The organism is Pseudomonas sp. DC3200b2, from assembly GCF_049895785.1.
GTDB classification, from domain to species: domain Bacteria; phylum Pseudomonadota; class Gammaproteobacteria; order Pseudomonadales; family Pseudomonadaceae; genus Aquipseudomonas; species Aquipseudomonas massiliensis.
This window is the reverse complement of record NZ_JAFCTA010000010.1, coordinates 1-56,447: the sequence shown is the minus strand read 5'-3', so window position 1 is coordinate 56,447 and position 56,447 is coordinate 1. Positions and strand designations below refer to the sequence as shown.

The 56,447-nt window shown below is 57.2% G+C and carries 52 protein-coding genes, 2 pseudogenes and 1 riboswitch (1 of these 55 running past the window's edge); of the genes and pseudogenes, 23 read left to right on the top strand and 31 right to left on the bottom strand.

Translation table 11 applies throughout. From position 1 onward, the window contains the following. Positions 1–495, top strand: partial view of an abortive infection system antitoxin AbiGi family protein gene (locus ACP691_RS20815; protein WP_426154054.1) — the 3' portion only. The gene continues 282 nt to the left of window position 1, outside the view; 495 of the gene's 777 nt are visible here — the last part of the coding sequence; the start codon falls outside the window, past its left edge; its stop codon occupies positions 493–495. A gap of 281 nt (positions 496–776) precedes the next feature. Here ACP691_RS20815 and ACP691_RS20810 read toward each other — a convergent pair whose 3' ends face one another. The 6 genes from ACP691_RS20810 to ACP691_RS20785 all read right to left on the bottom strand — a co-directional run bounded on the left by ACP691_RS20810 (position 777) and on the right by ACP691_RS20785 (position 5,864). Beyond that, on the bottom strand, positions 777–1,232 hold the full coding sequence (locus tag ACP691_RS20810; protein WP_426154052.1) for an HNH endonuclease: 456 nt from the start codon (positions 1,230–1,232) through the stop codon (positions 777–779). Positions 1,233–2,063: 831 nt separating this feature from the next. Then, a complete protein-coding gene (locus tag ACP691_RS20805; RefSeq protein ID WP_426154050.1) occupies positions 2,064–2,420 on the bottom strand; it encodes a hypothetical protein in 357 nt (118 codons plus the stop codon). Positions 2,421–2,583: 163 nt separating this feature from the next. Further along, entirely contained in the window at positions 2,584–3,297 is a 714-nt protein-coding gene (locus ACP691_RS20800) for a TraX family protein (protein ID WP_426154048.1), read from the bottom strand. 83 nt (positions 3,298–3,380) lie between these two features. Next, the gene (locus ACP691_RS20795) at positions 3,381–4,754 is read right to left on the bottom strand and encodes a heavy metal sensor histidine kinase (protein ID WP_426154046.1); all 1,374 of its coding nucleotides are present in this window, start codon (positions 4,752–4,754) and stop codon (positions 3,381–3,383) included. Further along, positions 4,751–5,434 carry a heavy metal response regulator transcription factor gene (locus ACP691_RS20790; protein ID WP_426154044.1) on the bottom strand — a complete coding sequence of 228 codons (684 nt, stop codon included), beginning with the start codon at positions 5,432–5,434 and terminating at the stop codon, positions 4,751–4,753. The genes ACP691_RS20795 and ACP691_RS20790 overlap by 4 nt, the downstream gene beginning before the upstream one ends. 232 nt (positions 5,435–5,666) lie before the next feature. Continuing rightward, positions 5,667–5,864 carry a heavy-metal-associated domain-containing protein gene (locus ACP691_RS20785; protein WP_426154042.1) on the bottom strand — a complete coding sequence of 66 codons (198 nt, stop codon included), beginning with the start codon at positions 5,862–5,864 and terminating at the stop codon, positions 5,667–5,669. Positions 5,865–6,021: 157 nt separating this feature from the next. Between ACP691_RS20785 and ACP691_RS20780 the strand changes: the two genes are divergently transcribed. Together ACP691_RS20780 and cueR are read left to right on the top strand one after the other, a co-directional pair. Next, the gene (locus ACP691_RS20780) at positions 6,022–8,406 is read left to right on the top strand and encodes a heavy metal translocating P-type ATPase (protein WP_426154040.1); all 2,385 of its coding nucleotides are present in this window, start codon (positions 6,022–6,024) and stop codon (positions 8,404–8,406) included. Next, complete coding sequence (gene cueR / locus ACP691_RS20775; protein WP_040259175.1) at positions 8,403–8,801, top strand: Cu(I)-responsive transcriptional regulator; 399 nt, start codon at positions 8,403–8,405, stop codon at positions 8,799–8,801. The genes ACP691_RS20780 and cueR overlap by 4 nt, the downstream gene beginning before the upstream one ends. An 87-nt stretch (positions 8,802–8,888) precedes the next feature. On the opposite strand, the gene ACP691_RS20770 is transcribed toward cueR, so the two are convergent. The 3 genes from ACP691_RS20770 to ACP691_RS20760 are packed head-to-tail and all read right to left on the bottom strand — an operon-like array spanning position 8,889 to position 14,742. Beyond that, the gene (locus ACP691_RS20770; protein WP_426154038.1) at positions 8,889–12,032 is read right to left on the bottom strand and encodes an efflux RND transporter permease subunit; all 3,144 of its coding nucleotides are present in this window, start codon (positions 12,030–12,032) and stop codon (positions 8,889–8,891) included. Then, positions 12,029–13,483 (bottom strand): efflux RND transporter periplasmic adaptor subunit, encoded by a 1,455-nt coding sequence (locus tag ACP691_RS20765; protein ID WP_426154036.1) that lies wholly within the window; start codon positions 13,481–13,483, stop codon positions 12,029–12,031. Before ACP691_RS20765 ends, ACP691_RS20770 begins: the two co-directional genes overlap by 4 nt. Further along, on the bottom strand, positions 13,480–14,742 hold the full coding sequence (locus tag ACP691_RS20760) for a TolC family protein (protein ID WP_426154034.1): 1,263 nt from the start codon (positions 14,740–14,742) through the stop codon (positions 13,480–13,482). Before ACP691_RS20760 ends, ACP691_RS20765 begins: the two co-directional genes overlap by 4 nt. 613 nt (positions 14,743–15,355) lie before the next feature. On the opposite strand from ACP691_RS20760, the gene ACP691_RS20755 reads away from it, so the two are divergent. Next, positions 15,356–15,802 carry a DUF411 domain-containing protein gene (locus ACP691_RS20755; protein ID WP_426154032.1) on the top strand — a complete coding sequence of 149 codons (447 nt, stop codon included), beginning with the start codon at positions 15,356–15,358 and terminating at the stop codon, positions 15,800–15,802. 87 nt (positions 15,803–15,889) lie between these two features. Here ACP691_RS20755 and copD read toward each other — a convergent pair whose 3' ends face one another. From copD to ACP691_RS20730, 5 genes are all read right to left on the bottom strand, one after another. Then, positions 15,890–16,825, bottom strand: a complete 936-nt coding sequence (gene copD, locus ACP691_RS20750) for a copper homeostasis membrane protein CopD (protein WP_426154030.1) — start codon at positions 16,823–16,825, stop codon at positions 15,890–15,892. Positions 16,826–16,827: 2 nt separating this feature from the next. Further along, a complete protein-coding gene (gene copC, locus ACP691_RS20745; RefSeq protein ID WP_040259180.1) occupies positions 16,828–17,211 on the bottom strand; it encodes a copper homeostasis periplasmic binding protein CopC in 384 nt (127 codons plus the stop codon). Between the two features lie 59 nt (positions 17,212–17,270). After that, positions 17,271–18,134, bottom strand: coding sequence for a copper resistance protein B (locus ACP691_RS20740; RefSeq protein WP_426154078.1), 864 nt, complete (start codon positions 18,132–18,134; stop codon positions 17,271–17,273). Positions 18,135–18,193: 59 nt separating this feature from the next. Continuing rightward, a complete protein-coding gene (locus ACP691_RS20735) occupies positions 18,194–20,065 on the bottom strand; it encodes a copper resistance system multicopper oxidase (RefSeq protein ID WP_426154028.1) in 1,872 nt (623 codons plus the stop codon). A gap of 129 nt (positions 20,066–20,194) precedes the next feature. Next, positions 20,195–20,398, bottom strand: a complete 204-nt coding sequence (locus tag ACP691_RS20730) for a co-regulatory protein PtrA N-terminal domain-containing protein (protein WP_040259183.1) — start codon at positions 20,396–20,398, stop codon at positions 20,195–20,197. A gap of 316 nt (positions 20,399–20,714) precedes the next feature. Between ACP691_RS20730 and ACP691_RS20725 the strand changes: the two genes are divergently transcribed. Then, on the top strand, positions 20,715–21,110 hold the full coding sequence (locus ACP691_RS20725; protein WP_040259184.1) for a DUF305 domain-containing protein: 396 nt from the start codon (positions 20,715–20,717) through the stop codon (positions 21,108–21,110). A 439-nt stretch (positions 21,111–21,549) separates the two neighbouring features. Here ACP691_RS20725 and ACP691_RS20720 read toward each other — a convergent pair whose 3' ends face one another. Next, positions 21,550–21,876 (bottom strand): four-helix bundle copper-binding protein, encoded by a 327-nt coding sequence (locus ACP691_RS20720; protein WP_426154025.1) that lies wholly within the window; start codon positions 21,874–21,876, stop codon positions 21,550–21,552. Positions 21,877–22,089: 213 nt separating this feature from the next. Then, a riboswitch (yybP-ykoY riboswitch) is annotated at positions 22,090–22,255 on the top strand. 7 nt (positions 22,256–22,262) lie between these two features. Between ACP691_RS20720 and mntP the strand changes: the two genes are divergently transcribed. From mntP to ACP691_RS20670, 10 genes are all read left to right on the top strand, one after another. Next, positions 22,263–22,829: a manganese efflux pump MntP gene (gene mntP, locus ACP691_RS20715; protein WP_040259186.1), complete on the top strand. Its 567-nt coding sequence runs from the start codon at positions 22,263–22,265 to the stop codon at positions 22,827–22,829. Positions 22,830–23,138: 309 nt separating this feature from the next. Further along, complete coding sequence (locus ACP691_RS20710) at positions 23,139–23,414, top strand: metal/formaldehyde-sensitive transcriptional repressor (RefSeq protein WP_040259187.1); 276 nt, start codon at positions 23,139–23,141, stop codon at positions 23,412–23,414. Further along, positions 23,414–24,373 carry a CDF family Co(II)/Ni(II) efflux transporter DmeF gene (gene dmeF, locus ACP691_RS20705; RefSeq protein WP_426154022.1) on the top strand — a complete coding sequence of 320 codons (960 nt, stop codon included), beginning with the start codon at positions 23,414–23,416 and terminating at the stop codon, positions 24,371–24,373. The genes ACP691_RS20710 and dmeF overlap by 1 nt, the downstream gene beginning before the upstream one ends. Before the next feature lie 182 nt (positions 24,374–24,555). Further along, a complete protein-coding gene (locus tag ACP691_RS20700; protein WP_040259258.1) occupies positions 24,556–24,900 on the top strand; it encodes a metalloregulator ArsR/SmtB family transcription factor in 345 nt (114 codons plus the stop codon). 25 nt (positions 24,901–24,925) lie between these two features. After that, complete coding sequence (locus ACP691_RS20695; protein WP_040259188.1) at positions 24,926–26,209, top strand: arsenic transporter; 1,284 nt, start codon at positions 24,926–24,928, stop codon at positions 26,207–26,209. Positions 26,210–26,225: 16 nt separating this feature from the next. Beyond that, the gene (locus tag ACP691_RS20690; RefSeq protein ID WP_040259189.1) at positions 26,226–26,696 is read left to right on the top strand and encodes an arsenate reductase ArsC; all 471 of its coding nucleotides are present in this window, start codon (positions 26,226–26,228) and stop codon (positions 26,694–26,696) included. A 47-nt stretch (positions 26,697–26,743) separates the two neighbouring features. Next, positions 26,744–27,457: an arsenical resistance protein ArsH gene (gene arsH, locus ACP691_RS20685; RefSeq protein WP_040259190.1), complete on the top strand. Its 714-nt coding sequence runs from the start codon at positions 26,744–26,746 to the stop codon at positions 27,455–27,457. A gap of 26 nt (positions 27,458–27,483) precedes the next feature. Beyond that, positions 27,484–27,906, top strand: a complete 423-nt coding sequence (gene arsC / locus ACP691_RS20680; RefSeq protein ID WP_040259191.1) for an arsenate reductase (glutaredoxin) — start codon at positions 27,484–27,486, stop codon at positions 27,904–27,906. 44 nt (positions 27,907–27,950) lie between these two features. After that, positions 27,951–29,018: an ArsO family NAD(P)H-dependent flavin-containing monooxygenase gene (locus ACP691_RS20675; protein WP_040259192.1), complete on the top strand. Its 1,068-nt coding sequence runs from the start codon at positions 27,951–27,953 to the stop codon at positions 29,016–29,018. Next, positions 29,018–30,205 (top strand): MFS transporter, encoded by a 1,188-nt coding sequence (locus tag ACP691_RS20670; protein ID WP_040259193.1) that lies wholly within the window; start codon positions 29,018–29,020, stop codon positions 30,203–30,205. The genes ACP691_RS20675 and ACP691_RS20670 overlap by 1 nt, the downstream gene beginning before the upstream one ends. Before the next feature lie 23 nt (positions 30,206–30,228). Here ACP691_RS20670 and ACP691_RS20665 read toward each other — a convergent pair whose 3' ends face one another. Then, positions 30,229–30,780 carry an arsinothricin resistance N-acetyltransferase ArsN1 family B gene (locus ACP691_RS20665; RefSeq protein ID WP_040259194.1) on the bottom strand — a complete coding sequence of 184 codons (552 nt, stop codon included), beginning with the start codon at positions 30,778–30,780 and terminating at the stop codon, positions 30,229–30,231. Between the two features lie 262 nt (positions 30,781–31,042). Here ACP691_RS20665 and ACP691_RS20660 point away from each other — a divergent pair, with 262 nt between their 5' ends. After that, entirely contained in the window at positions 31,043–32,005 is a 963-nt protein-coding gene (locus ACP691_RS20660) for an arsenic resistance protein (RefSeq protein ID WP_040259195.1), read from the top strand. A gap of 124 nt (positions 32,006–32,129) precedes the next feature. Here the strand turns inward: ACP691_RS20660 and ACP691_RS20655 are convergent, their stop codons facing one another. From ACP691_RS20655 to ACP691_RS20630, 6 genes are all read right to left on the bottom strand, one after another. Then, positions 32,130–32,489, bottom strand: coding sequence for a histone-like nucleoid-structuring protein, MvaT/MvaU family (locus tag ACP691_RS20655; RefSeq protein ID WP_040259196.1), 360 nt, complete (start codon positions 32,487–32,489; stop codon positions 32,130–32,132). A 1,120-nt stretch (positions 32,490–33,609) separates the two neighbouring features. Further along, entirely contained in the window at positions 33,610–34,008 is a 399-nt protein-coding gene (locus ACP691_RS20650; RefSeq protein ID WP_040259198.1) for a zf-TFIIB domain-containing protein, read from the bottom strand. Positions 34,009–34,054: 46 nt separating this feature from the next. After that, positions 34,055–36,520, bottom strand: coding sequence for a heavy metal translocating P-type ATPase (locus ACP691_RS20645; protein WP_232430876.1), 2,466 nt, complete (start codon positions 36,518–36,520; stop codon positions 34,055–34,057). Between the two features lie 169 nt (positions 36,521–36,689). Next, entirely contained in the window at positions 36,690–37,154 is a 465-nt protein-coding gene (locus ACP691_RS20640) for a DUF411 domain-containing protein (protein ID WP_040259199.1), read from the bottom strand. Positions 37,155–37,275: 121 nt separating this feature from the next. After that, positions 37,276–38,664, bottom strand: coding sequence for a heavy metal sensor histidine kinase (locus tag ACP691_RS20635; protein WP_040259200.1), 1,389 nt, complete (start codon positions 38,662–38,664; stop codon positions 37,276–37,278). Further along, positions 38,661–39,335 carry a heavy metal response regulator transcription factor gene (locus tag ACP691_RS20630; RefSeq protein ID WP_040259201.1) on the bottom strand — a complete coding sequence of 225 codons (675 nt, stop codon included), beginning with the start codon at positions 39,333–39,335 and terminating at the stop codon, positions 38,661–38,663. The genes ACP691_RS20635 and ACP691_RS20630 overlap by 4 nt, the downstream gene beginning before the upstream one ends. A gap of 393 nt (positions 39,336–39,728) precedes the next feature. Here ACP691_RS20630 and ACP691_RS20625 point away from each other — a divergent pair, with 393 nt between their 5' ends. The 3 genes from ACP691_RS20625 to ACP691_RS20615 are packed head-to-tail and all read left to right on the top strand — an operon-like array spanning position 39,729 to position 45,427. Continuing rightward, positions 39,729–40,988 carry a TolC family protein gene (locus ACP691_RS20625; RefSeq protein WP_040259260.1) on the top strand — a complete coding sequence of 420 codons (1,260 nt, stop codon included), beginning with the start codon at positions 39,729–39,731 and terminating at the stop codon, positions 40,986–40,988. A 40-nt stretch (positions 40,989–41,028) separates the two neighbouring features. After that, positions 41,029–42,270, top strand: coding sequence for an efflux RND transporter periplasmic adaptor subunit (locus tag ACP691_RS20620; RefSeq protein WP_040259202.1), 1,242 nt, complete (start codon positions 41,029–41,031; stop codon positions 42,268–42,270). 19 nt (positions 42,271–42,289) lie between these two features. Next, a complete protein-coding gene (locus ACP691_RS20615; protein ID WP_040259203.1) occupies positions 42,290–45,427 on the top strand; it encodes an efflux RND transporter permease subunit in 3,138 nt (1,045 codons plus the stop codon). An 11-nt stretch (positions 45,428–45,438) separates the two neighbouring features. Here the strand turns inward: ACP691_RS20615 and ACP691_RS20610 are convergent, their stop codons facing one another. The 4 genes from ACP691_RS20610 to ACP691_RS20595 all read right to left on the bottom strand — a co-directional run bounded on the left by ACP691_RS20610 (position 45,439) and on the right by ACP691_RS20595 (position 49,001). Next, positions 45,439–46,350, bottom strand: a complete 912-nt coding sequence (locus tag ACP691_RS20610) for a cation diffusion facilitator family transporter (protein ID WP_040259204.1) — start codon at positions 46,348–46,350, stop codon at positions 45,439–45,441. A gap of 148 nt (positions 46,351–46,498) precedes the next feature. Next, positions 46,499–47,824: an OprD family porin gene (locus ACP691_RS20605; RefSeq protein WP_040259205.1), complete on the bottom strand. Its 1,326-nt coding sequence runs from the start codon at positions 47,822–47,824 to the stop codon at positions 46,499–46,501. Positions 47,825–48,029: 205 nt separating this feature from the next. Then, entirely contained in the window at positions 48,030–48,359 is a 330-nt protein-coding gene (locus ACP691_RS20600; protein ID WP_088776173.1) for a DUF2790 domain-containing protein, read from the bottom strand. A 363-nt stretch (positions 48,360–48,722) separates the two neighbouring features. Then, positions 48,723–49,001, bottom strand: coding sequence for a hypothetical protein (locus tag ACP691_RS20595; RefSeq protein WP_040259206.1), 279 nt, complete (start codon positions 48,999–49,001; stop codon positions 48,723–48,725). Positions 49,002–49,225: 224 nt separating this feature from the next. On the opposite strand from ACP691_RS20595, the gene ACP691_RS20590 reads away from it, so the two are divergent. Then, positions 49,226–49,591 (top strand): hypothetical protein, encoded by a 366-nt coding sequence (locus ACP691_RS20590; RefSeq protein ID WP_040259207.1) that lies wholly within the window; start codon positions 49,226–49,228, stop codon positions 49,589–49,591. Positions 49,592–49,595: 4 nt separating this feature from the next. On the opposite strand, the gene ACP691_RS20585 is transcribed toward ACP691_RS20590, so the two are convergent. Beyond that, on the bottom strand, positions 49,596–50,306 hold the full coding sequence (locus ACP691_RS20585; protein WP_232430877.1) for a hypothetical protein: 711 nt from the start codon (positions 50,304–50,306) through the stop codon (positions 49,596–49,598). 662 nt (positions 50,307–50,968) lie between these two features. Then, positions 50,969–51,739, bottom strand: a complete 771-nt coding sequence (locus ACP691_RS20580; RefSeq protein ID WP_040259263.1) for a MarR family transcriptional regulator — start codon at positions 51,737–51,739, stop codon at positions 50,969–50,971. A gap of 779 nt (positions 51,740–52,518) precedes the next feature. On the opposite strand from ACP691_RS20580, the pseudogene ACP691_RS20575 reads away from it, so the two are divergent. The 3 genes and pseudogenes from ACP691_RS20575 to ACP691_RS20565 all read left to right on the top strand — a co-directional run. Further along, positions 52,519–53,405 (top strand): annotated as a pseudogene (locus ACP691_RS20575) (IS3 family transposase); the annotation flags it as partial. Positions 53,406–53,659: 254 nt separating this feature from the next. After that, positions 53,660–54,745, top strand: coding sequence for an IS110 family transposase (locus ACP691_RS20570; protein WP_426154012.1), 1,086 nt, complete (start codon positions 53,660–53,662; stop codon positions 54,743–54,745). 16 nt (positions 54,746–54,761) lie between these two features. Continuing rightward, positions 54,762–55,058, top strand: a pseudogene (locus ACP691_RS20565) (IS3 family transposase); the annotation flags it as partial. Here the strand turns inward: ACP691_RS20565 and ACP691_RS20560 are convergent. The 3 genes from ACP691_RS20560 to ACP691_RS20550 all read right to left on the bottom strand — a co-directional run. Continuing rightward, on the bottom strand, positions 54,997–55,668 hold the full coding sequence (locus ACP691_RS20560; protein WP_426154010.1) for a type IV secretion system protein: 672 nt from the start codon (positions 55,666–55,668) through the stop codon (positions 54,997–54,999). The pseudogene ACP691_RS20565 and the gene ACP691_RS20560 sit on opposite strands and share 62 nt — an antisense overlap. A 9-nt stretch (positions 55,669–55,677) precedes the next feature. Then, on the bottom strand, positions 55,678–56,010 hold the full coding sequence (locus ACP691_RS20555) for a hypothetical protein (RefSeq protein WP_426154008.1): 333 nt from the start codon (positions 56,008–56,010) through the stop codon (positions 55,678–55,680). 20 nt (positions 56,011–56,030) lie between these two features. Further along, positions 56,031–56,447 (bottom strand): type IV secretion system protein (locus ACP691_RS20550; protein WP_426154006.1); only part of this gene is annotated, 417 nt, incomplete at its 5' end.

Genomic DNA, 56,447 nt, shown 5'->3' with positions numbered 1-56,447 from the left:
GCGGGCTTGAACCCTGTGATATATTTGTCTGAAAATAGCGCACTTAGATACAGTATATTGAACTTAGCTCAGCCTGAATGCTTCGTGCATCCAGCGCAGGTGCCAAAATTCATTGATCATTTATTCGAGCTGTTAGCTCTCATAAAGCCTTCAAACGGTAAAATGATGCGCTCTGGAGGGGGAGAGGCAGACAAGGATTTCTATTTGGAAAATGAATGGCGATTTACGCCAACTCTTGCTCAAGGTCGAAAATGCATACCCGTTCAAAAATTTGAAGTAGAACAGGATGCTTATAATAAACATACATTTGATAATTGTCTTCTGCGTTTTGACATTAAAGACATCAGCTACGTGATAGTGCAAGAAGAAGCGGATAGAATAGTGTTTTTGAATATATTGAATCAAATGGAGGTTGATGGAGAATATGATAGCGCTCAGCTTCAAAATTTGAGATCTAGTGTTATTTCTTTGGAACGAATTGAGAAAGACTTTTAGAGTTGATGCTGAGTATGTGAAACATCCGAGTAGCTTTACAGACATAATGAGCGTCTGTTCTGTCCGAAAGCAGCCCCTTCCGAACGGCAGCTATGGGTCGTTTGCTGCCCTCCACGAAAAGCAGCTTTGAATGGGTAGCTGCCTGCGTCAGGAAGCATCTAGCCAGACGCCTGATTGAACATAACACCCGATCTCCCAATATTCCAGGTACGTTTACGTTATGGGAAATCAAATATGCTACGCATAGCAGCCAGTCCTGTAAAACCGGAATACGTCCTAAATTATTCCAGAAAAATCATTGCTTTGGCTTCGGAGATTGAAACCCATTCTTTTTTATTAGATATAGCTCGATGAAGTAATCGATGACAGTTGGCGCAAAGCAAAGCTATGTCTCTCGCCTTAGTCTGCGTCTCGCCGATAAGGCTAAGCGGGATGATATGATGGCATTCAAAAAGAGAATCGCGTAACATTGGATTGATACTCTCACCATCGTAGCCACAAAGGTCGCAGACTAAATTCCCCTGCTTCATACGCTTAGCAATCACCTCCTTTCTCAAGCGATGGCTACGCTCTCGACGAAGATGTACTTTAGTTGCTAGTTTTCCTTCAGCAAACTCTTCTTCAACCTCAAACTGCGGAATCTCGTCAACTTTTATTATACTAGCTCGAATAATTTTAGCTAATTCACTTGTTCGCTTCGGGTTATGGCCGAGCTCCGTCCATACCTCACGATCCATTTTGAGGTATTTTTCAGGCCGGTGCCGATGTTAACGCTACGAATATTTTGTAATTTGAATGCCACCCCGTCCGGATTTCGAAATGAACTCTTACGAGCTTCTTGGCTATGGTGCGGAAAAGATCTCAATACGGTAGATAGCTCAGTCACTCTTTCATCAGCCGGACCTAGAATTTTTCCGTTACATGATTGATAAAGCTCCAGCGCCAGTATGACCTCTTCACGTGCCCAATCAGGGTTGCCGTGCCCTTTCGTGACTGCCATGCAACACGTCCTCTAAATTAATCTTCGGAATCTATATGTAGACATAGCTTATCAAAGCGAACCGACGCCGTATTCATTTTGTCTGCCTCCACACATACCGTCTCGAATGGTATCGGCAAATTCTTGACCTCTGAGTCGTCAGGCGTTTTGGCTGCCAATCGAAGCCGCTCATCGAGCAAGAATCTTGCCTCAAGATGAACCCCGCTTCGTCCGGCTGCATCACATGATAGGAAACCTCATTTTTGCTGTGGCCTTGGATAGTGAGTTTAATCCAACGATAGGGCTTCGGTCGCTGGCTTTGATGGCCAACAGAATCTCGCGGCCCAGCTCCTTGCCGAGCTTCCTCCGAAGTTCTCCGCCCTATGTATGATAAAGGACATTATCATACATAGGTGCAACCCTGGAGCGAGCGCCGAAAAGAAATAGCCGTCAAGGCCGAAGCCTATTGACAAGGTACATATTTGATGAGTGAGGGCGACAGCGAGCGAGGAGGGGAGGGGAGGGGAGGGGAGGCTTAACGAGGAACTGGTGGAGCCAGTCTCCGTCGAGGACTGGCTAAGGCACTGGATCAATAAGCGCGGGGCTGGCCAACTCGACGATACTGACGGGCAGGCGGCCTGTCGTTTTTGCCCGGCGTGCAGCGGCCTAGGTGCGACAAGAAGAACTCATGATCACTGCTATGCAGTGCGTTTAGTTCGACGGCCTGCGAAAGTACCAACTTTATGCTGTCGTGCCATTCCTGATTTTGAAGCACAGCGACGGCTAAGACTTGGTCGAGACGCTTGACAATGCCCACTCTATACTGACCGGAAAGCTGTTCTTTGCACGCATAGATAAAATAACGAATTCGTTGTTGGTACAATACGTAGGGATCACCCATATGCTGTGCAAAGCTATCACGCTGAATTGAAGTCAGAGGCAGCATCTTCTTCTCCCTAAAGTATTTATCAGTTAGCCTTGAACATACTACCTAAAACAAAACAGGCTTTCAATTAGAGCCTAACTGCACCGTACTTTATTTATCTGACTCTAGTCAACATTGCTCGCACTAGGCGTTCGTGCGACAGCATTTATTCCATACGCGTCCACTACAAAATCTTTACTAGCTTTATGGCCAACAGATGCGCAGGGTAGAAGAAATACCCCCAACGACCAACACGCCCTACTCGAAATCTTAAACTGGTATTTGCAAAATGTAAGCCAATCAGCGGGGCAAGAAAGGTAGCTACCCAGATGGCCCAGACAAACCCGCGTGCATCTCCCCGCATTACCCAGACATTACGATTGTTTGCCGCGACACACACCAACGCTGCGATAAGGGGCCAACAGGCTTTATATTTTAGGGCCATAAGTAATATTCCTGGCAACAGTACGCCATAGACGCCGTACATCAGAGAGGAATGAAGAGCCACGGCCAGCAACGTAACGCCTATGGACAGAAACAAAGAGGGCTTTGAGCGATAGTGAATCCCCCAGGCGACTAGCAGGCCGAGCATGAGTGTCGGCATGATATTCGTAGTGCTGGAGGACCAGTCAAGCCAGCGATAGGGGATTTCTGAAATGACAGTGAATGCTATCAGCCACATAAGATAGCGGCTATTGGCGTCCGTAATCATGGAATCGCTAGGTGCCCGCGCGATATTCATTGCCATTGCTAACGAAAAAAATGGAAACGCGAACCGCCCAAGAATAAAAAGACCCTCAGCTTTTGGGAAAAGATACCTGAGGTGATCAACCAGCATACTGGCCATGGCAAGCCATTTTATGAGGTCTTGAGCAGCATTGCGGCCCCCATGTTCCATGTGATCCCTTATAGCTTTATCAATTCCTGATTACCTATCTCAAGATTTCTATGAGCATCGCTTTCTTTGATTTAAAATATGAATCAATTTTGCCGTGGAAAAACAAGTGTAAACGTAGTCAGGTGTTCGTTTGATTGACAAGATATTTGACCACCGTGCGCCTGCATCAACGACCGGGCAATGGCAAGGCCCAGTCCAGAGTTTCCTGACCCTTCCCTTCTTGCTGGATCAACCCTGTAAAAACGATCAAAAATACGCTCAACATGCTCTGCAGATATTGCCGGTCCGGCATTTTGGACCGCTAGCTGAATCGTGCTCTCATCCCTCCAGATATTAACCTTTATAGTCGTTCCCGCCGGAGCATAGCGCAGGGCATTTGAAAGAAGATTCGATACAACCCGGTCCACCATGACCGCATCCGCAACTACTTTACCCTGTCCTTCCAGGACTAGATTCACACCATTATCTTCAGCTAAGAGCTCATAGTAGCCAAAGAGTTTTTTTACCGCATCGCTTAACTCGAATGACGAGGCGTTTGGCAGTACCAAACCGTTGTCTGACTTGGCCAGAAAAAGCATGCCATCGATGATTGTGGAAAGCCGGTTAAGCTCCTCTAGGTTCGAAAACAGATTTTCTTCGTACGCATCGGGCGTGCGTTTTTTGGCCAGGATCACCTCGGCGTGGGTCCTGAGATTGCTAAGCGGGGTCCGCAATTCATGGGCAATGTCCGCCGAAAAATTGGACAGCCTGACAAACGACTCTTCGAGCCTTGCGAGCATGGAGTTGAACGCAACTATCAACTCCCGTAACTCATCCGGCACCGGCTCAAGTGGTATTCTACTTTTCAGTGAGCCTGCCGACATCGAGGCCGCAACCTGCGTTACCTGGGCGACCGGTTTCAAGCCGCTTTTGGCCACCAGCCAGCCGAGGAGGGCGCTCAATACTGCGCTGCCTAGCAGAACCACACCGAACCACCATTGCAATAGTGCAAAGAAATGCATGTGGGTGGTCACGTCCAGGATTAACCAGACCGTGAAGGTTTGCCCTCGGGCTGTTTGCACCGCTTTGGCGGTCAAACCACGGTAGAGATGGTGGCCATGCCCCCACTCCCAGACGTCATCGCGCAATTTACCGTCATCCAGCGACGGAAGCTCAAGGTCAGGCGGGGCTGAGAAAACAACCGACCCGTCTGATGCCAGGACTAATGCGGATAGATCGGGGTGTGCGCTCAGTAAGGCGCGTAACTGGAGCTGAATACCTGATGGGGCTTCTGCGCTTTCGCTGCTGTTAAGGATTAGCCGTGTAGCTTCAAGCTTCTCGACCAGTGCTTGTTTATCCAGGGCTCTGAAGTGATGCCTGCTCAGCTCGTTGAAAGCGGTGCCCGCTACGACCAGCACGGCTACGACTGAAACCACGAACATGATGCTCAAGCGCAGCGTCAATGACCCACGCTTCATACGTCTTCCTGAGTATCGAGCATATAGCCCATGCCACGCGAGGTGTGAATCAGCTTGGTTTCAAAACCGTCATCGATCTTGGCGCGCAGCCTTCGGATGGCCACTTCGATCACGTTCGTGTCGCTGTCGAAATTCATGTCCCAGACCTGAGAGGCGATGAGCGACTTCGGTAGCACTTCGCCCCGTCTGCGCATAAGCAGTTCGAGGAGGGCAAATTCTTTTGCGGTAAGGTCAATTCGCTTGCTTGAGCGGGTGGCCCTACGCTTGAGCAAATCAACCTGAAGATCACCTATCTGCATGGTTGTTTGGGTCTGGGCGGTACTGCCCCGACGCAACAGGCTTCGCACGCGTGCCAACAGTTCCGAGAAGGCAAAAGGCTTTATCAGGTAGTCATCAGCCCCCAATTCAAGTCCTTTCACCCGGTCATCGACCCCGTCTCGTGCCGTGAGAAACAGCACGGGGACAGACTGGCCAGCGTCGCGCACGCTCTTGACGACTGCCCAGCCATCGAGTCCAGGCATCATCACATCGAGAATAAGCAGGTCATAGGTTTCGCTTAGTGCCTGGTTTAGCGCTTCGGTACCGGTCATTACCCGATCTACGCTAAATCCAGCTTCGATCAAGCCTTGCTGCAGATACATGCCGGTTTTAGGTTCGTCTTCAGCCACCAACAGTTTCATGACAGCAACCTCATTTACAGATGAGGTTTAGTCTGCCGACAAACCGATAGGTTTGGTGCCACCTTACACAAATGTAATCGGCCAATCAGGCGCACGTCAGCTGCCAAGGGCTAGTCTGGGCTCAGCTCCCTTCAAAGACCTCCGCTCCTTGGTCTCCGGCGCCTGTTCAGGCGCCGTTTCTTTTGCAAAGAACCGTCTTAGGAAAGCCTGAACCCAAGGGAAGGACAGGAAATCAGGAAAGCTCAGCGGGATAGCCTTTTTCCTGGATTGCTTCGAGCAGGGCCTGCGCTGGCTGGCGGCTTTGAACCTGTACGGTACGGCTTTCCAAGTCCACATCGACCATGGCCTCACTATCCAAAGCCGTGACCGCTGCGGTGATCGATTTGACACAATGACCGCAATTCATGCCTTGCACGTTGAACTGATACATAGCGTGTCTCCAAATCATGGGGGGCAGCGCTACTTTCAACGTTGACACGAGGTCAAGGTCAAGCCCCTTCTGTTCTGAAGCGTTAGGCGCGGTTGGAGGTTGACCTTTACATGAGGTCAAGGTTGATCCTCTACTCATTGGTAACGAGGAATCCGCCATGGCTGAGTTTAATCTACCTATCCAAGGGATGACCTGCGCCGCGTGTGCCGGTCGCGTCGAGCGTGCACTGAAGAAAGTGGCCGGCGTACAGGAAGCCAGTGTGAACCTGGCCAACGAGCAAGCCCGAATTCAAGCGCCGCAAGACGCCATGCCGGCTCTACGTGAGGCGATTACCCGCGCCGGCTACGTAGTCCCGGACGAAACCCTCGTATTAAGCATCACCGGCATGACCTGTGCCAGTTGCGTTAGCCGTGTCGAACGGGCCTTGCGCAAAGTGCCCGGCGTGGGCGAGGTCAGCGTCAATCTGGCCACCGAACAGGCCCATGTCACTGCCGTAGCAGGCACGTCTGTACAGGCCTTGATCGCCGCCGTAAAAGACGCGGGCTACCAGGCTCAACCTTTCACTACCAACGTCCCAGCCGCTGTAAATACTGGACTCACACAGGAGCGCTGGGCGTTGATCGCAGCCTTGCTGCTGGCCTCTCCGCTCGTGCTGCCCATGCTGCTGCAACCGTTAGGCATTCACATCATGTTGCCGGTGTGGCTTCAGTTCGCTTTGGCCACACCGGTGCAATTCCTGCTCGGTGCCCGTTTTTACCGCGCCGCCTGGAAAGCGCTACGGGCCCGCACTGGCAATATGGATTTACTCGTCGCCCTGGGGACCAGCGCTGCTTATGGCTTGAGCGTCTACCAAGCCGCGACCGCTGTGCCCGGCCATACCCCCCACCTTTACTTGGAAGCTGCAGCTGTCGTGATTGGTCTGGTCCGTCTGGGCAAATACCTTGAAAGCCGGGCCAAGCGGCAGACCGGTGAAGCCATACGTGCGCTTCAGGGGTTGCGGCCCGAGCGCGCCCTACGTCTGGAAGCTGATGGCCGTGAGCAGGAGGTTGCGGTGGCTGACTTACGCCTGAAAGAACGCGTACGGGTCAGGCCCGGCGAGCGCATCCCGGTGGATGGCGTCATTGAGACAGGCGACAGCCATGCGGACGAAGCCCTGATCAGCGGCGAGAGCCGCCCGGTGGCCAAACAAGCCGGCGACAAGGTCATTGGTGGCTCCATCAACGGTGAAGGCACGCTGATCGTCCAGGTCACAGCCCTTGGGGGAGAAAGCGTACTGGCGCGGATCATTCGTCTGGTTGAAGACGCGCAGGCGGCCAAGGCCCCCATCCAACGCCTGGTGGACAAGGTCAGCGAAGTTTTCGTGCCGGTGGTGCTCGGCATTGCCCTGTTAACGCTTGTGGGCTGGCTGCTGGCAGGGAGCGACTGGGAGACGGCGCTGATCAACGCTGTAGCCGTACTGGTCATTGCCTGCCCTTGTGCCTTGGGCTTGGCCACTCCAACTGCAATCATGGCAGGCACCGGCGTTGCCGCACGTCACGGCATCCTGATCAAGGATGCACAAACCCTGGAAGTCGCCCATGCCGTGCAAGCGGTGGCCTTTGACAAGACCGGTACCCTCACCTCAGGGGAGCCCCGCCTGGTGCATATGGCGGTAGCTTCGATCCCCGAGGCCGAGGCCTTGACGCTGGCGGGCCGCTTGCAACGAGGTAGTGAACACCCCCTGGGTAGCGCTGTTCTGGCGGCCTGTAGCGAACGCGGCCTTGATTCCCCAGCAGCTGACAGCGTCCGTGCACTGCCTGGTCGTGGCGTCCAAGGCTCTGTCGAAGGCCGGCAGCTTGCCCTGGGCAATGGCCGATTGCTAGAAGAGCTGGGGCTCGACCCAGGCGCATTAGCAGAACAAGCTCAGCAATGGGACGCCGACGGCCGGACCTTGTCCTGGTTGATCGAGCAAGGCGCTGCGCCCAGGGTGCTTGCCTTGCTTGCGTTTGGCGATGCGCTTAAGCCCGGCGCCCAGCAGGCTGTAGCGGCCTTGGCAGCACGTCAGATCAGTAGCCACCTGATTACCGGGGATACCTGGAGCAGTGCCCGGCAGGTCGCTGCTCAGACGGGCATTGAGAACATTCATGCCCAGGTACTGCCGGCCGAAAAGGCGGCCGTCGTGGCAGGCCTCAAGGCGAAGGGCACACGGGTGGCCATGGTCGGCGACGGTATCAATGATGCGCCCGCCCTGGCGGCTGCCGATGTCGGCATTGCCATGGGCAGCGGTACCGATGTGGCCATGCATGCTGCCGGAATCACCCTACTGCGCAGTGATCCACGACTTGTACCGGCAGCGCTGGATATCGCCCGGTGCACCTACCGCAAAATCCGCCAAAATCTGTTCTGGGCCTTCGTCTATAACGTGATCGGCATCCCATTGGCAGCGTTCGGTCTGCTCGATCCGGTTTTTGCCGGCGCAGCCATGGCCTTTTCAAGCGTAAGCGTGGTGAGCAATGCCCTGCTGCTCAAACGCTGGCAACCGGCATTGGAGGACACACCCTGAACATCAGCCAAGCTGCACACGCCAGTGGGCTGACGCCCAAGATGCTGCGCTATTACGAAAGCATTGGTTTGCTTGAGCCTGCCATACGAACAGCAAGCGGTTATCGCCAGTACCGGCCTGCCGATCTGGATACCCTGGCTTTTCTCAAACGTGCTCGAGACCTGGGCTTTTCCTTGGAGGAAGTCGGCACCCTGCTCGAACTGCAACGCGACCGACACCGTGCCAGTGCCGACGTAAAAGCGCTGGCCAATGCTCATGTGCAGGACTTGAACCGCAAAATCGAGGAGTTCATCAGCCTGCGCGATACGCTGCAGGCCTTGATCAATGAATGCCAGGGCAACAACGATTCTACCTGCGCCATTCTCGACTCGCTGGCCGGAGTCGAGGGCAAATAGCGCAAAGCCCTGATGTCAGGCCAGCCAGCGTGTTAAGCCAGGCGCCCTGCACTTGCGGTACCTACGAATCAGGGTACGTTCAGGTACTCAGATCTTTAATCGTCGCGCTCGAATACGGTGAGCCTGGAGTAGGAAATAGCATGTTGGAATCAGTAGCATCGATAGCAGCGGTGCGGTAAGCATACCCCCTATCATCGGTGCTGCTATTCGCTTCATGATCTCCGAACCCGCACCTGACCCCCAGAGTATGGGCAGCAGCCCCGCGATGATCACGGCCACCGTCATCGCCTTGGGCCTCACCCTGAGCACTGCGCCTTCCTTGATAGCTTCTGTCAAATCCTGCTCGGTTCCATGTCCTGCTGCGAGGCGGGGCGACCAGGCGCTGCGCAGGTACACCAGCATGATGACGCCAAACTCGGCAGAAACGCCGGCAAGGGCGATGAAGCCCACGCCTGTAGCGATGGACAGGTTATAGCCCAGGACATACAACAGCCAGATTCCGCCGGACAACGCAAAAGGCAGCGTCGCCATGATGAGTAGCGCCTCGCTGGCCGTACCGAAGGTGAAGTACAGCAACACGAAAATGATCGCCAGGGTAGCCGGTATCACCCACAGCAGGCGCTGGTTTGCCCGCTCCAGGTACTCGAACTGACCCGAGTACGAGACAGTGAGGCCGGGAGCCAGTTGGACTCTGGATGCTATCTGTGTCTGAAGCTCTTTCACTGTCGTGGCAAGGTCGCGCCCACGCACGTCCACATAGACCCAACCCGAAAGCCGGCCATTTTCGCTACGCAGCATCGGTGGGCCGTCGGTGATGCTGACATCTGCCACCATCGATAGGGTAATTTGCTGGCCGCTGCTGGTGACGACGGGGAGCCCTTTTAGCGCCTGTGCCGTATCTCGCCATTCGCGCCCGTAGCGCAGGTTTATAGGGTATCTGGCGAGCCCCTCCACGACTTCGCCGATGTTGCTTCCGCCAATGGCACCAGAAACCACTGCCTGCACCTCGCTGATATTCATGCCATAACGCGCTGCGGCCTGGCGATTGATACGTACGTCTACGTAGCGTCCTCCTGTCAGCCGTTCCGCCAGTGCGGATTGGACACCGGCGACTTGCTTGGCCACGGCCTCGATCTGTTGAGTTGCCTGGTCTATCTGCGCAAGCGAGGTGCCGGCCACCTTGATCCCCACCGGGCTTTTAACGCCCGTGGCAAGCATGTCGATGCGGTTGCGAATGGGGGGCACCCAAATGTTCGAGAGGCCTGGGACCTGTACCGCCTTGTCCAGCGCCTCGATCAGCTTTTCAGGGGTCATCCCGGCTCGCCATTGCTCCCTGGGCTTGAACCGTACAGTAGTCTCGAACATTTCCAACGGCGCAGGATCGGTAGCTGAATCCGCACGTCCCGCCTTGCCGAATACCCGCTCCACTTCAGGAACTGAGAGGATCATTCGGTCAGTAAGCTGGAGCAGCTGGCTCGCCTTGCTGGCCGATAAACCAGGCAAGGCCGATGGCATGTACAGCAAATCGCCTTCATCCATTTGAGGAAGAAACTCTCCCCCCAGTCGGCTTAAAGGCAAAAGCGTCGAGAAAAACACCAGGGCGGCGATAAGCAAGGTGAGTTTTGGCCACGCCAGAACCGTGTCGATTGCCGGGCGGTACACCGCGATCAGCCCGCGGTTGAGAGGGTTCTGATGCTCGGATGGAATCCTTCCCCGGATCCAGTAACCCATCAGCACGGGGACCAGCGTCACCGAGAGCCCTGCCGCGCCTGCCATTGCATAGGTCTTGGTGAAGGCCAGAGGCCCGAATAGCTTGCCTTCCTGGGCCTGTAGCGTAAAAACAGGCAAGAAAGACAACGTAATTACCAGCAGGCTGAAAAACACAGCCGGACCGATCTCGGCAGCGGCTTCAGCGATTACGTGCCAGTGAGCCTGGCCTTCGAGCCGCTCCCCAGGATGCTGTTGTTGCCACGCTTCGATGTGTTTGTGCGCATTTTCGATCATCACTACCGCAGCATCGACCATCGCCCCGATGGCAATCGCAATCCCCCCCAGTGACATGATGTTGGCATTGACGCCCTGGTAATGCATTACAAGAAAGGCCAGCAGGATGCCCAGGGGCAAGGTCACGATGGCCACTAGCGAGGAACGCACATGCCAGAGGAAGACCAGGCAGACCAGCGCGACCACTCCGAATTCTTCAAGCAGCTTGAAACCCAGATTGCTGACGGCGCGATCGATAAGCTGTGAGCGGTCATAGGTCGTGACTATTTCAACCCCAGCCGGCAGGCTGGTGCGCAAGTGTTCCAGCTTCTCCCTAATGGCAATCAGGGTATCGTGTGCATTTTTGCCGGAGCGCAAAAGAATGACCCCGCCCACAACCTCACCTCTGCCGTCCAGCTCAGCAACGCCGCGCCGCATTTCAGGCCCAAGCTGGATATTGGCAACTTGCCCGAGCAACACCGGGATGCCATTGCGAGAGGTCCGAAGAGGAATGTTTTTGAAGTCCTCCAGGCTTTCCAGATAGCCGGACGCCCTGACCATGTATTCCCTTTCGGCCATCTCCAATACCGCACCACCCGCTTCCTGGTTGGCGCCCTGGATGGCCTGGGTCACTTCCTGTTGGGTTACTCCGTACGCTGCCAGCTTCAGGGGATCGAGTACCACCTGGTACTGTTTGACCATGCCGCCGATTGTCGCGACTTCAGCCACGTTAGGGAGGGACTTGAGCTCGTACCGAAGGAACCAGTCCTGGATCGACCGTAACTGAGCGAGGTCGTGGCTACCCGAGCGGTCAACGAGCGCATATTGGTAAATCCAACCCACGCCCGTTGCATCAGGCCCCAGACTAGGCGTAACGCCTTTTGGCATGCGCGCCTGCGCTTGGCTGAGGTACTCCAACACCCTTGATCGCGCCCAGTACAGGTCAGTCCCGTCTTCAAAGAGCACATAGACAAACGAGTCGCCAAAGAACGAGTAACCTCGGACCGTCCTTGCGCCTGGCACCGAAAGCATCATCGTGGTCAGAGGGTAGGTCACCTGATTCTCCACAAGCTGTGGAGCCTGACCGGGATAGCTGGTTCGAATGATGACCTGGGTATCAGACAAATCAGGCAGCGCGTCCAGTGGTGTGTTGCGCACGGCCCAGAGCCCTGCGGCTACCACGACGAGCGTAGCTAGCAACACCAGGAATCGGTTGGCGATAGACCAGTAGATCAGCCGGCGAATCATTGGCCAGTCTCCTGCCTGGAGAGCTGTTCAACGATAAGCCCAGCGTCGCTTTGGGAAATTCCAATGGCGACGTGATCACCCACCTTGAGCCCTTTAGCCACGTCCGGCCTCGCCAGTGGGAAGGTCATGGTCATGCCGGGCATGCCAAGACTTTGGAACGGGCCATGGGCCAGTGTGACGGTCTCGCTGTCCAGGTCAATGATCTGACCCGTACTTGTGTGCCATTGTGCTCCCTCGGAGGGCCCCTCACGCGCGAGCAGGCCTTGGAGGCTCGCTTCCGAATCAAGCAGAAACTGCCCTGAACTCACTACTTCATCCCCTTCGGTCAGGCCCTTGATGATTTCTGCCTGCCCTCCAGACTCTTTGCCCAGCTCGACCAACTGCGGCCGATATCGCCCCTCGGGTAACGCAACCATGACGAAGGACCGCTTACCGCTGCGGATTACGGCTTCGCTCGGGGCCAGGAGTACAGAGGCCTGCTCATCACCTTGCAGACGAACCTGGGCGTACATGCCTGGACGAAGCTTGCCGTTGGCATTGGGTAGCTCAGCGCGCACCGTGACCGTCCGCGTTGCGCTGTCAGCGGAGGGCAACATGGAAATGATCTTTCCCTGTATAGCTTGGCCAGGCCAGGCGACGAAAAAGGCAGAAATGGGGTTGCCCACCGCCACACTGGATGTCAGAGCCTCAGGTACGGAGATGTCCAGCCATACCCTCGAAAGCCCATTGATCCGAGCCAGGTCCTGGCCTTTGGAGATAGCCATTCCGGCCTTGGCGTCGAGGGTCAGCAGCTCACCGGCGATGGGCATCACGATGGTTTGTACGGCAGCCGCTCGGCCGGTGCGGTCTACAGCTGCAATGGTGGATCCGGGCATTCCCAGCAAGCGAAGGCGTTCTTTCGCAGCGGCAGTGAGCTGGGTATCCCCGGTCTGTTTTACAGCCAGATATTCAAGCTGCGCCGAGGACCACTGAGGGATGAGCAGGTCTACAAGCGGTGTGCCGGCGGGTAATACGTCGCCCGGAGCCCGGCCGTAGACCTTATCAACGTAGGCGTCGGCACGGGCCTGGACCGTGGCCAGCTCCCGCTGGCTGTATCCCAGAGTGCCGGCGGCATCAATGCTTGATGGCAATGCCCCGCGTTGCACCCGCACGGTTCGAACACCCAGGCTTTGCACTGTTCCTGCCGCCAGTGCCAAGGATGTTGAGGCTTGCTCATCGGCGTATTTTGGAACCAGGTCCATGTCCATGAACGGCGATCGACCGGGCTTATCAAAATGCTGGTCTGGCTTCATGGGGTCATACCAATACAGCGCCTTGCGCGCTTGGGTCGTGGTAGTGCCAGGTTGGACGGCTGTCGACTCGCTTGCCGTGCCGAGCCAAAAGCCAAGCAGGGCCCCCACGCCTACCAGGCAGGCGGCGGCCAAGGTACCCATCACGTATGAGCCCTTCATTGCGCGCCCTCCGCATATGCAAAGAAGAGTTTTGCGGTCAGAACCGACAGTTCTTCCTCCAACCCAACCTTGCGCAGAGTCGCTTCAATCAGTTGCCGGCGCGCTGAAATGACCGTGCCGATGTCAGCGCTGCCGGCCTTGTAAGTTGCCATTTCCAAGGAGAGCTTACGCTGCGCCAGCGGTATAGCGCTCTCGGTGTTTCGCCTGAGTACCGCATGCAAGCGATCCTGTTCAGCCAGCCCCGATTCCAGTTCCACTTGGTGACCGCGTAACATCACTTCCTGTTCTTGCTCCATGCGCGAGAGGTTCTTTTCCCTCGATGTGATTCGCGGCCCTTGCCTAGCCCCGGTGAACAATGGAAGGTCGAACGTCACCTGTAGGCTGACCATATCGCCGAATCGCTTGTCGCGATTGCCATAACCAAGCTCCACGCCCCAGTCGGGCTTTTTCTCGGCGACTGCTTCGCCCAGTTCGGCCTTGGCCTCATCGACCCGAGCGGCGGCTGCCTGGATATCGGGATGATGTGCCAAGCCATGCTGGCTATGAGTAGCTGACCATTCCAATACAGGCGCCGACCCTGACAGGGGCTGGTCACCTTGCGCACCCAGGAACTGGCGCAATTGTGCCCTGGCACCGGCTACATCACTGATCAGCTGATCGCGCCTGTCTTCAAGGTCTAACGCCTCTTGTTCGAGCGCCAGAGCATCAGCAGGCTTTGCTGTCCCCCCGGAAATCAGCGCAGGTACCGTGGAGCGTTGTAGGTTGAGTTGTTTCAACAGGTCATCAAAAGCGGAAAAGCGTTGCTGAGCATAAAAGAGCCTCAGCCAACTGGCGGCAACGTCCTGCTTGACCTTGATCAGTGCCTGGCGCTGCTCGGCTTGCGCAAGGTCAGCGAAGGCTTCAGCCGAATGACGCCGTGCACGGCGCTTATCGCTATTAGGAACCTCTTGCATAACCCCGACCCGGCGCATCGTCATTGAGTCGTCGTCCAATGAGTAGCGCTGCTGCCCTTCTACGGGCAAGTTATCGATGCCCAGAAAGAGCTTGGGATCAGGTAGCGCATCAGCGGGCCGAATGGCGGCATTTGCCGACTCGACCTGAGCGGCCCTGGCTAGATTTTCAGGGGCCATTGTCTCTGCCAGCTTCAGGGCATAATCGAAAGTAAGGGCGCCAGCCAGGGCTGGCTGGGCCGCAGTTACAACCAGCAAGAGTGCAAGCGCGCTGGGTATGCCAGCGGCAAAAGCGGGACGAACAGGCATGACCTGCCTCCATGCGAAACCAATGTATACGCAGACCCGGCGGTATTGCGCCGTTGGTAATGCGTTCGGACAAAGGAATTACACGAAGCGTGGTGGACGCCAAGGCGTGGCGAACGCATCTTGAGGCGCTGGCCTAGCTACGCAGGCGTGAACCGGCAGGGGGCCAGGCTTTGGGATTTGTAGGGTGAACAGGCTTATCAGAGAACTGGTTTTGCAATCCTGTCCCCATTTGCATGGCGCTGCCTGGCTATCCTTGGCCTTTTTCTTCATATCCGCACACGGCGTCTGAGCGCGCTCTTGGAGTGCTTGCGCTGGACATGGCTCCGCTGGCAGCGGCCCGCCACTCCGACCATAAGCGGGGAGAAGAAGACTTAGAATAAGCGCAAGTACGAAAACCACGCGAGCCATAGGATTCCAGGAAGCGAGCCAACCCATTGGCTGTCACCAAGGCTCATTATAGAGCGAAACGCTTGCTGGGCCAGCTATGGCGCGCCTTGCTTACAGCATTGTAATGGGGTCGTGGCAGCTTGGAAGATATCCTTGGGCTATTCCATTCCAGGTGACTATTCGAGCAGCCTCTTGCCAAAGGGCCTGGCTTCAATCAGGAGCAACGATGAAAAGAAAGACGATCATGACCTTGGCAGCCCTGCTTATCGCAGGTACCACTCAGGCGGCGGAGACGCTTAAGGTCGATGTCCACCGTGATGCCAATTGCGGGTGCTGTAAAGGCTGGATCAAGCATCTGGAGACTGAGGGCTTTACTGTAAATGACCAGGTGGAACAAGACATGGCTGCTGTGAAGGGGCGGCTTGGTGTGCCGCAGGGGCTGCGCTCGTGCCATACCGCCGTCATCAACGGTCGCTTTGTGGAAGGGCATGTGCCGGCAGAACAGCTCAAAGCGCTGAACACGCGTTCTGACCTGGTGGGGATTGCGGTCCCTGGCATGCCGCTGGGTTCTCCAGGCATGGAGCACGGCACTGCCCGGCACGCTTATAAGGTCATTGGGGTGACTGTTGCCGGACAGCAGGAAACGGTCGCAGCGTACGACGCCAGGCCCTAAAGGCTTCCATACAAGCCGTTCCGCCGGAGGAGCCGCCTGGCTCTTCTTAGAAGCTGAGCCAGGCTTAATGCACAGTCAGTAGAGCAGCTATTGCATCGCCATCTCCACCTCAGGGCTCAGCGTACCCAGCCAGGCGATCAGCCCAAGAACAACCACCGCCGCAGCAAGCTCTGTGGCCATACTCCAACGCAAGGCCTTGGCGGCCCCGCTGTAATCCCCGTGCCCAATGGAATGCTCAAGGTGAGGGCTGAGCCGAAACCGGTTCAACGAGGCCAAACCAATCATTGCCGCAAACAGCACAAGTTTGGCCATCAGCAACCACCCGTACGTGGTGTCAGCCAAGCTGTCCAACTGGGGGCCGACGATGAACAGGTAGTTGACTATCCCTGTGACCAGGATGGTCGCGACGATGACACCGCCTGCAGATTCAAACCCGGTTAGCGTCCGCGCCAGGATCTTCACAGAGCCGTGGTTATCTACCTGTTTAGCTCGCAGCAGTAAGGCAAAGGCCACCAGGGCACCTACCCAGCCGCCGGCGGCAAACAAATGGACGATGTCGCTCGCAAAGTGCCAGAAACGGCGACTTCCTTCATCCATAGCACCGTGGCCCGTCCAGGCCAGCGTGGCCAGGGCAACCCCGCTGAGCGCTGTGACTACCCAAAGGCTGCCTGTCGGGCTGCGTCTGGTTAGCAGGCCAGCCACCGCTATAAGGGCAAGGGCCGCCATGCGTACGTCCCAGGAAAAACCCACTTCGGTTTCTACCAGCATCATCTTCAGATGAGGGACAAGCTCCTCCCACTCGGTAGCGCCACTCATGGCCTTGGTCATCTGCAACAGGGAGGTGAGGGACAGCAACGCTCCCAGCACGGCTGTCCCGGTGAGTAATAGCCTGAAGTTCAGCACTGCGCCTGACTGGCGCTCCGTTCCCCTCAGGCTGTACAGGCCGAAAAGGGCCAAGCCAAACAACACCATCAGGTCGGTATAGAGCGCAAAGCGAAGCGCGATGCTGAGTGGATCGGCCATGCTTATTTCACCTTGAAGGTGACATTGCCGGTGATGGGATGGGTATCGGACGAGACCGCACGCCATTCCACCTTATAGCTGCCTGTCGTAAGCGGCGAAGCTGGGGTAATGACCATCGTCTTGGGATCGCTGCCAGCGGCCACGCTTGCTTTTACCGGCATGGGTGAATTAGGCATGCCAGGCATGTCCGTCATGATGAGCTTGGCACCCGAAAACTGGGTGACCAGATTCTCCGAGAAATGAAGCTCGACCTTCTCCGGCGCAGCCCCATCAGCCCCTTGCGCAGGCGTGGAAGACACAAGCTTCGGATGGGCTTGAGCCAGGGCGCTTGCCAGCATGCCGGCCGCCAGAAGGGTGGCGATACCTGTGGACTTCAAAAGAGACATAAAACGCTCCTCACGGCGGATGGCTGTTCGATTGGGTAATTACTGGGTGAATGTAGCGGTTAGAACCACAGGCGCACGCCGAGGACCAGACGGGCTTCACTACGATCCTCACCCTCGTCGCGGGCATAATCGGCCGTGTTCCCATATGACCGGTTCCAGGTCACACCAATGTAGGGGGCAAACTCGCGGCGGATTTCGTAGCGCAGTCGTACGCCGACCTCACTCTCGGCCAGACCCGCACCGGTACCCCTCTGCGGGTCATTCTTGCCGTATAAATTGACCTCGGCAGTAGGTTGCAGGATGAGTCGATTGGTCAGAAGGATGTCGTAGTCACCTTCAAGGCGCATGGCTGTTTGGCCACCTTCGCCAACAAAGACCGTAGCCTCGGCTTCGAAGTTGTACAGCGCCAGGCCTTGAAGGCCAAAAGCTGCCCAGGTCTGCGGATCTCCTGGCTTGAAATCCTGGCGAACGCCTGTCACAACATCCCACCAGGGGCCAACGGCATGGCCCCACAGGGCCTGTACTTCCGCTTCTTCGGTTTTGCCATTGAGCCGCTCACCTTCCGAGCGCACCCACAGTCTGTCGATGTCGCCACCAGCCCAACCGGTGAAATCCCAGTTCAGCGCACTGCCGCTGTCAGCGTTCTGCCATTCAAGCTGATCGAACAGCAGCATGTAGTTGATCGACTCATCATGCACCGTGTGGCCGGCGTCCGATTTATAAACGGCGGCGCGGTCCGCTGCGTTAATCGCCGGGATGGGCGTACGGCTCTGAGTTGGAGCAGGCTTTTGGGGGGACGAGGCCATGCTCGTCATGGCGTCATCCATGCCCTGCATCTGGCTATGGTCCATGCCCTGCATCTGGCTGTGGTCCATGCCCTGCATGGTGTCTTCCGCTGCTGCATAGGCAAATGGGGCCAGCATCAGACTTGTCGCGACCGCCAGACGCATCCCATTACGGGTTAGTAATGTGTCCATACCTGTTATTCCTCCACCCGGACTTCACGGAACATGCCCATCTCCATGTGGAACAGGAGGTGGCAGTGATAGGCCCAACGGCCTAGCGCATCCGCGGTGACTCGATAACTGCGTTTGGAGCCAGGAGGCATGTCAATCGTGTGCTTGCGCACCATGAAATTGCCGTTCTCGTCCTCGAGGTCGCTCCACATCCCGTGCAGGTGAATGGGGTGGGTCATCATGGTGTCGTTTACCAGGACCACGCGCACTCGCTCGCCATATTTCAATCGCAGGGGCTCAGCATCGGCGAACTTGACCCCATTGAATGACCAGGCGAATTTTTCCATATGGCCTGTGAGGTGCAGCTCGATCGTTCGCCCGGGCTCTCGGCCGTCCGGGTCTTCAAAGGTGCTTCGCAGGTCGGAATAGGTAAGCACCCGACGACCGTTATTGCGCAGGCCTAATCCGGGATCATCCAATTTTGGCGTAGGACTCATGGCCTGCATGTCAACCAACGGGTTGTCCTTCTCGGTAGCCGGGTGGGCTTGCATCGGCATGTCACCCATGCCAGACATCCCCGCCATACCGGCCATGTCTCCCATGGCCCCATGGTCCATGCCTGCCATTTTGCTATGATCCATGCCCTGCATCTGCCCGCCGTCCATGCCCTGCATGGGTGTGTCAGACATACTGGCCATGCCCTGCATGTCCCCTGCGCCCATGGCGCCGTGGTCCATGCCTTCCATACTACCCATGTCGCCCATCGAACCGTGATCCATACCACCCATACCCATGTCGGCCATGGTCACCAGTGGTCGAGGATCAAGCGACGGTACGGGCGCTACGAGGCCTTCACGAACCGCCAGGGTGCCGCGCGCGAAACCAGTACGGTCCATCGACTGAGCAAACAAGGTGTAAGCCTGCTCGGTAGGCTCAACAATGACGTCATAGGTCTCGGCCACCGCGATGCGCAGCTCGTCAACGGTGACTGGCTTCACGTATTGCCCATCCGAGGCGACCACTGTCATTTTCAGCCCAGGGATACGCATGTCGAAATACGTCATGGAGGAGCCATTAATGAAGCGAAGCCGAATCTTTTCACCTGGACGGAAAACGCCCGTCCAGTTCGTGTTAGGCGCGTGGCCATTCAGAAGATAGGTGTAGGTAGCCCCGCTTACATCGGCAAGGTCAGTGGGGTTCATCTTCATTTCAGCCCACATTTTTCGGTCAGCCACGGTCGCTGACCAGCCTTGCTTGTGGACATCCTCGATAAAATCGCCAACCGTGCGCTTGTTGTAGTTGTAGTAATCCGATTGTTTCTTCAGCTTTCGCATCAGCGAAGCGGGGTCTTCGTCAGTCCAATCGGTCAGCATCACTACATAGTCGCGATCATATGTAAACGGCTCGGGATCCTTGGCTTCAATCACCAATGGCCCATAAACACCGGCCTGCTCCTGGAAACCGGAATGGCTGTGGTACCAGTAAGTGCCATTCTGCTTGACGTGGATTTTATAGACGTACATGCCGTCCGGCTCGATGCCGGCGAAGCTCAGCCCTGGTACACCGTCCATGTTGGGGGGCAAAATAATGCCGTGCCAATGGATCGATGTATGATCGCGCAGCTTGTTGCGCACCCTGAGCGTTACGGTATCACCTTCCTTCCAGCGCAACAGCGGTCCAGGAAGCCCACCGTTAATAACCATTGCCGTGCGCGGCCTGCCGGTGATGTTTACAGGCATTTCACCGATTGAAAGATCAAAGTCAGTGCCGGTAAGCGTGTTCAATTGGCCAGGCCCTGAAAGCGCCCACGACGGGTTTCGCCAGAGACCCAGGCCACCTAGAACCCCCATGGCCGTCAGGCCCTTGACGAAAGTGCGTCGTGACGTTTTCGATTGCATATATCTGCCTGATAAATTGAAAAATCTACTGCGGATGCGCTTGAAAACCATACTTGAACGAATTCGTCTCAAAGAGTGGCACAGCCTAACCAACACAGCGATTACATTTCTGTAAGCTTGCCAGAGCGGTTAGCAGTGCTTTGGCTTCGCTTCTGGCCCTTCTTGCGCCACTTCCGGAGCCTCCTGCGAAGCGGCTTTAGCGTTATGGGCGGTCATGGCCGTCTCACGGGCTTCGGCCATGCGAGCAGATACCCGCTCACTCCCGCCTTCGGCAAGTGCCAAGGAAGATGCGCCCAGCGCGAGGGTAACGAGAAGAATTTTGACAGCATTCATAGGTAAATCCTCAGTTCAAGGTACCCGGTAAGGGCTAGCCCGTTCAGGTGGAGCGCGTTTGGCGCTGAGGCAATACTAAGGGCCTGTACCTTTCAGGCAGCTGAGGGGAAGATTACAGTATGGACAGCTATAACCAGCGCTTGGCCCACTGAGATGAAATGGTCAGCTTCAACGGCTGCGCTTTTTTTCGCGTAAACCTTACAGAAATGTAATCGTGGCAAACCCTACCAGTGCCCTTTTCTTAGCTACCCTTCGGAAGACGTCGGATATTCTTACTGCCGAAATCAATCGAATAACGCTCATTAAGAGGTCTACTATGCTTAACAAGCATCTAAGCGGTGTCGCTCTTACAAGTATTCTTTTCTTAAGTTCAGTTACTTTGTCGTTCGCTGACAACAACGATTCCCATGCTGCTTTTAATGAGAAAGGCGGTGCTGTCAATATGGCTTCGGCCACGACGGGTGGAGGTGCGTCCACAGAATACAAGCAAGCGATGGAGAAGATGAACAAAGGGATGATGAGTAGTATGGCGCCTGACCCGTCGAAAAGCTGGGCTCAGATGATGGTCGAACATCATCAAGGCGCCATCGACATGTCCAGGATTGTGCTTAAAAATACTCAAGATCCTGCTATTAAACAGATGGCTGAAAAAAATATACAAGAGCAAAGCAAAAGTATTGCGGAACTAAAATCCTGGCTGGGCAAACACTGACGATGACTGGTTTTTCGCAGCATGGTGATTTTTTTAGCGGGTCAGCGCGAGCAGAGCGGCTGAAATGCATAAAAAAATCACTCGGCTTTGACACCAAGCGGCTTCCTCGACTCTCCTTACAGGAATGAATCAAGGTCGAGGTGGTGGCTTGGAACTCATACGCATTTACCAGATTTGTGTATCCACCCAATGCGCAAGACTGACCGGCTTCGAGGCAAAAACCGCCCTCCTAAGGCGGTTTTTTTGTGCCTACGATTTGCCGGTCGCGATAGCAGTACCGCGCCATAGAACTGCTGCCGCGCCGACTATTGATGCAAGCCTGTGGTGACAGAACAGCCTTCATCCTGACGCTCTACGTCCTGATCGCCCGTAATGCTGGCGCGCGCTGTCGGCTCGGCAACCCTTCCGTGGTCTTTATGCTCCTTGCCGGGACCGGAACTCAAGCCGCCATGGCCTCGCAGGCCTGGGCGCAGGCGTGGCAGGCCTTGGCGCAATTCTGGCAATGGTCAGCGTCATGCTTGCCGCACTCCTCACCACAAGCTTTGCAGGCCTTCGCGCAAAGGGCACAGAGTTCCTTCGCTAGGGGGCTCTGGCGCGCCATCAGGCTCGCCGCAAGCTTGCACATATCGGCGCAGTCCCTGTCCAATTTTATGCAGTTAGCCATCATTTGAACATCCTGCTCTTGCAAGCAGGCTGAAGCGCAGCGTTCACAGGCCAGGGCGCAGCGCAGGCATTCTTCAATGCAATCATCATAACCACCGTTCATGAGTTATCTCCGAGGTTGACGGTCGATTCTCGCGTTTACATCCAAGGCCTTTTTCCAAGGCACATGAGGTCCGACTCAGCCTGGTGGTAGGGGTTTCTAGAGTTTAATTACGTTTCTGTAAGGTTGGGCTTGAGGTCCGCGCGCGCCATCGGGTGATGGGTAACCGGCAGATCCTATTGATGCTTTTTTTACATTCACGCCGCTATAGTGGCGCCCCTTGTTGGGGAGTAGCCTGCTCTAGACCTGATCTAGAGCGTTCGTGTCAACATTCTCGGCAGCATGCCGTGGCACGAACACCCTCTGGTTGGCGAGACCGACGATGCATCCATGCCTGAAGTCGGGCGTGTGGTTGTGTCGTTGACTCAAAGCCCGACTGGACGTTAACCGTGAGCCCCATTTCCCTTCTGTTCCTTGCCCTGGCGATGTCCACGGACGCTTTCGCAGCGGCCATTGGCAAGGGCGCAAGCCTCCATAAACCACGCTTTGCCGAAGCGCTGCGCACCGGCCTTATCTTTGGCGTGATTGAATCGATCACCCCCCTGGTAGGTTGGGTCATCGGGCAAGCCGCTGCCCAATACGTTGAAAACTGGGACCACTGGATCGCCTTCTTCCTCCTGTTGGCGCTGGGCGTGCACATGATCTACAACGGCCTCAAGCACGAGGAAGCCGAGGAAGAGAAGCCCAACCAGCACTCGTTTTTCATCCTGGCCGCGACGGCCGTTGCCACGAGTATTGACGCCTTAGCCGTCGGGGTTGGCTTGGCCTTCGTCAATGTGAACGTCCTGGTTGCCGCCTCGGCTATCGGTGTGGCCACGACGGTGATGGTCACGGTCGGCATGATGCTGGGCCGCGTGCTGGGAACGGTCGTGGGTAAACGAGCTGAAATCATCGGGGGTGTAGTGCTGATGGCGGTTGGGTCGACCATCCTTTATGAGCACTTGTCCGCGGTGTGACGAATAGCCACGCACGACAGCTCATGATGGTGTGGTGCGATCCTCCCTTCGGATAGCGACATAAAGACTTATGCGACTCCATCGTGGAAAACCCTGGCTGTGTCACCTGCGCAAAGCACTACCTGCAGCCGGGTCATAGCCCGATCGTAAGCAATGCCATAGGGCGGTAACCCTGTTCCTTGGCCTCAGGCGTAACTACCCGCAAGCGGCCCTTCAACACTGAACGCGCAGCAGTGAATGCTGCGCCTGTCCCCCTTGCGCCGGAAAATGCACGTATGTCATTCTTTATATAGGTAAGGGGGGTATGGTATGGGTCACTTGGCATCAAACAAAGACGATTTACTCAAGCGCGTCAAACGGATCGCGGGACAGATTCAAGCCATTGAAAGGGCACTGGAAGCCGATCATGACTGTGCAAAGACCCTTCATTTGGTGGCCGCCACCCGCGGGGCCATCAATGGGCTGATGGACGAAATCATTGAGGATCACGCCAGGGAGCACGTGGCGAACCCTGCACTGAGTGAGCAGGAACGCAATAAAGGCGTCGAGGAACTCTTAGAAGCCATTCGGCGCTACTCCAAGTGATGAACGCAGGCCTGAATATGAACAGCAGTACCCGATTTACACACGAGCACGTCTTCCTCGGATCAACACACGATGAAAATGCAAAACGCACCCTCTGGGTCGTGATGCTCACCGTCGTCATGATGATCGGAGAGATTGCAGCCGGGTACATCACCGGCTCCATGGCCCTGCTCGCGGATGGGTTTCATATGGCAACCCATGCCGGCGCCCTGGGTATCACTGCCGGCGCATACGCGTATGCCAAGCGCCATGCATCCAGCGCGCGCTATAGCTTTGGCACGGGCAAGGTGGGTGATTTGGGAGGCTTTGCCTCGGCCCTGATTTTGGGGCTGGTCGCCTTGGGGGTAGGCATAGAGTCCGTGATTCGCTTGCTCCAGCCTGCGGATGTTCAATTTGGAACCGCCACCCTCATCGCCATTGTGGGCCTGGCCGTGAACGTCCTCAGCGCGGTGTTGCTGGGGCACGGTCACCACCATGGTCATGACCACCACCACGACCATGACCACGCTCATCACAAGGCCCACCAAGGCACTGACAACAACCTTAGGTCTGCCTACGTACACGTCATCGCCGATGCCCTAACGTCTGTCCTGGCCATCGCCGCCCTACTGGCTGGGCGCTACCTCGGGTGGGTCTGGCTTGACCCGGCCATGGGTGTCGTCGGAGCCATTGTGATCGCACGGTGGGCATGGAGCCTGATGAGGGCGACCGCCAGTGTTCTACTGGATGAGACGGACCAGCACGTTGCGGCAGAAATCCGCGAGCTGGTTGAACAGCCCGGTGATGCCAAAATTACCGATCTGCATGTCTGGCGCGTTGGCCCAGAGGCTCATGCCGCCATTGTCAGCGTGCTTGGTGAATCCACCATGGACGCGGATAGCATCCGTGAACGGTTGAAGTCTGTCCACGAAGTCGGCCACCTCACTGTTGAGTATCGAGCCGTGTCGTCTACAGCGTAATTACCTTATCCATTACGGTAGCTGACCCAAAGAGCAACTACCCCCGCTGGAACGAAACCGCCTTTTAGGGCGGTTTTTTGTTTCTGTCAGATCGCTCAAATATTCGCTATCTCATATATCTGACAATGCGTATATTTGAATTCCCATATGTGATGGAGCCTGTCATGTCTGCCCTAACCGCCATGACCCCGACGGCGTTATTCAAATGTCTTGCCGACGATACCCGTACCAAAATCACCTTGCTGATCGTGAGCCAGGGCGAGTTGTGTGTCTGTGAGCTCACCGCCGCGCTCGACCTGAACCAGCCGAAGATTTCCCGTCACTTGGCCCTGCTGCGCTCGGCCGGCTTGCTGATGGACCGCCGCCAAGGCCAGTGGGTGTACTACCGCCTGCACCCTGAGTTGCCCGCGTGGGTCACCGCCGTGCTCAAGGACGTGGTGGACGCCAATCAGCAATGGCTGGAAACCGAGGCCAAACGCCTGTGCGGCATGAACGACCGTCCCGTCAATCAGGCCGTGTGCAGCTGAATCACGTCCCAACCGAGTGACCGAAATGCTGACTGCCGTACTGATCTTTATAGCCACTATCGTGCTCGTCATCTGGCAACCCAGGGGGCTGGGTGTAGGCTGGAGCGCAACCTTTGGCGCCGTGCTGGCCTTGCTGACCGGTGTGGTCAGCGTGGGCGACATCCCCCAGGTGTGGCACATCGTCTGGAATGCTACCGCGACCTTCATCGCGGTCATCATCATCAGCCTGCTGCTGGATGAGGCCGGCTTTTTCGAATGGGCCGCGTTGCATGTCGCGCGCTGGGGAGGCGGCAGCACACGCAAGTTGTTTGCGTTCATCATTCTGCTGGGCGCCGCGGTATCGGCCCTGTTTGCCAATGACGGCGCCGCGTTGATCCTTACCCCGATCGTCATCGCGATGCTCTTGGCGTTGCGCTTTTCCCCGGCCGCTACCCTGGCCTTTGTCATGGCGGCCGGCTTTATCGCGGACACGGCGAGCTTACCGTTGGTGGTGTCCAACCTGGTTAACATCGTCTCGGCGGACTACTTCAACATCGGTTTCAGCGAGTACGCCTCGATCATGGTCCCGGTGAACCTGGTGAGCGTGGCGGCGACCTTGCTGATGCTGCTGTGGTTCTTCCGCAAGGAGTTGCCCAATACCTACGACCTGGCGCAGCTGCATCACCCTGATGAGGCGATCCGCGACCGACCAACGTTCATGGCCGGCTGGTGGGTCTTGGCGGTGCTGCTGATCGGCTTCTTCGTGATCGAGCCGCTGGGCGTGCCGATCAGTGCCATCGCAGCGGTGTGCGCCTTCGTGTTGTATGTGATCGCGGCCCGGGGTCATGCGATCAACACCGGCAAGGTGCTCAAGGGCGCACCCTGGCAGGTGGTGATTTTCTCCCTGGGCATGTACCTGGTGATCTACGGCCTGAAAAACGCGGGCCTGACCGACTACATCGCGCACCTGCTCAACGTCTTTGCCGGCTACGGCCTCTGGGGCGCGTCGCTGGGCACCGGGCTGCTGACTGCCTTCCTGTCCTCGATCATGAACAACATGCCCACGGTGCTGGTCGGCGCCTTGTCCATCCATGCCGCCGAGGTCGATGGCGTGGTCCAGCAGGCCATGGTGTACGCCAACATCATCGGCTGCGACCTGGGCCCGAAGATCACGCCGATTGGCAGCCTGGCCACGCTGTTGTGGCTGCACGTGCTGGCCAAGCGGGGGATCACCATCAGCTGGGGTTACTACTTCAAGACCGGGATCGTGCTGACCCTGCCCATCCTCGTCGCCACCCTCTGTGCTTTGGCCTTGCGCCTGAGTTTCTGAATCAAGGAATCCTCTGATGAAAGTCCTGTTCATGTGCACCCACAACAGCTGCCGCAGCATCCTCTCCGAAGCGGTGTTCAACCACCTGGCCCCGGACGGCTTCGAAGCGGTCAGTTCGGGCAGTTTTCCCAGCGGTCGGGTCAACCCGCGCGCGCTGCACACACTGGAAGCTGCCGGCATTCCTACGGCCGGCTTGAGCAGCAAGGCGTCGGACGCCTTTGAAAGCGCGCCTCCGGACATCGTGATCACCGTCTGTGACCGGGCCGCTGGCGAAGCCTGTCCCCTCTTCTTCGGCCCCGCCTTGAAAGCGCATTGGGGCCTGGCCGATCCCTCGGAAGCCACCGGCTCGGAGGCTGACATCGACGCGGCATTCGCCACCACCCTGGCCAAGATCCAGGAACGCGTGCGCGCCTTCCTGGCGCTGCCCTTCGCAACGCTGAGCGAGGAGCAGTTGAAAGCCGAGCTGGGCCGTATCGGAACGCTTTGAAGATCAACCAGGGCTGTGCCCGCAGGACGCAGCCTTAGGAGAATGCCATGCAAGATACCTTACCCAACGTGCAGGCAGACCTGCTCGACCTCCCCACGCTGGAGCAGCTGACACCGGCCACCCCGTCGCGGCACAAGCCCCGGATTCTGCTCCTGTACGGCTCGACGCGGGAACGCTCGTTCAGCCGCCTGGTGACTCAGGAGGCGGCACGCCTGCTGGAAGAATTCGGCGCCGAAACCCGCATCTTCGATCCCTCCGGCCTGCCGCTGCCGGACGATGCCCCCGACTCCCACTCGAAGGTGCAGGAGCTGCGCGAACTGATGCAGTGGTCGGAAGGGCAGGTGTGGTGCTCGCCTGAACGGCACGGCGCGATGAGCGCGGTGTTCAAGGCGCAGATCGACTGGGTACCACTGACCCTCGGCGCAGTGCGGCCGACCCAGGGAAAGACCCTGGCCGTGATGCAGGTGTGCGGCGGCTCGCAGTCGTTCAACGTGGTCAACCAGCTGCGCGTGTTGGGCCGGTGGATGCGCATGTTCACCATCCCCAACCAGTCTTCGGTGGCCAAAGCCTTCACCGAGTTTGATGAGGCCGGCCGGATGAAACCCTCCTCCTATTACGACCGCCTGGTGGACGTGATGGAGGAGCTGATGAAGTTCACGCTGCTGCTGCGTGATCGCCAGGATTACCTGGTGGACCGCTACTCCGAACGCAAGGAGTCCGCTGAAGCGCTCTCCAAGCGCGTCAACCAGCGCTCCATTTAACGCGTGTTTACTGCGAGGTCCATCCCATGAGCCAGGTCACCATCTACCACAACCCGCAATGCGGCACCTCCCGCAATACCTTGGCGCTGATCCGCAACAGCGGCGAAGAGCCCACCGTGATCGAATACCTCAAGACCCCGCCGGATCGCGCAACCCTGGTCGGGCTGATCGAGGCGATGGGGACCGGCGCGCGACCGCTGCTGCGGATCAAGGGCACCCCTTACGAGGAACTGGGGCTGGACGATCCGGCCTTGACCGATGAACAGCTCATCGAGGCCATGCTCGAGCATCCCCTCCTGATCAATCGCCCGATCGTGGTCAGCCCTCTGGGCACCCGTCTGTGCCGGCCTTCCGAAGCGGTTCTGGACCTGCTGCCGCAGCCGCAACGTGGCCGCTTCGTCAAGGAAGACGGCGAGGTGGTCATCGATGAACACGGCCGCCGGGTCTGAAGCGAAGCAGGCAAGGCCAGGGGCGGTGAACGGGGAGGGGTAGCGTGGATCAAGCCAAAACCGTGGACGTGGTGGTCATTGGCGGTGGCCAATCGGGCCTCACCGTGGCCTATTTTTTGAAGCGCACCGGTCTGTCCTATGTGGTGCTCGATGCCGAGCCGGGCCCCGGTGGGGCCTGGCGTCATGGGTGGGCGTCGCTGCGGCTGTTTTCCCCTGCGGCCTGGAGCTCGATTGCCGGCTGGCCGATGCCCGCCGTGCCCGAGGGGACGCCGGGGCGCGACGAGGTGATTGACTACCTGACCCGCTATGAGCAGCGGTACGCCTTTCCCCTCCTGCATTCCACGCGGGTGACCCGGGTGGAAAAGATCGCGGGGGGATTGCGGGTCGTTTCACAGGACCGTGTCTGGGACGCCAAGGCCGTCATCAGTGCCACCGGCACCTGGAGCCGCCCGGTCATCCCGGCCTATCCAGGGCAAGCGCTGTTCGAAGGCCAGCAGCTGCACTCGGCGCACTACGTTGAACCGCGTGCGTTCGAAGGAAAGACCGTGCTGGTCGTCGGTGGGGGCAACTCGGGTGCCCAGATTTACGCGGAAGTGTCGAAGGTCGCCCAGGCGACCTGGGTAACGCAGGCGCCGCCCAATTACCTGCCCGATGAGGTCGATGGCCGTGTGCTGTTTGAGCGAGCCACCGCGCGGTTGAAAGCCCAGCAAGCGGGCCAGGAACCGCCGCCGCTCACCGGCGGGCTGGGCGACATCGTGATGGTGCCGCCGGTCAAGGACGCCCGCGAACGCGGAGTGCTGCACGCGGTACGGCCCTTCACCCGGTTCACCTCAACCGGCGTGGTCTGGCCCTCGGGTGAGGAGACGCCGGTAGATTCGGTCATCTGGTGCACCGGCTTCTCCCCGGCGCTCGACCACCTGGCCAGCCTGGGGATCGTGGGCCCGGACGGCAAGATCGCGGTGGCCGAAAACCGGAGCGTAGCGCTACCCGCTCTGTGGCTGGTGGGCTATGGCGACTGGACAGGGCTCGCCTCCGCGACCTTGATCGGGGTGACCCGGACCGCTCGGGACGTGGTCAGGCAGGTGCAGCACGACCTTACCGGGGCCGACTGATGCCTGCCCTGTCCCTGTCAAGACGCCGTCACGCAACCTTGATAGGGGCACTGGGCTGCAACCAGATCCTGGCGTGGGGCTCGACCTTTTACCTGCCAGCTGTATTGGCGGTGCCGGTGGCCCATTCGCTGAGCGCCTCGGTGCCTGCGGTGGTGGGGGCCCTGTCCTGGGCCCTGCTGGTGGCTGGCGTGTGCGCACCGCTGGTGGGCCGGACCATTGATAGATTCGGGGGCAAGTGGGTGCTGGCCAGCAGCGCGGTCTTGCTGGCCCTGGGGCTGACGGCCCTGTCGTTTGCCTGCGGTTTGATCGCCTACTATGCCGCCTGGACCGTGCTCGGGCTGGGCATGGCCGCCGGGCTGTATGACGCGGGGTTTGCCACCCTGGGACGCCTGATGGGTTCACGGGCCAGGTCCTCGATAACCGGCCTGACCCTGATCGCCGGCTTCGCCAGTACGGTGGCCTGGCCTTTCCTCGCGGCCATGGAAGCGAACCAGGGGTGGCCGGCCACCTGCCGGGTGCTGGCCATTATCCACCTGCTGGTCGGCCTGCCGCTTCACCTGTTCACGGTGCCGTCGCCGGCGCCAAGACCACCGGCCGCGGCCACCGCGACCCATGCCACCGACGCGCAAGCCGGTCCCCAATTAGCCTGGATCGCGGTGCTGTTCACCCTGCATGCTTTCGTGATGTCGGCCCTGGCGGTCAACCTGCTAGTCATCCTGCAGGGCCAGGGTATCCCGGCAGCCTTGGCGGTAACGCTCGGCGCGCTGATGGGGCCTTCGCAGGTAGTCGCCCGAGTGCTCGAATATGTCTTTGGTCGCCAGGCGCACCCGGTCTGGATCGCGCGGTTAGGGATGCTGGCCTGTATCGCCGGCCTGCTGGGCCTGGGGCCGGGCCTGGTGACGCTGTCCCTGCTCGCCGTCGTCGCCTTCGGTGGGGGCAATGGGATCATGACGATTGCCAGGGGCACCGTGCCGCTGACCCTGCTGGGCAGCGCCAAACTGGGCAGCCACCTGGGGTTGATCGCGCGCCCGGTGCTGATCGCCCAGGCAGCGGCGCCGCTGGTCTGTGCGTACCTCCTGGAGCAACTGGGCCCGCGCGGGCTGATCGGGATTCTGGCCGGCCTTTTGGGCCTGGGCGCAGTGGTGGCGTTCGCCCGGTTACGGGCTTTCGAACCGACGCAGGTCTGACGGCCCAGGTGTGCCGGGGCGGCCTACCGGGGACTACCCTCCAGCTCAGGGAACAGCACCGGCTCCAACGGTGGGGTCAACAGGCACAGCCCGCGCCGCCAGTAGCCCACGTCGTGCCATTTGCCGAGCTTGAAGCCCACTTCCGGGTAGGTACCGATGTGCACGAAGCCCAGCGTTTCGTGCAGCCCAACGCTGCCCTCATTGGGCTGCGCAATGCCGGCGTAAGCGGCCCGAAACCGCTGCTGCTCAAGCAGGGGCAGCAACGTTTCATAGAGTTGCCGGCCGATGCCCTGACGGCGCGCCGATTCGGCGATGTACACCGTCACGTCCACGGCCCAGCGGTAGGCTGGGCGAGCGCGGTGTTGGCTGGCGTACGCGTATCCCTTGATGACCCCGTCCTCCTCGGCTACCAGGTAGGGGTAGGTCTGAAGCGTGGTCACTATCCGCTGGGCCATTTCCTCGACGGTCGGAGGGACCTCTTCAAAGGAAATCGCCGTGTCCAGAACCACCGGCGCGTAAATACGCTGGATGGCGGCCGCGTCTGTTGCTACCGCCGTACGAATGCTCAAAGCCACTGTAGGTCGTCCCTGATTGAAAACCGGAACGGTACCTTTTTTAGATCGCTTTGAGCATGAAATCCTATTGATGGGCTTCGCGGTCCACGACCTGTTAACCTTCGGAGAAGCCCACAGTCCTCCCCGGCGACTCCCAACAGGGCAATCCGAACTTCGACAGAGGTTTCTCCCGCCGTCCTGCTGATAAATGCCCTTGAATTCTTAATAGCTAGCAGCTATTACCTGCCCGGTCGGCCATTGATCTCCGTCGTAAGGGCATAGTGTGCAAAAAGAAACGCTTGAGCAGAACCAGATTCCTATCTACTTCTTGGCGGTCATTGCCGCCGCCATGGGCGGCTTACTGGCGCCTGTAGCATCACAGAGCCTGAGCGCTTGGGTTACACCGTCTATCGCAGCGTTGATGTACGCAATGTTTTTACAAATTCCGTTCCTGGAATTGCGCAACGGGCTGGGTGACAGACGCTTTATGGCAACGTTGCTCACTGCCAATTTCGTGGTCATACCCTTGCTGGTCTGGAGCTTGAGTCAGGGCTTGGCCGATCACCCTGTAATCAGGGTCGGCGCGCTGCTGGTGCTGCTCACTCCATGCATTGATTACGTTGTGGTGTTCACGCACATAGGTAAGGGAGATTCGAAGTTAACGCTCGCAGCGACGCCAATCTTGCTACTGCTCCAGCTACTACTCCTACCAGTGTATCTGGCCGTCATGATTGGAGAAAGCAGCGAGGTTGTCATCACCGTTGGGCCCTTTGCGGAGGCCTTCCTGGTGTTGATTGTGCTGCCCTTGATTCTCGCAGTGATCACCGCCGCGCTGGTGAGAAAATCCAGCGTCGTGGCGAGCTGGAACACTGCTTGGGCGTGGATGCCTGTTCCTGCCATGGTGGCGGTACTGATAGCAGTCATCGGTTCCCAGATCGCTTATGTGGTGCGTGACTTCAACAGCCTTCTTCCGGTAATCCCGGTGTATCTGGGCTTCATGCTGCTGGCCCCCGTGGTAGGCGCCGTGGTGGCTAAAGCATTTGGGCTGGGCGCCTCAAGTGCCAGGTCAGTGGTATTTAGTAGCGCTACCAGGAACTCGCTGGTAGTGCTGCCTCTGGCGTTGGCGCTGCCGGAAAATATTCGAACGCTTGCGGCAGCAGCGATCATCACGCAAACACTGATGGAGTTGATAGCTGAGCTCTTCTATATCAGACTCGTGCCTGCTTTGGTAAGGCCGCGGGCATAGGTCAGGCACACATCGACAGTACAACATTCAAGGTGATGGCCTGGCCGGTGATGCTCCAGCCAGGTGCCTTACCAAACCAGAGCAACTCGTGTTGCTGGTTATGGAGAACCTAATTCAAAGCACGTTATTGCAACCATGCTTCGACGGCTTCCGAACCGTACTCGGTTTTCCACGCCTTGAGTGTTTTATGATTGCCCCCTTTGGTCTCAACGATTTCACCGGACTCCGGGTGCCGGTAACGCTTCACTTGGCGTGCTTTGCGGGTGAACGCTTTAGTCTGAGCCGGAGCACGCTGAAACGCTTGCGGGTCGAGAATCGCAATAATGTGCTTCAGGCTAAAATTATACTCGCCTAGCAATTCCCGCAATTTTTGCTCAAATTCAACTTCACGCTGCAAACCTTCATCATTCTTCATGCTCTCGAGCTCAGCAAGCTGAGCGGCCAGCTTTTGTTCTAACGCGCGGTATTCGGCAAGACGTGACATTTTTTGCTATCCACTGGACTTCAGGAGGGTTTCAGTATAGGGACAGGAAAATGCCCTGCCAACTTGATTATAAGTCCAGGCGTATACACGGTGAACCACTCCATTTCGTGGTGAGCCAAATTCACCGCTACGTCGATCAGGGGCCCACCCAAAGAAGCCATGGTGCTTTATCCGGCACGACCAGTTTCAGATCACCCCAGACCTGTAGTGCCCCGTAGCGAATATCTTCAATAAGCGCAGGTTGAGGCCGTACGTGACCGCGTGCCGCCGTCACGCTTGCAATGGGTTCAACAGCTACGCTGCTGACCAATCCGGCGATACTGCCGGGTAGGGGGCCGGTCTTTGCTACCTGGAGTACAGCGATTTAAATGAGACAGGAATATCTCGTAGTCGCTGTTATGAAGCAGATTAAGCTCAACGGCTTGGGCCAGGACCCCTTTAAAGCTTTCGTGCCACTCCTGATTTTGAAGGAGAGCCACGGTCAAGACCCGGTCCAATAGCTTGACTGTGTTAACAGTGTGTCGACCTGAGATTTGTTCTTTGCACGTGTAGAAAAAATACCTGACGCGCTGTGGATACAGTACGTTCGGATCATTCATGTACTCAGAGAGGATATTTATCTGGTCAGGGGACAGGGTCATTAATTAAATCGCCAGGAATGCTAAGGGAGTGAGCTTCTTTTCCAAGAGTCTAGCATCACACTAAATGGGAAGTCTTCCATATCTTCAGGCTTTAGCCAATGTTCTCGTGCCGCGAATATGGCTTAATTATCTTGAGATCTTAATACCACGTATACGGGGTCATCAGTCGATATGATAGTCCATCGTATAATGAGCGCAGCAGCTGCTATGGCAGCTACCATAGCGACTACTATTCAGTTATAGCGCGGGCCTTATCCAGGTCAGGGGCTGTCAGCTTGTACTGGATGCCTGGCGGCACATTCAGGCTACCAACGTGGCCGGCTTGGCAGAAGGCATCACCGACGCAAGAGGTCGTGCCGGCGGCCCGGGTCACCTCGACCTTAGGCCCTTGATTACGGCATTGGCGTTAACAGGTGACACATTGGAATCAGCCAATGGAGCCTGTCAGCTGAGCGGTGATCCGTGTACCTGAGCAAAACTTAGTCGAAAAGCTCCTGTAAAAAGGACTTCTTGCGATAAGGCTGCTGCCCTTCATGCTTGCCTTGGCTTTGATGTCCGTGCTGATTCTGGTGACCGCTCTGGTAGCTGTCCCGCCATCCGCCCCCCTGACTGGGCTGCGGATCAGAACAGCCATGCTTATTGCCAGGTTGAGCAGCAGGCGAATGCGCATACCCCGGTTCTGATAGGGGCGCGTCTTGCCTTGATGACGCTGCGCTTTGTGGCAGAAAACGAGCCTCCAGCTGCTGACTACGCTCGATGATCTTGTCGAGCTCCCCCCGGTCAAGCCAGACGCCCCGGCATTGAGGGCAGTAGTCTATCTCAACATTCTGACGGTCTGTCATGACCAACGATACGTCTTTGCAAACAGGGCACTGCATGGTTCTCTCCTTCAGCGAATACGCTGTCTAAACCGCAGCTGTCGTGTCACCGACGCAAGAGCCGCAGACCATTGAACACGACGAGCAGGCTCGCTCCCATGTCGGCGAAGACTGCCATCCATAAGGTGGCGATGCCCGACAGAGCCAGTGCTAGAAAGACAACTTTTATCCCCAATGCCAGCGTGATGTTTTGCTTCAAAATGGAAGCGGAGCGACGACTAAGCCGAATGAAATCAGCGATCTTGCGTGGGTCATCATCCATGATTGCGACATCCGCGGTTTCAAGGGCCGTGGCTGTCCCAGCGGCTCCCATGGCGAAACCGATATCGGACTGCGCCAAAGCAGGGGCGTCGTTCACACCGTCCCCGACCATCCCAATGTGGCCATATCGACGTTTGAGCTCAGCGACTGCGGTCTGCTTGTCCTCTGGCATGAGATTTCCGCGTGCATCGGTAACACCTAACTGATCAGCGATCGACTTCGCCGTCGCGGGGTTGTCACCCGTCAGCATCACCGGGACAACGTTCAACGCCTTCAGCGCAGCGACAGCTTCGAAGCTCTCGGGCCGAACGGTATCCGCGACCCCGAATATTGCAGCGGGACCTTCAGCACCACACAGCACGATGACCGTTTTGCCCGCATTTTCGAGCCGTGAAAGCCTGGCCTCGAGCGCCGGAGAGCACACTCCCAGTTCTTCAACCAATCGGTGATTACCCAGGTGCCACAGTTGGCCATCAATGAAGCCTTTCACGCCTCGTCCATTCAGCACACTGAAGTCGCTGACAAGCAGGGTCGAAACGCCAGGTTGCTGGGTCTTCCACCCATTGACCAGTGCTTTCGCTACGGGGTGAGTACTCTGTTCGTCCAGACTGGCCGCGATCAACGTGGCCTTTTCGATCGGCAGGTCACTGAAGGTTTCCGCGTCCGTTAAAACAGGCTTGCCCTGGGTCAACGTGCCGGTCTTGTCCAAGGCAACCACTTTCAGCAGCCGACCGCTTTCAAGGTACACCCCCCCCTTGATCAGGATGCCGGAGCGGGCAGCTGCGGCAAGGCCACTTACCACGGTGATAGGCGTGGAGACGACCAGGGCACAAGGGCAAGCAATGACCAGCAGGACAAGGGCCTCATACAGCCACCCCCCCCAGGTGCCCCCCAGCAGCAACGGCCCTAAAACAGCGACCAAGAACGCTACCAACACGACCGCCGGTGTGTAGTAACGCGCGAACTGATCCACAAATCTCTGCGTAGGTGCCCGCTGGGACTGTGCGTCCTGGATCGCGGCAGCGATCCGGGCAAGGGTGCTTTGGCCTGCTACTGCGGTGACCGTAGCCTCAACGATGCCGTCGGTCACGATACTGCCCGCATAAAGCGGATCGCCAACCACCTTGTCCACGGGGAGGCTTTCACCGGTAATAGGGGCTTGGTCGAGGGCTGCACGACCAGACTCCACCGTCGCATCCAATGGCACCCGTGATCCAGTGCGAACACGGATGCGGCTGCCAAGCGCGACAGCTCCGACAAGCTGCTCTTTCCAGCCCCCTTCGCCCATGACTTCCGCAGTCTCTGGGGCCAATGCGGTCAATGATTTGATCGCGTTACGCGCTCGCTCAAGCGACAGTGCTTCGATGGCTTCGGCAATGGCGAACAGGAAAACCACCATCGCGGCTTCCGGCCATTTACCAATCACGACGGAGCCCAGGACAGCCAAAGACATCAAGAAGTAGATGTTCAGGGTGAAATTCTTCACCGCGATCCATCCCTTCCTGAGGGTAGGCACACCGGCGGCAAGAATGGACACAGCAGCCAAACCCATCACGGGCCATGAGCCTTCCTGCCCCGTTGTCCAGGCGATGGCTTCAGCGGCCACAGCCGCGACGCCGCTGACAGCCAGCAGCCCTTTCAATCTCTTCGTCAGCGCCGGCGGGGCAGCTATTGGCGGGGCTCCAGCCTCGATAAGGGTAGGGCCCATGTCCAGCGCAACCAAAGCGCTGACAATCGCTTGCGGATCATCCAGCCGATGATGCACGGTCAACTCGCGACTCAGTAGATTGAAATCGAGCCGGGCGATGCCGGGCATCGGCTCCAGCCGATTACGAATCAGCCGCTCTTCTGTCGGGCAGTCCATCTTGTCGATGCGGTACCGGACCTGAGTAGTCCCTTCAGGGCCTGGAGTCACGGAACGTGGGACGATCGCTTCCGCTGCGTGCGCTCCCTGGGAACAGCAGGTATCCGCCCCGGCGGTCCCATGTGCATCGTCATGGTCATGGTCATGGTCGTCTGTGCACTGACCGTGGCCGTGACTTGAATCGTCGGTGCACGCCCGCTCTAACGTGCTGCCCTCAGCCGGGCAGCACGGACCGGTAGGAGCTGCACCGACAGGGTCATGGAGATGCACGAAGGAGCTTTTAGCCGGCAGCTTCACCAGGGAATCGCGCTTGGAATTCGCACCACAACATTTGTCCTGCTCAGGAACGGGACGCAGCGTCGACGAAGGCTTATTTTCTTGGCTCATAAGGCGCCTGCTAACAAGGAAATAAGGCCATTCAACAGCCTGTAGTAGCTACAGGGTCAAGCAAAATCGAAGATTACCTGTCTCGCACTGCACTGATGTGAAAAAGGTACCGCGCCGCGAGTGCAAGGAAGCCACGCGCAGCGGTAGGTCAGCGATGTGCTGGAGGCAATCAACGCGCGGGGTAATCAGCTACTACCTCCTGCTCACCCGACTTTTTTAATCCGAGGACCTGGTAGGCACTTTTGCGCTCACCCGCTTCCATGCCGGGCGAGCCCATCGGCATGCCTGGGGCGGCAACACCGACGAGGTCGGTCCGACTGGCAAGTTCTGCAATTTGCTGTACCGGTACGTGCCCTTCGATAAATTTCCCCTCCGTTACGCCTGTGTGGCACGACATAAGCTTTTCAGGCACGCCAAGCTTGGCCTTCACAGCGCTCATGTTTTCCTCTAAATGGTCATTTACCGTGAAGCCATTGTCCCGGAGGTAAGCAATCCACTTGGAGCAGCAGCCACAATTGGGATCCCTGTACACATCAATCAACTGAGCAGTACTGGCCTGTGCGATTGACGCGGTAAACAGCACCGTGAGTAATGCTACACGTGGTCCAGCGCTAACAAGATCTTTGAATTTCATAGCCGCATCTCTGAAAAGAACCAGTTCAAAAACATTAGAGCACTTGCCTACGTTGACAGGGGCATGCACGCCTGGCGCCACCACCCGTCGGATCGGCCCGGAAATCTGTAAGGTGGCCTCGTTAACGTGTATTCGCCCTAAACTGCAATGTAAACGTCGTACATACGCCCGGTGCACTGCAGGCGCTCACTTCTCCCCCGTGTAGGTTCATGATACTGCGGACAATAGCAAGTCCTAGCCCAGTGCCCCCCTGCTTACGCGAGCGGCTTGAGTGCACACGATAAAAGCGTTTGAAAATGTGAGGAATATGTTCCGCTTCGATCCCGGCGCCTTTATTAGCAACCGCCAACCGGGTGGCCTCCGCATCCTGGGTAATGTCTATGGATACCACTTCACCGTGCGGACTGTGGCGTATCGCATTGGAAAGCAAATTGGATATTGCCCTCTGCACCATGAGCCGGTCGCCCTGGACCTCCGCTTCCCCGTGAAGGGTCAATGAGACAGACTTGTCTTCCGCCACATGGAGGAACATTTCTGCAATACGACCTGCCTCCTCATGTAACCTGATTGTTGTGAGCTGTAATGAGGAAGGTTGCGAAACACTGGCGAGGAACAGCATTTGCGAAACCATCTGTGACAAACGCTCCAGTTCTTCCGTACAGCTTTCCAAAGCCTGCTTGTAGCTTTCGGGTGAACGCTCCCGCGAAAGGGTGACCTGCGCCTTCCCCATCAGATTGTTTATGGGCGTACGTAACTCATGCGCCAGATCATCGCAGAAGTGGGCCATCTGGCTGACCTCGGCATCCAGCCGATCCAGCATGACGTTGATAGCCTGGGCAAGCCCTTCAAGTTCTTCCGGCAACCCTTGCGTCTGCATCCTTAAAGAGAGCTCCCGGGCGGAAACGCTTTGGCTGACTTCGCGAAAAGCCATCAACGGCTTCAGACCCCGCCGAACGAGCCACCAGCCAAACCCTCCCACCATTATCAGGATAAGCGGTAAGACCAGCAGCGCCGATTTGAGGTACGCATTCACCAGAAGCGCGTCATCCTTGCGCTCTAATACCAGAAATACTTTGACGGATTGACCTCCACGCAGATTGACCTCTTTGGATACCACCAGCATTTCATAGCCTTCAGGCGACACCAGACTGTGGTAGCTCTGGTCGCTATTAAGCTCCGCCAGAGGCAGCGCTTGGCCTGCGGTCGAACCAACACTGAGTAGCCGCTTACCATCGGTAGCGGTTTCGTCGATCATCAATGCTACATAGTCATGACCCGCGACTTGATCGCGAAGGTTATGTGAGTGCAAAACGATGTCGGCTTTGGTTGCAGCGGTTTCCTGAAGCGTGTGCTGAATCTGTTGGAGCTTCTCTGCCAAGCTTTCCCGAGCGCGAAGGTCGAGCTGATGGCTGATCTCGAACCAGGCCAGGATAACCATGGCGATCACGACAAAGGCACTCAGAGCCCCCACGCTCAACCCCAATCGCGTGGATAGCCGTCGTGGTGTCATTCGCGCAGCTCCAATACATAGCCAACACCTCGCAACGTATGGATCAGTTTTTTCTCGAAGGGGTCGTCTATCTTTGCCCGCAAGCGCCGAATGGACACCTCGACCACATTGGTGTCACAGTCAAAATTCATATCCCACACCATCGAGATAATTTGCGACCGCGTCATCACCTCGCCACTGTGGCGCATGAGCAGGTGAAGAAGGGCAAATTCCTTGGTGGTCAAATCAATGCGCTTGCCACCGCGAAAGGCACGATGCCGCCCTTGATCCAGCTCAAGATCAGCCACCGTCACCACATCGGGCGTGCTGGTTTTCTCGCTTCGGCGAAGCAACGTGCGCACCCGCGCCAATAGCTCCGGAAACTCGAAAGGCTTGACCAGGTAATCGTCGGCACCGCTCTCCAGCCCCCTTACCTTTTCGCCAAGGCGTCCACGCGCAGTCACCATCATGACCCGGGTATCGTGCGTTTTCCGGAACTCTTCCAGTACCTGCCACCCGCCCATCTCGGGAAGGTTTACGTCCAATATAATCAAATCGTAGTTTTGACTTCGCGCGAGGTACAAGCCATCTACACCCGTACCGGCAATATCGACCACATACCCACTTTCACTTAATCCCTGGTGCATGTATTCGGCAGTCTTTTGTTCATCCTCTACAACCAAAATCTTCATAGCCAATTTCCAAAATAACGTACAACTTTTAATCGAGCTTTCACCCAGCAATAGCCCTTAGCATAAAGTCTGTAGCCGCTTCAGGGTCAAGGTTTGTTTTTTAAAATCAGCGATTTCCAGCACATTTTCATGCCGATTGCAAGCAGCGGCCGCCTCGCCTTCATCAATAATTGTTTCAAAAAGTGTCCAATTCGCATTACCAGAATAAATATAGCCGAATACTCATGAGAACTAGTTAGATAACGAAATTGTAATGCTGCCGCAACGCCTTTGATAACCACTGTTTTCTAAATTGCCTTCGCCACAGTTCGGGCTGATGAGGTCTGGCTATTTCCAAACTTGTACAGAGGTCTTGTTGTGCTCAGCCATAGCAGCGCTTTCGCTTTCTGCTCAATGTCCCGATTCCCGCGCTTTCGCTGGGCGCTTTTGGCAGCCCTACTGCCGTTCAGCCCAATAAGCCTGGCCGCCCCCGCTTCGCTGTCCGAAGCGGTAAAAACCGCTTTTTCCAATAATCCGGACCTTGCCGCAGCCCAGCGCGAAATCGGTATAGCCGAAGGCGAGCGTGTGCAAGCTGGGCTGATTCCCAATCCGGTGCTGTCTTGGGAGACCGAGGACACCCGGCGCGCTACCCGCACCGAAACCATCACGCTAAGCCAGACCCTTGAGCTTGGTGGTAAACGTGGTGCACGCATAGATACCGCGCGTTTTGGCCAATCCGCTGCGGACCTGGCGCTGTCGCGCCAGGCTGATCTGCTGCGAGCCGATGTCACCCGGGCTTGGTTCGGGGCGTTACGTGCAGATACGGCACTGGCCTTAGCCAAAGAAGCTCAGGCGCTCGCGCGCAGAGGGGTTGAGGTCGCTCAAGGGCGGGTACGTGCTGGCAAAGCATCACCGGTGGAAGCTACGCGTGCGCAGGTTCAACTTGTGGAAACCGCCCTTGGCGTCAAGCGTGCGCAAACGGAACGCGCTAATCAATACCGCGCCCTGTCGCGCATATTAGGCCTTGCGGAGGGCGAGGTTACTGCATTGCCAGCCAATACCTCGCCGTCACCGGGCCTTCCTCCTGCCTCCATCGCGCTGCAGGCGATGCTTGGGCGCAGTACCGAGTTGCAACTGGCGCAGACGCGAATGGACCAAGCCGACGCCGCTTTGAGCCTGGAGCAGCGTAAGCGGATACCCGACGTCACGCTAAGCCTGGGTAGCCAGTACCAAGCGGTCGAGCGTGAGCGCGTGAATGTCATAGGCGTTTCGGTGCCATTACCACTGTTTGACCGCAATCAGGGCAATGTCTTGTCCGCCTCACGTCGAGCAGACCAGTCGCGTGACCTGCGTGTCGCGGCCGAGTTGAGTTTGCGCAGCGAAGCAGCGACCGCGCTCGACCAATGGAGCACTGCGGCAGTGCAGATACAAGGTTTCGAACGGGACGTTTTGCCCGCTGCCCGGCAGGCCGTTGATGCGGCTACCCGGGGGTTCGAGTTAGGAAAATTCGGCTATCTCGAAGTGCTCGATGCTCAGCGCACGCTGATTGGAGCACGCACCCAGTACCTCGATGCCTTGGCCACCGCTACGGAGGGCCGGGCATCCCTGGAGCGGTTGCTGGGTGACGTGGCCGCGTTGAGCCCCGCTTCGGCAGACATTCCCATTTCCCACTGACTATCTGCCGCCTCGCTGATGCCGGGGCTTCGGAGCTTTAATGAACAGAAAAAACCACGCCGCCCTGGTACTGGGCGTACTGGCGTTGCTTGCCGTCATCGGGGGCGCCGTGAGTTCGGTTGGGCCGTCCTTTGCCCGGGAAAGCTCGGCGCAACCCATATCGCCGGAAGCACACGGTGCAGCGGAAAGCCATGGCGAAGACGAGGCGGAACATGCACAAGGCGAACACGCCGAGGAGGGCGGACACGAAGAAGAAGGTGCCTTGAAACTCACTGCGGACCAGATCAATGCCGCTGGAATAGAGGTCGTGATGGCCGCCGCCCGCCCCATGCGGACCTCGGTGAGCTTTCCCGGTGAAATTCGCTTTGACGAAGACCGCACCAGTCACATTGTGCCGCAACTTGCAGGCTTCGTTGAAAAGGTCAATACCAACCTAGGCGAAACCGTCCGCAAGGGGCAGGTACTGGCAGTGATCGCAAGCCAGGATATCTCCCAGCAACGGAGTGATTTGAATGCAGCAAGCAAGCGTCTGGAGCTAGCGCGCATCACCTTAAGCCGGGAAAAAGCCCTGTGGGAAGAGAAGATTTCTCCTGAACAGGATTACCTGCAAGCCCGACAGGCGTACCAGGAGGCCGAGATTGAGGTGGCCAATGCCAAGCAGAAGGTCAGTGCATTGGGTGGAAACACTGCCACTGCCGGCGGCAACCGCTATGAACTGCGAGCGCCATTCGACGGCGTGATCGTGGAAAAACACCTGGGTCAGGGTGAACGGGTCGACAGCACTACCACAGCCTTCGTCCTGAGCGACTTAACGCAGGTATGGGCCACGTTTAACGTTCCACCGTCCGAGCTGGAAAAAGTCATCTTAGGGCGAGAAGTGACAGTCGATGCACCCGATCTGCAAACGCAGGTGCAAGGCAAGGTGGGTTACGTGGGCAGCCTTTTGGGGGAACAGAACCGCGCCGCTCAAGTACGTGTGACCCTGACCAACCCGCAAGGCGCTTGGCGTCCTGGCCTGTTTGTGAATGTTCTTGTGGCTGCGCAGGAAGCCACTGCCCCCGTCAGCGTGCCAGAAGCTGCGCTGCAAAGCGTAGAAGACCGGCCAACCCTGTTCGTACGGACCGATGAAGGCTTCACGGCCCGTACCGTCGACATCGGCCGTCGCGATGGCGGTTACCTTGAAGTGCTCAAAGGCCTGGAAGCCGGCGAGCACGTGGCCGCAAATGGCAGCTTCATCCTCAAGTCGGAGCTGGGCAAAGCCAGCGCCGAACATTCCCACTGACGCGCGCTGAGAGTGTTCCATGTTTGAAAAACTGATTCAGTTTGCTATCGAACAGCGCATCGTGGTGATGATTTGCGTACTGATCATGGCCGGCCTCGGCATTGCCAGCTACCAAAAGCTGCCGATCGACGCTGTACCGGACATCACCAACGTCCAGGTGCAAATCAACGCAGCCGCACCCGGCTTCACGCCGCTGGAAACCGAGCAGCGCATTACCTTCCCGGTCGAGACCGCTATGGCGGGGCTGCCAGGCTTGCAGCAAACCCGCTCGCTGTCGCGCTCAGGCCTTTCACAGGTCACGGTGATCTTCGAAGAGGGCACCGACCTGTATTTCGCTCGGCAACTGGTCAGTGAACGGCTCCAAAGCGCCAAAGAGCAATTGCCCGAGGATATCGAGGCCGTGATGGGGCCCATCTCCACCGGGCTCGGGGAAATTTTCCTTTGGACGGTGGAAGCCGAGGATGGCGCACTCAACGCAGAAGGGAAGCCTTATACCCCTACCGACCTGCGCGTGATTCAAGACTGGATCATCAAGCCGCAGTTACGCAATGTCCCGGGTGTGGCGGAGATCAACACGATCGGTGGATTTGCGAAGCAATACCAGGTTTCGCCAGACCCACGAAAACTGGCGGCCTATCAGCTGACCCTGGAGGACCTGATCCTTGCTTTGGAACGCAACAACGGCAACGTCGGGGCGGGGTACATCGAGCGTAATGGCGAGCAACTGCTGGTACGTGCGCCAGGACAGGTCAGCACTATCAACGATATTGCCAATATCGTCGTCACCACCGTGCAGGGCAGCCCTATCCGGGTAAGCCAGCTTGCTGAGGTGGGAATCGGGCAGGAATTGCGCTCGGGAGCCGCCACCGAGAACGGCCGGGAAGTGGTGCTGGGTACGGTGTTCATGCTTGTGGGCGAGAACAGCCGCACGGTTTCCAAAGCGGTCGCCGCAAAGCTTGCAGATATCAACAAGACCTTACCGGCCGGGGTGAAAGCCGTCACGGTCTACGACCGCACCACGCTGGTGGAAAAAGCCATCGGCACCGTGAAGAAGAACCTTATCGAGGGGGCAATCCTCGTAATCGTGATTCTCTTCCTGTTCCTGGGCAATATCCGCGCGGCCCTGATCACCGCCATGGTGATTCCACTGGCCATGTTGTTCACGTTCACCGGGATGCTCGGCAACAAGGTCAGTGCGAACCTGATGAGCCTGGGCGCCTTGGATTTTGGCATCATTGTCGACGGCGCGGTGGTAATCGTGGAGAACGCCATTCGCCGACTGGCCCACGCGCAGCACAGGCATGGTCGCAAGCTCACGCGCACCGAGCGCTTCCATGAAGTGTTCGCGGCATCCAGGGAGGCGCGCCGTGCCCTGATCTTTGGGCAGTTGATCATCATGGTCGTGTACTTGCCCATCTTCGCCCTTACTGGCGTCGAAGGTAAAATGTTCCACCCCATGGCATTGACGGTGGTCATTGCATTGCTGGGCGCAATGCTGTTGTCGGTCACTTTTGTGCCGGCGGCCGTGGCGATGTTCGTAACGGGCAGGGTCAAGGAGGAAGAAGGTCGGGTGATGCGCACCGCACGGCTGCGTTACGCGCCGGCACTGGACTGGGTACTGGCCCATCGCAACATCACCTTCAGCGGCGCAGTGACGCTAATCCTGCTTTCTGGAGTGGTGGCAAGCCGGATGGGCAGCGAATTCATTCCCAGCCTCAGTGAGGGCGACTTTTCGTTGCAGGCGATCCGGGTACCAGGTACGAGCCTGACGCAGTCGTTGGACATTCAGCAGCGGATAGAGAGTTCGATCCTTCAACATGTTCCGGAGGTGGAACGGGTATTTGCCCGCACCGGTACGGCAGAAATCGCATCTGACCCGATGCCGCCGAATATCTCGGATGCGTATGTCATGCTCAGGCCCACCGATCAATGGCCCAACCCTGAGAAAAGCCGCGAAACACTGGTCCAGGAAATCGAAGCTGCCGCAGCACTGGTGCCAGGGAGCAACTACGAGATGTCCCAGCCCATCCAATTGCGCTTCAACGAGCTGATCTCCGGGGTGCGTAGTGACGTCGGGGTGAAGGTGTTCGGTGATGATATGGCAGTCCTGAACCAAACCGCCAATCAGATCGCCGCCACCCTGCAAAAGGTGGAAGGGGCCTCGGAAGTCAAAGTGGAGCAAACCTCAGGCTTGCCCGTACTGACCATCAACGTGGATCGGGAGAAAGCGGCGCGGTTCGGTCTGAACATTGGCACGGTACAGGATGCCATCTCCATCGCCGTAGGCGGAAGACAGGCCGGCACGCTGTACGAAGGTGACCGCCGCTTCGATATCACCGTACGCCTGCCTGAGGAGCTCCGCACTGACGTTTCCACGCTGTCGCAACTACTGATCCCATTGCCAACCCAGACGGGCATCGAACCATCACGTGTCAGCTTCATCACATTGTCGCAGGTAGCATCGGTAGAGCTGGTGATGGGGCCTAACCAGATCAGCCGTGAGAATGGCAAGCGGCTGGTGATAGTCACAGCCAACGTGCGCGGCCGCGACTTGGGTTCGTTCGTGAGCGCAGCCGCGCAGGCCATCGAGTCAGGCGTGAAGGTGCCTGCAGGTTACTGGATCGACTGGGGCGGGCAATTTGAACAGCTGCAATCCGCCGCTCAGCGGCTGCAGATCGTTGTACCTGTCGCCCTGCTGCTGGTGTTCACGCTGCTCTTTATGATGTTCAACAACCTCAAAGACGGAATGCTCGTATTCACTGGCATCCCCTTTGCACTCACCGGCGGCGTGGTAGCCCTATGGCTTCGGGACATTCCCCTGTCCATTTCCGCTGGGGTGGGCTTCATTGCCCTGTCTGGAGTGGCGGTACTCAATGGCCTGGTGATGATCGCCTTTATTCGCAACCTGCGCGAAGAAGGTCGGCCTTTAACAGAGGCAATCCGTGAAGGCGCATTAACGCGCTTGCGGCCTGTGCTGATGACCGCATTAGTGGCCTCGCTGGGCTTCGTCCCAATGGCCCTGGCCACGGGGACCGGTGCTGAAGTCCAACGGCCCCTGGCCACGGTCGTCATCGGCGGAATCCTTTCGTCGACGGCGCTTACCCTACTGGTGCTGCCAGCGCTCTATCAGTGGGCGCATCGCCGCGACGAGGAGTGATCCAGACGCTGTCAGTGCTCCGGGAGACCGGGGCCCTGCCGGTGGAAATCGCCGCGTTCGACCTGAATGGTGCAATGACCGATGTGATGGGCATGGCTGACAGCCTCGATCACAGCCGCCAGTACAACGTCTGGGTCCGCCACTTCTGACTTGATCACCACATGCGCGGTCAGGAGATTGTGACCACTGCTGACGGCCCATACATGTAGGTCATGCACGGCCTCTACGCCGCCGATCTGGAGAATAGTGGCTTCCACTTCGGCAAGATTGACCCCATCCGGAACGCCTTCCAACAAGATATTCAGGCTTTCTCGCAGCAACTGCACTGTACGCGGCAGGACCCAAAGGCCGATACCGACAGCCACCAGCGTATCTACCCAGGTCCAGCCTGTGAAACGGATGACCAACGCCGCAACAATGACCCCTAGCGAGCCGAGCATATCGGCCCAGACCTCCAGATACGCCCCCTTCACGTTGAGGCTTTCACCGCTGGCGGAGGCCAGCAAGCGCATGGACGCAAGGTTTACCAGCAGGCCAGCAACGGCAATCCAAAGCATGACATTGGTGGCAATTTCCGCCGGCAGGAAGAACCGCTGCCACGCCTCGTACAAGATGTACATGGCCACCAGGAACAAGAGCATAGCGTTGAACGTTGAGGCCAATATTTCCAGGCGGGCGTACCCGTAAGTCCGCCGGCGATCAGCGGGTCGTTTGGCAATTTGCAAGGCCACTAATGACAAGGCCAGTGCTGCCGCATCCGTAAACATGTGTGCGGCATCGGAAAGCAGTGCAAGGCTTCCTGTCACCCATGCACCGATGACTTCAGCCAGCATGATGCCTGTGGTCATTGCCAAGGCAATAACCAGTTTTTTCTGATGTCCTTCGCGAACATCGCCATGGCTGTGCGAATGGCCTGCACCCATCGGTGCCTCCTTGAATCGATAATAGGAATACGAACGTTGGGTAACGCCTCACTGCGAGGGTTCCTACGATTTCACGTCAGCGGCAGGGGACAGAGAGGGGAGGACGGCAGAGAGAACAGCAAGCTGGGCGCCTGCTGTCCTAGGGGGGTCAGAGCACGGAAAGCGGGTATTCTACAATCAGGCGGATTTCATCCAGATCCGATTCAAATGCGGTGGCACGGGTGGTCGCCTGACGCAGACGGAACGAGGCATCCTTGAGCGTACCACTGCGTACGACGTACTTCGCCTCGAGGTTACGTTCCCAACGCTTCTGGTCAGAGAGCGGATTGCCATCACCATCGCGACGCATGTACACATCGTTTGCCCCTGAATAGTCGGCATCACGCCCTTGGGCGTAACGCGTCATGAGCGTCAAACCGGGCACGCCAAAATGGCCCATGTCAATTTGGTAGCTGACCATCCAGGATTTTTCTTTCGGCGAGTTGAAATCGCTGTATTGGATAGAGTTGTTAAGGTATATGGAGTCCGATTGCCGAAGATAATCGAAGTCATCGCTCCCGTTGTTCTTCTGCGCTGAAAACGCCAGGGTATGAGGGCCATAAGTAGCGCCAATACGACCACTGAAGATATTGTTGCTGAATTCACCCAGCAAGCGCTTTCCTTCATCGGTAGCATTGTAATAGTTAAAGTCCGCGAACAGCGCAAGGTTGTCGTTTATGGGGTAGCTGTAGTTGACGCCAAAGTAATGCTGGTCCCAGGCGTCCTTGAGGCGACCGGTGTATAAACCCAGCGTGAGGTTTTTATTCAGCTCGTAATTTCCCCCTACATATCCAGCCCAGGGCGAATCGACTGGCCCTGCGTAAAAGGTCGCAAAATTCTCGTTAAGACTTGTGTCCTGTGGCTGGCTCATGGCGTGGACCCGGCCGCCCATCAGTGTCAGCTTGTCGATACTGGTGTTGGTAACGGTAAACCCTTTAAAGCTTTCAGGCAGCAACCGGGAATCACCGGCGGCCAGAACCGGCGTGTAGGGGGAGACGTCTCCGACGTTGATAACGGTATCAAATAGCCGGGCTTTGAGAGCTCCACCCGCTTTGACATATTCATCATCTGCCCGTCCGTCATCATTGACGGGCATTACATTGATACTACCGCCCGGGCCATAGCGGCCTTTACCGCTATCGAGCTTCAAACCCACCATGGCGAAGGCATCAAAACCAAAGCCTACTGTGCCGGCGGTAAAGCCGGATTCGAAGCGGGCGATGGCTGCCTGGGCCCAGGCCTCGGAGTAGCTGTCGCCGGACGCATCGGACTGCCCCTTACGGTAATCCCGGTTTATATAGAAATTGCGATTAAGTATGTTCAAGCTACTGCCCTGGATAAAGCCTTCTTTGGCTTCAACGGCATCCTCGGCATTGGCCTGGCAAGCCAGCACGGCGCACAATGCGCTCAGGCTGAAAATTGGGATTTTGTACATCATCTGCTCCTGATTCCTTGGCAGTACCTGGATAATAAGGCTGGGCAACGTTATAGCGCGCTCCATTTATTGTTTACCGCAAAGCGGTACCACCATCTTCAACGGAATAGGATAACGGCAAGGTGATCGTAGAATTACAATTCTGAAATGTTCGATATAATTCTACATTCACTAAAGCTCAAAAGTCCGAGTGCAAAAACCAACCTTAATGCCTGGTGCGGCATTCACCTTGGTCGCGGTACCGAACCGATTGAGGCTCCCCTTGCGAGTCCTCAAAGCTCATGATTTTACTGACGACTCCGCAATATATTACAGGGCGGGAAGTGTAGATCAGTTTTGCTACATCCAGCTTCATACCGTAACGGTAATCCACTACCTCTGGTACGGGTTTACCCGTTTGCTGGGAATAGGCTTCCAAGGATTTCTGGTTTTGTTTCTCAATTTCCAGGTCCAGTGCTTTAGGGTTAGCTTTCGCCAATGCGACGGGAGCGAGCAAAGCCATCACCACTGTCAAAATCATGTTTTTAGGTTTCATTCTGGAGGTGCCTCGTTTCAAGTTGGAGGTATTATCCAAAACGCTTCCTAACGAGAGGGTTGCTTGAAAATGACAATCCAGAAATAAAAAAAGCGCTCGATGAGCGCTAAAAAATTCACCTCCAACCAAAGGAGCAGAAAGGTGAATAGGCCGCACGTGAGAACCGCAGGAGCAATCCACATTCATGCATTCCCTATAATAAGCTTGTATTAATAACCTAAAAATGATCGAAAAATTACAATTTTGTAATGAATGAGAAATACCATCACTCTAAATTCCCTATTTGCTCAGCGGCATCACACCAGCGGTCTAGCCAATTAGACTTACTTGGGAATAATTAGGATGGCCCTACGTAGCTACCCATCATGGCCGCCTCGCACAGAGGTAACCCGGTCCCGGCATCAGGGCCAGCTGCTGCCAGAGGGTGCCCAGCCGCGGACCGGCCGCCGAATACGCCGGACCTTGTAGCGCCGTGCTGTCGCAGGGAATCACGTCCTCCAAACTGAAACGCACATAACCGTATTCGGCGTTGGCCAGCTGCAAGGCACCCTGCGCATCAAACGCGGCATACACCGCATCTTCCCCGATCCAGAAGGCACGCAAGGGGCGGGCCAGGGTCCAGACTTCGTTAGCCGCTTTCATCTGTATCCTCCTTAGCGTCAGCCCCTAACGTTAGGCCAAGGATGGACGCCAGGGTCGTTTACAGCGACGAAATGATCAGGTAGCGCCTTCGGTTTCAAAACGCAGGGCTTCGCGGCGGATAGCGATTGCGCGCGCCGTTCTCCAGGATGGCGACAGCAGGCCCATTCCCAACCACGCGCTTAGGGTTATACTGTATATTCATACACTATAACCGGACAGCCGCCATGGACGCACAGCCTTCAAACTCACTGCCCGCGCCCGACCAGGACGCGTTCTCCCTGGGTATCCCGTCCATGCTCGCCGCGTGGAAACACCACTGCACGTTGCTCAATCATGAGCTGGACGAGGCGTGCCGCGAACTCGCCAATGGCCGGCGCCGGATCGCCCAGCTGGTGACCCAGCACGACAGCGACCAGCAGCGGCTCAAACACCAGCAGGCCCGGATCGGTGAGCTTGAAACCGAAGTGAAGCGGCTAAAGGACCGGCTTGTCGCCGCCATGGCCCGTGAAGCCGCCGGCAACAGCGCCGCGATCTACGAGAACGCGTACCACGGCACGCCGGCGGCAGCGCGGCTTACAAGCCATCCCTGAGACATTAGGCCTCCTCAATGCCAGTATGGTGGCGATACCACTCCCACCACTGGTGCAGCAGGGCCAGGCGCTCGCCATCCACTTGCGTCACCGTCGGGGGCGGGCCATCCAAAGTGCTGTCGCGGGGCTCATCGCGGCGGGTCAGGCGCCAGTGGGTCACCCCGCTGATGCCCAGTGCCTGGCGTTCGTCGTACCAGCGCGCTCCGCTCAAGCTGAACGTGCACCGGTGCAAGTCACCGCCATACGCGGGGCTGTAGACGATGTATTCGAGCTCTCCCTGATAGTCATTCCAGGGCAGGGCGTCGCTACAGGCCACCCAGCCGTGCCCCAGCGGCAGGATCAATTCACACGGCCATACCGTTGACCACAGGTCATTGCCCCCCGTTTGCCGGCCCATGGCCGGCGTAGCAGGGTCGGGGCCACCGGTAGACGTCCGGGTATCCGGGGCCTTCAGCGCGCCCGCCAACGCCTGGTGCGCGCCGGCCGGGTTGAACACCGGTCCCCAGTCGTCCAGGGTGTAGATCGGGCCGGTTTTGGTGAGGGTTACGCCGGCCTGCTCGCTCGCCTGGGCGGCCAGGTGCGTCACGGTCTTTTTATCGAGGCCGGTCCTGGCTGCGACCTTGACCAGGGTCGCGTCGGGCGTTGCCTCGATGGCGGCGAGGACCGCGAGCATTCGGCGCAGGTCGCCTTTAGGGTAGGTCGCAATCACGGTCATCACAGTTCAAAGGTGCGTTTAATGCACCTACTGTAGCCAGAGCCACACGCCTTGTCACGTTGAAAAAAAGCCGCGTACCGCCGCCGTGACGATTGCCGCGTCAGCATCATCATCCGGTCAGGCCGGGGGCTCAAAACGCATGCCTTCACCGAAGGCACCGTGCGGACGTTCAAACGCTGCCTGCTCTGAAAGCCTGCGCGCACGCGCGCCCGGTTGAGGCGCAGCCAGGCGAGGCCTGGCTGGGGCGATTTATCCGGGTCTTGGCGCCCGTAGGGTGGCCGCAGGCCAGGGCAGGGCGGGGACCGCCCTGGGCCGCCTAGACAGGCTTTAGTCGGGACTGAAGTTCACCTGTCCACGCCGTGCCATCGGCACGAAATGCGTGGGCATTATGCTTTACGAGGGGGGGCTCCACACCTCGTAATTCCCTGTTTTTCCGGGACGGGTAACTGAAGAGGGTATAAAATTCCATTTATTTCAAAGCCTCCACAAGCCGCCGCGCTGAACGCTCCCGGGGCGGGCGATTCGGGGGCAAAATCGGAGGGATTAGGGCAGTTGCCTGGCCGGGCGATACCCGCTGGAAACCTCGGTTAAAAACGCACTAAATCGCAGGCGTGACAACGCCTCCGCGTGAGCGGATACGGATTTTGGGCAGAACAGGGGGGTTATTTGGCTTTGTTGGCCACCGACGCAAAGAGCTTGTCCATCGCGCTCTGGACCTTGTTCGCGGCCTTGACGGCCGTGTTACCTCGCGTCTCGGGTTGAGGCTGGACGGGCGCCTTGCGTGGGCGCTCTACGCCGGCCTCGCGCGCTTCCTTCGCCTGCCAGCGCTCCCGGGACACCTCACGGCGCTGGAGCTCCAGGGAGTGGCGTTCCAACTCGGCCATGCGCTGTTGCCCGATGTCGCGCAGCGCGGCGTCACGGCGCTTCTTGGCCGACTTCTGCACGCGCTCGTAGACGTAGGCCAGACCCAGGTCTTTCCAGAACAGCTTGGTGAAGCGCACCAGAACACGGGTGCGCACCAGGTGCAGCCCGTTGTCGTCCCTTTCGTCCAGGCGCACGCGCTCGATGCGACGGTACACATAGCCGGCATCGTCCAGGGTCTTCAGCAAACGGCACAGCGCCGGCGCGGAAATGCCGGCATCTTCGGCAATGCCGCGCTGCGTATTGAGCACAAAGCGCCCGTTCTGCGGATCGATGTAGCCCAGCACACTGGTGGCCAGGTCCAGGCGCACCAGCAGCTGCTCGGCCACCCGCTCGATCGCGCAGAATTTCTCACGGCGGGTGCGGCGATCACCGTGAACGCCGTCCAGGCGGCGCAGGTAGCGGCCGCGGTAGCTGACCATGTTGCTCAGCCGCTCATAGGCGCTACGGATCAGGGGGTTTTTCAGCTGCTGTTCGGTGAGGTGACGCGGCGCGGCATAGCGGGCAGGCATCGGCCGGCCGGGGCGACGCAACGCGGAATGAGGGTCAGAGGGGGCGAGCCTGACGGCCTTGAGGTGGCTCATGCTTCACCGCCTGGGGCTCTCGGGCCATGCGCTGCGGTGAAGCTATTCAGGTCTGGGTGTCGCTCGGTGTACAGGCTAAAGCCGGGGTACGGCACAGCCTGCGGAGGAATCTTTTCCATAAGTCCGCCATTCAGCGGTGAGCCACTTAGGATCACTTTTTGGGGCTTGCACGAAGCCGTGGTGATCGCCATAATTGGCTCACGTTATGTGTGCTGGACAGGTACCCGATCTCAAACAGGCCTGTTCAGGATTTTCCAAAAAGCCCCGGCGCCAACCGGGGCTTTTTGGTTTCTACGATTTGGTTATCTCACTCAAAATCTCTTTCTATCTGGTTCACGTCGGCCTCTAAACGGCTGCGCAAGCACCGGCGTACAGCGTTCGGGAACGCAAAGTGCGTGAACACTATCACCACAGAAATTTCTCTGCAACGAAAACGCGTCGGCACTAAGCCACATTTTCTTTGCTATGCATAGCAAGCTAGAACGTCTGAAGCCCCCGTGGCGCCTAGGATTCACTTCAATTCGTTACGTAAGTTATGTAAGTTACATAACTTATGTAACTTATTCGCTTTCGCCGTCTGGCTCCCGGTTGGCGCGGGGTTCAGCCTGAGAAGCGTCTTCTAATAAGGCAATTATTTCAGCCTTGTGAATCGCCCCTGGTTTCATAGACACCTCCATGCCTCATAATAAGGCCCAAAAGGAGGCGCCATGAGTCGTCAGCGTTATACCGAAGAATTCAAGATCGAAGCGGTCAAGCAGGTGACCGAGAAAGGCAGACCTGTCGCCGATGTGGCCCAGCGCCTGGGCATGTCCGTTCACAGCCTCTACGCCTGGATCAAGCGCTATAGAAAGCCCCAGGAGCAGCGTCAGCAAGACGATGATCAGCAAGCCGAGCTGCGTCAGCTTCGCGCTGAACTCAAGCGCGTGACCGAAGAGCGAGATATTTTAAAAAAGGCCGCCGCGTACTTTGCCAAGGAGTGCGGCTGAAGTACGCCTTCATCAAGAAGCACTCGATTGATTACCCGGTTCGGCGCCTTTGCCAAACCCTCAGGGTGCACCCCAGCGGCTACTACGCCTGGCTGGCCGAGCCTCAATCTGCCCGAGCAAAAGAAGATCAGCGCCTGCTTGGCTTGATCAAACACGCTTGGTTGGAAAGCGGAGGCGTGTACGGCTACCGCAAAATTCACGATGACCTGCGTGAGCTGGGAGAGGCCTGTGGGCGAAATCGGGTTGGGCGCTTGATGCAGGCGCAGGGGCTGCGTTCGCAAACGGGCTATCGACGGCGCCCAGGGTTTTACGGCGGAAAACAAACAGTGGCCTCGCCCAACCACCTTGCGCGACAGTTCAAGGTCAGTGAGCCGAATAAGGTCTGGGTAACCGATATCACCTATGTCCGCACCTATGAAGGCTGGCTGTACCTGGCAGTCGTGCTGGATCTGTTCTCCCGCCAAGTGATTGGTTGGTCGATGAAGCCCAGGATGTGCAGCGACCTGGCGATCGACGCAATGTTGATGGCCGTTTGGCGACGCAAGCCTCAGCAGCAAGTGATGATTCACTCAGATAGTAAGAATGTCATGGCCAGTGTTTCCGGATGGTCTGACTCACACAGCGATGGACCAATGATGGATGATCTGGTCGTGAAGTGTCTCGGCTGGTCTGACCCACACTCTGATCGACTCTGTGTCTTTCCTTGGATCTGTCGGCCAACCGGGAACACTGCACGTTGAGGTGACCGCCTCGCCGATACGTGTGACTCAAGAAGGGCCTGACGCCACGTCACTTTACTGTCTTGTCCAGGTATTCGGTTCGAGCGAATCAGTCTGTTACTACAGAACCGGAGCGACCAACCATGGGCGACGTCAAGACCGGCAATACTTCGACGAAAATCGTAGGCGGTGTGGATACCCACAAAGATCTGCACGTGGCCGCAGTTGTGGACGAACAGGATCGTATCCTGGCCAGTGAAAGCTTTGCCACCACCCGTCAAGGTTACAAGCAAATGCTGACGTGGATGCGCTCGTTTGGTGAGCTGACGCGCGTTGGCATCGAATGTACCGGAACGTACGGTGCCGGCCTGCTGCGCTACCTGGAGCAGGCCGGCATCACTGTTCTCGAAGTGACCGCGCCTGATAAAAGCGATAGGCGTAAACGCGGCAAAGACGACACATTAGATGCCGGGAATGCTGCACATGCGGCCTTTGCAGGTATTCGTACGGTGACTCCCAAAAAGCGAGATGGAATGGTCGAATCGCTGCGTGTGCTCAAGGTTTGCCGCAAGACCGCCATACAAGCTCGCCGCGTTGCGTTGCAACTCATCCAGAACATCATTGTCAGCGCACCTGATGAGGTTCGTGAGCCGCTACGCAAACTGACGCGTATGCAATTAATCCGCACACTGGCAGCCTGGCGTCCAGATTTATCAAGCTATCGTCAGGTTGCACCTGCCTATCGGATCGCTCTAAAGACGCTGGGTCGACGTTATCTTGAACTGCATGACGAGATCGCAGACCTGGATGTGATGATTGCTGGCTTGGTTGACGAGCTCGCACCAGAGTTGGTTTCCCGCAATGCCATTGGTTACGAGACAGCTGCCCAGCTTCTGTTGACGGCGGGGGACAACAGCGATCGTTTTCGCTCAGAGTCCAGCTTCGCGGCCCTTTGTGGTGTGAGCCCGGTCCAGGCCTCTTCAGGAAAGGTAACGCGACACCGTTTGAATCGAGGTGGTGACCGTGCCGCGAACAGTGCTTTGCATATCATCGCCATAGGACGTATTCGGACAGACGCCCGTACGCAGGCTTATGTCAGTCGACGTATCGCTGAAGGGCATTCGAAGCTGGAGGTTATCCGGTGCCTTAAGCGCTACATTGCGCGCGAGGTGTACGGCATCATCCAGAGGCGCAATTGCATTATCAATCAAAGCGCGATATCCACTTGACGCTTAGAAGGGCGTCCAAGGCAGTCAGTTCAGTAGCTCAGATTGGCAAAGCTTCCTTAAGGCCAACAATGTGATCAGCAGCATGAGCCGACGCGGAAACTGTCATGACAATGCCGTAGCCGAAAGCTTTTTCCAGCTTTTGAAGCGGGAGCGAATCCGACGAAGAATCTACGCGACACGTGACGAGGCCCGAAGTGATATTTTCGATTACATCGAAATGTTCTATAACCCTAAACGCCGACACGGCAGTGCTATGCAGCTGTCACCGGTAGAGTATGAGAAACGCCATTTTCTGAGCTTGGAGACTGTCTAGGAAACCAGGGGCGATTCACCCAAAACCACTGCTTTGTTTGATCAAACAAGGCGAAGGCTATAAACACGGGGCCTAACGCCAAAATAACCGTAGTGGCTACCTTTAATATTATCAACGTCCCCACAGCCATTAACAGAAAAGGGATTCCGCCTATCAGGTACAAAACTAATGCCTGCAAACCTAAATAAGCCGCCTTCAAGGTTGTAAGCGAAAAACTTAAAGAATCATATATTTTTTGTAGATTTTCACAATAACTTATAATCAAGGCGTCGATCTGTGTAACTTGGCTTCCTTCTTGCCCTGAAAGCACTCCCCCCATCCAGGTAGGAAGCCCAGTCACAAAAGGAACAATGGTCTGTATGTACCAATCCACGTTCCATGCAACCCCAGCAATGAAAGCCATTTTAGCGATTTCCATAACTACTTCTTGAAACGCTATATTCATACCTCGATAAAGCCAGAAAATACTCTTGAGCGTAAAATTCAGTAGCCAAAAAGTCCCGAAAAGCGCTCCAACCCCAAGCATTACCTTGGCAGTACCACTGCCAAGGATGCCGGCTAGGGAGCTGTCTACTGACTCATACAGATTCTGAGCAACATGAAGCTCCATAGAGTTCACCTACTGAGATTTTTTAAACACCTTATCTTCCATAGATACTGTGTCCCCTTCTAGTCGAAGGGCAACGGTTCCAAGAGAAGCATGTACAAGCAAAACAGTATCGGACTCAGCGACCGCCTCAAGTTTATTAACCTCTAGCTTTTTACCCATTACAGGATCGGGGTAGCTGAAATCGATGTGATACGACCCATCAGTATGAGAGATATCAAGCGAAGAACGCGATGCGCTTCCTTGGCCTTGCCAATGACCAATAAAATCTTTCCCTTTCTCTTCCCCACACCCTGCCACCAGGAAGAATGCAGATAACGAAAGGACATTTAAAATCTTTGGCATGTATATCTCCATATTTATTTCTAATCATAGTCAGGTCGAGCGGAGGTTTTTCCACTCATATAGTCTTCAAAAGACTGACCTCGATTTACGTTTTCCATTTTTTCTTGTTGCTGTTGAAGCATCTGCATGTTTGCCAATCGCATCTGCTGGTTCTGCTGTTCCAACAACTCCTGCTGATAGCGCAACTGGAGGTCTTCTTTCTGCTGCGGGGTTTGGACTTCATTGAGCTTCGCGCGCAGCTGCTCAGCGTTGCTGACCCGCTCCGTAGTGGCCTTATAATTGCGCTCCAGTGCATCCATTGCTGACAACATCCGATCAAACTTGGCTTGAACGCTGGCATTATCAGAGGTCAGGCCGTATCGGTCACGCAAACTCGCAATATTCTGTACCGTGTCGTAAACATCGGACCATTCTCCCAAAGGAAGTACCTTGTTCAC

What these genes read in the sequence shown, in the direction of transcription:
- ACP691_RS20810 (WP_426154052.1), bottom strand. Translation starts at nt 1,232, where the DNA reads ATGGATCGTGAGGTATGGACGGAGCTCGGCCATAACCCGAAGCGAACA.
- ACP691_RS20805 (WP_426154050.1), bottom strand. Translation starts at nt 2,420, where the DNA reads ATGCTGCCTCTGACTTCAATTCAGCGTGATAGCTTTGCACAGCATATG.
- ACP691_RS20800 (WP_426154048.1), bottom strand. Translation starts at nt 3,297, where the DNA reads ATGGAACATGGGGGCCGCAATGCTGCTCAAGACCTCATAAAATGGCTT.
- ACP691_RS20795 (WP_426154046.1), bottom strand. Translation starts at nt 4,754, where the DNA reads ATGAAGCGTGGGTCATTGACGCTGCGCTTGAGCATCATGTTCGTGGTT.
- ACP691_RS20790 (WP_426154044.1), bottom strand. Translation starts at nt 5,434, where the DNA reads ATGAAACTGTTGGTGGCTGAAGACGAACCTAAAACCGGCATGTATCTG.
- ACP691_RS20785 (WP_426154042.1), bottom strand. Translation starts at nt 5,864, where the DNA reads ATGTATCAGTTCAACGTGCAAGGCATGAATTGCGGTCATTGTGTCAAA.
- ACP691_RS20780 (WP_426154040.1), top strand. Translation starts at nt 6,022, where the DNA reads ATGGCTGAGTTTAATCTACCTATCCAAGGGATGACCTGCGCCGCGTGT.
- ACP691_RS20770 (WP_426154038.1), bottom strand. Translation starts at nt 12,032, where the DNA reads ATGATTCGCCGGCTGATCTACTGGTCTATCGCCAACCGATTCCTGGTG.
- ACP691_RS20765 (WP_426154036.1), bottom strand. Translation starts at nt 13,483, where the DNA reads ATGAAGGGCTCATACGTGATGGGTACCTTGGCCGCCGCCTGCCTGGTA.
- ACP691_RS20760 (WP_426154034.1), bottom strand. Translation starts at nt 14,742, where the DNA reads ATGCCTGTTCGTCCCGCTTTTGCCGCTGGCATACCCAGCGCGCTTGCA.
- ACP691_RS20755 (WP_426154032.1), top strand. Translation starts at nt 15,356, where the DNA reads ATGAAAAGAAAGACGATCATGACCTTGGCAGCCCTGCTTATCGCAGGT.
- copD (WP_426154030.1), bottom strand. Translation starts at nt 16,825, where the DNA reads ATGGCCGATCCACTCAGCATCGCGCTTCGCTTTGCGCTCTATACCGAC.
- copC (WP_040259180.1), bottom strand. Translation starts at nt 17,211, where the DNA reads ATGTCTCTTTTGAAGTCCACAGGTATCGCCACCCTTCTGGCGGCCGGC.
- ACP691_RS20740 (WP_426154078.1), bottom strand. Translation starts at nt 18,134, where the DNA reads ATGCTGGCCCCATTTGCCTATGCAGCAGCGGAAGACACCATGCAGGGC.
- ACP691_RS20735 (WP_426154028.1), bottom strand. Translation starts at nt 20,065, where the DNA reads ATGCAATCGAAAACGTCACGACGCACTTTCGTCAAGGGCCTGACGGCC.
- ACP691_RS20730 (WP_040259183.1), bottom strand. Translation starts at nt 20,398, where the DNA reads ATGAATGCTGTCAAAATTCTTCTCGTTACCCTCGCGCTGGGCGCATCT.
- ACP691_RS20725 (WP_040259184.1), top strand. Translation starts at nt 20,715, where the DNA reads ATGCTTAACAAGCATCTAAGCGGTGTCGCTCTTACAAGTATTCTTTTC.
- ACP691_RS20720 (WP_426154025.1), bottom strand. Translation starts at nt 21,876, where the DNA reads ATGAACGGTGGTTATGATGATTGCATTGAAGAATGCCTGCGCTGCGCC.
- ACP691_RS20710 (WP_040259187.1), top strand. Translation starts at nt 23,139, where the DNA reads ATGGGTCACTTGGCATCAAACAAAGACGATTTACTCAAGCGCGTCAAA.
- dmeF (WP_426154022.1), top strand. Translation starts at nt 23,414, where the DNA reads ATGAACGCAGGCCTGAATATGAACAGCAGTACCCGATTTACACACGAG.
- ACP691_RS20700 (WP_040259258.1), top strand. Translation starts at nt 24,556, where the DNA reads ATGACCCCGACGGCGTTATTCAAATGTCTTGCCGACGATACCCGTACC.
- ACP691_RS20695 (WP_040259188.1), top strand. Translation starts at nt 24,926, where the DNA reads ATGCTGACTGCCGTACTGATCTTTATAGCCACTATCGTGCTCGTCATC.
- ACP691_RS20690 (WP_040259189.1), top strand. Translation starts at nt 26,226, where the DNA reads ATGAAAGTCCTGTTCATGTGCACCCACAACAGCTGCCGCAGCATCCTC.
- arsH (WP_040259190.1), top strand. Translation starts at nt 26,744, where the DNA reads ATGCAAGATACCTTACCCAACGTGCAGGCAGACCTGCTCGACCTCCCC.
- arsC (WP_040259191.1), top strand. Translation starts at nt 27,484, where the DNA reads ATGAGCCAGGTCACCATCTACCACAACCCGCAATGCGGCACCTCCCGC.
- ACP691_RS20670 (WP_040259193.1), top strand. Translation starts at nt 29,018, where the DNA reads ATGCCTGCCCTGTCCCTGTCAAGACGCCGTCACGCAACCTTGATAGGG.
- ACP691_RS20655 (WP_040259196.1), bottom strand. Translation starts at nt 32,489, where the DNA reads ATGTCACGTCTTGCCGAATACCGCGCGTTAGAACAAAAGCTGGCCGCT.
- ACP691_RS20650 (WP_040259198.1), bottom strand. Translation starts at nt 34,008, where the DNA reads ATGCAGTGCCCTGTTTGCAAAGACGTATCGTTGGTCATGACAGACCGT.
- ACP691_RS20645 (WP_232430876.1), bottom strand. Translation starts at nt 36,520, where the DNA reads ATGAGCCAAGAAAATAAGCCTTCGTCGACGCTGCGTCCCGTTCCTGAG.
- ACP691_RS20640 (WP_040259199.1), bottom strand. Translation starts at nt 37,154, where the DNA reads ATGAAATTCAAAGATCTTGTTAGCGCTGGACCACGTGTAGCATTACTC.
- ACP691_RS20635 (WP_040259200.1), bottom strand. Translation starts at nt 38,664, where the DNA reads ATGACACCACGACGGCTATCCACGCGATTGGGGTTGAGCGTGGGGGCT.
- ACP691_RS20630 (WP_040259201.1), bottom strand. Translation starts at nt 39,335, where the DNA reads ATGAAGATTTTGGTTGTAGAGGATGAACAAAAGACTGCCGAATACATG.
- ACP691_RS20625 (WP_040259260.1), top strand. Translation starts at nt 39,729, where the DNA reads ATGTCCCGATTCCCGCGCTTTCGCTGGGCGCTTTTGGCAGCCCTACTG.
- ACP691_RS20620 (WP_040259202.1), top strand. Translation starts at nt 41,029, where the DNA reads ATGAACAGAAAAAACCACGCCGCCCTGGTACTGGGCGTACTGGCGTTG.
- ACP691_RS20615 (WP_040259203.1), top strand. Translation starts at nt 42,290, where the DNA reads ATGTTTGAAAAACTGATTCAGTTTGCTATCGAACAGCGCATCGTGGTG.
- ACP691_RS20610 (WP_040259204.1), bottom strand. Translation starts at nt 46,350, where the DNA reads ATGGGTGCAGGCCATTCGCACAGCCATGGCGATGTTCGCGAAGGACAT.
- ACP691_RS20605 (WP_040259205.1), bottom strand. Translation starts at nt 47,824, where the DNA reads ATGTACAAAATCCCAATTTTCAGCCTGAGCGCATTGTGCGCCGTGCTG.
- ACP691_RS20600 (WP_088776173.1), bottom strand. Translation starts at nt 48,359, where the DNA reads ATGAAACCTAAAAACATGATTTTGACAGTGGTGATGGCTTTGCTCGCT.
- ACP691_RS20595 (WP_040259206.1), bottom strand. Translation starts at nt 49,001, where the DNA reads ATGAAAGCGGCTAACGAAGTCTGGACCCTGGCCCGCCCCTTGCGTGCC.
- ACP691_RS20590 (WP_040259207.1), top strand. Translation starts at nt 49,226, where the DNA reads ATGGACGCACAGCCTTCAAACTCACTGCCCGCGCCCGACCAGGACGCG.
- ACP691_RS20585 (WP_232430877.1), bottom strand. Translation starts at nt 50,306, where the DNA reads ATGACCGTGATTGCGACCTACCCTAAAGGCGACCTGCGCCGAATGCTC.
- ACP691_RS20580 (WP_040259263.1), bottom strand. Translation starts at nt 51,739, where the DNA reads ATGCCTGCCCGCTATGCCGCGCCGCGTCACCTCACCGAACAGCAGCTG.
- ACP691_RS20570 (WP_426154012.1), top strand. Translation starts at nt 53,660, where the DNA reads ATGGGCGACGTCAAGACCGGCAATACTTCGACGAAAATCGTAGGCGGT.
- ACP691_RS20560 (WP_426154010.1), bottom strand. Translation starts at nt 55,668, where the DNA reads ATGGAGCTTCATGTTGCTCAGAATCTGTATGAGTCAGTAGACAGCTCC.
- ACP691_RS20555 (WP_426154008.1), bottom strand. Translation starts at nt 56,010, where the DNA reads ATGCCAAAGATTTTAAATGTCCTTTCGTTATCTGCATTCTTCCTGGTG.